The organism is Reyranella sp. GW821-FHT14A01, from assembly GCF_058803965.1.
This window is the reverse complement of sequence record NZ_JBXAPM010000009.1, coordinates 111,551-167,750: the sequence shown is the minus strand read 5'-3', so window position 1 is coordinate 167,750 and position 56,200 is coordinate 111,551. Positions and strand designations below refer to the sequence as shown.

The window sequence follows — 56,200 nt, the reverse complement described above, 5'->3', positions numbered from 1 at the left end:
GACGAGTTCGTAACCGTCAGGTCCGGTACGATCGGATTTCGAAAAGGCATAGACGACGAAGGCGCAGGCCACCACCAGCACCAGCGCACCCACGATCGTCTCGACAATATTACGGCCCACGCTCGTTTCCCCCGCTAAACGCAGCGTCAGCCTGGACGCCACGCCTCATAGGCCGGCTTGGGCTTCTCGCCCTCCGACAGCGCATGACCCGGCGGCCGGTAGGCGTAATCGGTGCCGGTGAGGTTGGGCAGATGTTCCTTCTGCCACGGCTTGCGCGGCGGACCGCCGGCCGGCGGCGGTTCGGCGAGCGTGTGATGCAGCCAGCCATGCCATTCGGGCGGAACGCGCGATGCCTCGGCAACGCCGTTGTACATGACCCAGCGCTTGCGCCGCATGCCGGCGACGACGCGCTTGTCCTGGAAGTAGCGGTTGCCTTCCGCATCCGTGCCGACGAGTTCGCCGCGCATCTTCGTGAAGAGCCAGGTACCGATGATCATGAACCAACCACTTTGTAGGTGATGCGCGCTTGTACGCGGGCGCTTCAACGCGTGCAACGCGACGCGAACGACACGCGATTCGTGTCGTTCGACGACGTGCGAATAGAGCGATTCCATCGACTGTTGCGTTCTTGCATCATCTAGTACCATCAACAGCGTGGTCTACAAAATATAGTTGCGCACACAAGATTTTGTAATTTACTATCATCTCGTGCCCATATGTGCGTGTTCGATTTTGGATCGAACACCCCCCGCGACAGGGAACCAATAGACGGGAACGGGCACGGGGGATCGTCGATGCGCTTCGAGCGTCGGTATACGCAACCAGGAGAATCGCCATTCGCAGGAATGGCTTTTCGCGTTGCCGACTCCGAAATTCGCAACCCGGACGGTTCGATCGTCTTCCAGTTGAAGAATATCGACGTGCCGGCCGAGTGGTCGCAAGTCGCCTCCGACGTTCTCGCACAAAAGTATTTCCGTCGCGCCGGTGTGCCTGCACGCATGATCCGCGTCGCCGAAGCCGACATGCCGGAATGGTTGTGGCGTTCGATCCCAGACGAAGCCGCTCTCGGCATGATGCCGGAGGCCGATCGCTTCGGCAGCGAGACCAGCGCCCGTCAGGTGTTCCACCGCATGGCCGGCGCCTGGACCTACTGGGGCTGGAAGGGCGGATACTTCGACAGCGAGGAAGACGCCCGCTCCTTCTACGACGAGCAGTGCTACATGCTCGCCAACCAGATCTGCGCGCCGAACTCGCCGCAATGGTTCAACACCGGCTTGCACTGGGCCTACGGTATCGACGGTCCGGGCCAGGGCCATTGGTTCGTCGACCATCTCGATGGCAAAGCCTATCCGTCGGCCTCCGCCTATGAGCGGCCGCAGCCGCACGCCTGCTTCATACAGAGTGTCGCCGACGATCTGGTGAACGAAGGCGGCATCATGGATCTGTGGATCCGCGAGGCGCGCCTCTTCAAGTACGGCTCCGGCACCGGCTCAAACTTCTCGCGCGTCCGCGGCGAAGGCGAGAAGCTCTCCGGCGGCGGCGAGTCCTCCGGCCTGATGTCGTTCCTCAAGATCGGCGATCGCGCGGCCGGCGCCATCAAGTCGGGCGGCACGACGCGTCGCGCGGCCAAGATGGTGACGGTCGACATCGACCATCCCGATATCGAGGACTTCATCTCCTGGAAGATGCTCGAGGAGCAGAAGGTGGCCGCCCTGGTCGCCGGCTCCCGGCTGGCCAACCGTCACCTCAACGCCGTCATGCAGGCCTGCGTCGAGGGCGGCGACGGCGAAGCGGCCTTCGATCCGCGGCAGAATCCCAAGCTGCGGCGCGAGATCGTTGCGGCCCGCCAGGCCGAGCTGCCTGAGAACTACATCCAGCGGGTCATCCAGTTCGCCCGCCAGGGTTATCGCCACATCGACTTCCCAGCCTTCGACACCGATTGGGAGTCGGAAGCCTATGCCTCGGTGTCGGGACAGAACGCCAACAACTCGGTGCGAGTCACCGATGCGTTCCTGCGTGCGGTCGAGGAAGACCGGCAATGGGCGCTGACCGCACGCACCACCGGCAAGGTCACAAGGACGATCGGCGCCCGCCTCCTGTGGGACCAGGTCGCCGAAGCCGCCTGGCACTCTGCCGATCCGGGCGTCCAGTTCGATACCACGATCAACGACTGGCACACCTGCCCGGAGTCGGGGCGCATCAACGCCTCGAACCCGTGCTCGGAATACATGTTCCTCGACGACACGGCGTGCAATCTCGCCTCGTTGAACCTGATGCGGTTCCGGCGCGACGACGGCTCGATCGATGTCGGGGCGCTGGAGCATGCCAGCCGGCTGTGGACCGTCGTCCTCGAGATCTCCGTGATGATGGCGCAGTACCCGTCGCGCCGGATCGCCGAGCTTTCCTACCGCTACCGCACCTTGGGCCTGGGCTACGCCAATCTCGGCGCCCTGCTGATGGCCTCGGGCCTGGGCTACGACAGCGCCAGGGGCCGCGCCATCGCCGGCGCCGTGACCGCGATCATGACCGGCACCGCCTACGCCGCCTCGGCGGAGATGGCGGGCCTGATGGGCGCCTTCCCCGGCTTCGACGCCAATCGCGAGCCCATGCTGCGGGTCATCCGCAACCATCGCCGGGCCGCCCACGGCGCGAACGAGGCTTATGAGGACCTGTCGATCGCGCCTCAGGCTCTCGATGCGGCCAATTGCATGGACAACCGGCTCGTGGCTGCGGCCCGCAAGGTCTGGGACCGTGCGCTGGACCTCGGCGAACGGCACGGTTTCCGCAACGCCCAGGTCTCCGTCATCGCACCCACCGGCACGATCGGGCTGGTGATGGATTGCGATACCACCGGCATCGAACCCGATTTCTCGCTGGTGAAGTTCAAGAAGCTGGCCGGCGGCGGCTACTTCAAGATCATCAACCAGACCGTCCCGCTGGCGCTGCGCACCCTGGGCTACGACGAGGCCGCGATCGGCCGCATCGTCGGCCATGCCGTGGGCCATGGTTCGCTCGCCTCGGCACCCGCCATCAACCACGAGAGCCTCGCCGCGCGCGGCTTCGATGCGGCCACCCTTGAACGGATCGACCGGGCGATCGTCACGGCCTTCGATATCCGCTTCGCCTTCTCGCGCTACGCGCTGGGCGACGCCTTCTGCCACGAGACGCTCGGTCTCGACGACGAGACGCTCGCCGATCCCAGGCTCGACATCCTCTCGCGCCTCGGCTTCTCACGCGGCGACATCGCCGCCGCGAACATCCACGCGTGCGGGACGATGAGCGTCGAAGGCGCACGCGATCTCGAGCGCGAACATCTTTCTGTGTTCGATTGTGCGAATCCCTGTGGACGAGATGGCACACGCTTCTTGTCTGCAGAGAGTCACATACGCATGATGGCTGCAGCACAACCCTTCGTATCGGGTGCCATCTCCAAGACCATCAACATGCCGAACGCGGCGACGGTCGAGGATTGCCGCAAGGCTTATGAGATGTCGTGGAAGCTCGGATTGAAAGCAAACGCCCTCTATCGTGACGGATCCAAGCTCTCGCAGCCGCTGTCTGCGATGGCCTTGGGCGACGATGTTGCCGCCAACGACGATCTTGCCGACCTGTCGCCGGCCGCGCGCGCGCCGGTCATCGCCGAGCGGATCGTGGAGCGCATCGTCGAGCGCGAGGTTCGCGCCGGTCGCGAGCGGCTGCCGCAGCGCCGCAAGGGCTATACGCAGAAGGCCATCGTCGGCGGCCACAAGGTCTATCTCCGGACCGGCGAATACGAGGACGGGCGCGTCGGCGAGATCTTCGTCGACATGCACAAGGAAGGCGCGGCGTTCCGCAGCCTGATGAACAACTTCGCCATCGCGATCTCGATCGGCCTCCAGTACGGCGTGCCGCTCGAGGAGTTCGTCGAGGCCTACACCTTCACGCGGTTCGAGCCGTCCGGCCTGGTCGAGGGCAACGACGCGATCAAGATGTCGACCTCGGTGCTCGACTACATCTTCCGCGAGCTTGCGATCTCCTATCTCGGACGCAACGACCTCAGCCATGTCGAGCAGGCGGACCTCCGCCCCGACGGTGTCGGTCGCGGCGAGATCCAGGGCGAGCTGCCCTCGCCCGGCACGAATGCCGCCGAAGCGGCAGCCGCTGCGGTGAGCCGCATCGCCAGCGTCGGCTATGTGCGTAGCAACCTTTACGTATTGAACGGCAGGACTGCCGGCAATGCCGCGATCGCCGACGAGGCGATTGCAGGCGCCGCCCTGCCCAACGGACTGACCGACGGACCAGCCGTCGCTTCGGCGCACATCGCCAAGGCGGCCGTCGTCAGCGTCGCGCTCGGAGAAGCATCTTTCCCATCCCTGGGGTCAGCCCTCGAGGCAAAGCTCAAGGGATTCGAAGGGGATGCGTGTCCGGAATGCGGCAACTTCACCATGGTCCGCAACGGGACGTGCCTCAAGTGCACGACCTGCGGCGGGACCACCGGCTGCAGTTGAGCATGCGTGGCGTAGCGTACCGGCGTACCCCGGGGGCCTCGCGGTTGGGGACCTCATAGCTAACCATAGGAGACAGTTATGGCTGCTAAGAAGAAAGTTGCGAAGAAGAAGGCTGTTAAGAAGAAGAAGCAGTAACTAGGAAAGGGCGGAGGTCAAAGGCGACTTTGACCCCTCTAACAACGCCTTTCGGCTTCCGCGTGGGTGCCCTCTCGTAGGGCCCCACCGGAAGCCACCTAAACTAGAAGACGAGCCTGAAGCCGATCCGGCGCTCCTTCTCGGAGGCGGAAAGGCGAAACTAGCCAAAGCGTCCGGCGACCTCGGTCTGCCGGACTTTTTTCTTTCTGCCTTGCATATACCCTGCTTTCGCACTACATGGCGGAACATGGGTACTGACCAGTCAGTCAATATCTCTTCCATCGTCCCGACCCGCGTCCGGCGTCCGGAGGATCGTGCCTCCGAGATTGCGCGCGCCGCTCTCGACCTTTTCGTGACCCGCGGCTTTGCCGCGACCAAGCTCGAGGATGTCGCCAAGGCGGCCTCGGTCAGCAAGGGCCTCCCCTATCTTTACTTCAAGAACAAGGAAGAGCTCTTCAAGGCGGTCATCAGCGAAGCCGTTGCCGGGCCGCTCGCCGAGGCGACCGAGGTCATCGACCGTTTCGAGGGCACGAGCGAAGAGCTGCTGCGCGTCCTGGTCGCCGGCTTCCGTGCCTTCGAGGAGAGCCCGGCCGGCGGCGTCGTGAAACTCATCCTGGCCGAGGCCGGCAACTTCCCCGAGGTCGCACGCTTCTACTGCACCCACTTCGACGTGCGCGGCCGGGACCTGTTTGCCCGCACACTCCGTCGCGGCGTCGAGAGCGGCGAGTTCCGTCCCCTTCCCGACCTCGAAGCCGCGGCCATCATCGTCGTGCAGCCGCTCGCCATGTTCTCCGTCTGGAAGCGCTCCCTGGCGCCGTTCGATCCCTCGAACATCGACAGCGACCAGTATTACGCCGCCTATCTCGACTTCGTCCTCAAAGGGCTCCGGCCATGAAACGCAACATCGTCCTCGTAATCGTCGGCGCAGTGATGCTGCTGGCCGGTGGCGGCGCCTTCGCCTGGAAGAGCGGCAAGGGCACAGCGCCGGCAAGCAACGGAACCGTCGCCGCGAAACCTGCCGAACGCGCGCTGGAGCTGATCGCCGCCGAGGTGCACACGATCAAGCCGCGCGGCCTGGTCGATGTCGTGCGCTTCACCGGCACCACCCAGCCGATCGACCAGACCATCGTGAAGGGCCGCGTTGCCGGTCGCCTGGCCGAAGTCCTGGTCCGCGAAGGCGACCACGTGACCGAAGGCCAGGTGCTGGCGCGCTTCGAGACGACCGAGCTGCAGGCGAAAATGAACGAGCGCCAGTCGGCCCTCGAAGCCGCCCGCGCCGATGCGCGCTGGACCGCCCGCGATCGCGCCGACAAGGAGACGCTCGCCACCCGCAACATCGTCTCGCAGTCGGCGGCCGACCAGGCGCGTGCGACGGCCGAGAACCGCGCCTCCATGGTGTCCGTCGCCGAAGCCCAGCTCGACGTCGCCCGCAAGAACCTGGCCGATGCCGAGGTGAAGGCGCCGTTCGACGGCGTGGTCGGCGAGCGCATCGCCAACCAGGGCGAGTCGCTGCCCATCGACGGCAGGATCCTGGCCCTGCTCGACACCAGCCATGTCGAGATCGCGGCGCAGATGCCGGCCGCCGACGTGATCCGCATGAAGGTCGGCCAGACCGCCAATGTCACGCTCGAAGGCTTCGGCGACCGCGTGTTCGACGGCAGGATCACCCGCATCAGCCCGACGACACAGGCGGGATCCCGTTCGATCCCGGTCTATGTCGAGATCACGGACCGCCATGAGGCGCTGCGCGGCGGCCTGTTCGGCACCGGCAGCGTCACCGTGCAGGAGAAGGGTCACGCGCTCGCCGTACCGGCCTCGGCGATGCGCAAGGACGACCAGGGCGACTATGTGCTGGTCGTCGAGAACGACACGCTGGTGCGCAAGCCGGTCGGCGCCATCCGCACCTGGTCGCGCGGCGAGCTTGTCGAGGTGAAGGGCCTGGAGTCGGGTATGACCGTGGTCTCGGCTCCCCTGCCCGGCCTGCAGGCCGGCCGGCGGGTCAAGATCGCCGAGACGCGCTAGGCCGCCCCCCGCCACGCCATAACCATGAAGCTCACCCAGATCGCGGTCGACAATCCCGTCTTCGCCACCATGATGATGGTGGCGTTGCTGGTATTGGGCCTGTTCTCGTATCGGCAGCTCGGCATCGACCAGTTCCCTAACGTCGATTTTCCGATCGTCGTGGTCAGCACCGACTATCCCGGCGCGTCGCCGGAGACGGTCGAGAGCGAGATCAGCCGCAAGATCGAGGAATCGGTCAACGCCATTGCCGGCCTGAAGACGCTGACGTCGCGCTCGCTCGAGGGCAAGTCGATCGTCATCGCCGAATTCGAGCTGTCGGTGCCCTCGGCCGTCGCCATGCAGGACGTGCGCGAGAAGGTGCAGATGGTCCGAGCGGCCTTCCGGCCGGAGATCAAGGAGCCGCTGATCCAGCGGTTCAATCCCGACGACCAGCCGATCGTGTCGATCGCCGTCCGCTCCGACGTCCGCTCGGTGCGCGACCTCACGACCCTGGCCGACCAGATCATCATCAAGCGCCTGCAGACCGTGCGCGACGTCGGCCGCGCCACCATCGCCGGCGGCCTGAAGCGCCAGATCAACATCGAGCTCGATCCCGGCCGCATGCACGCCCTTCGCGTCGGCGTGAACGACATCATGCGGGCGATCAAGGACGAGAATCAGAACTTTCCCGCCGGTAACGTCCAGCGTGGCAACGACGACCGCGTCATCGAGGTGACCGGCCGTGTCGTCGAACCGGGCGACTTCGCCGATCTGATCGTGGCCCGCCGCGGCCAGGCCCCGGTCTATCTGCGGCAGGTCGCCACCGTGGTCGACGGCCAGCAGGAGCTGGAGAACGTGGCCACGATGAACGGCGAGCGGGCCCTGGCCATCGACGTGGTGAAGACGCAGGGTTCCAATACGATCGAGGTGGCCCGTGGCGTCCGCCGCGCTGTCGCCGAGCTGCAGTCCTCCCTGCCCCCAGACGTGAAGCTCGAGATCGTGCGCGACAGCTCGCGCGGCATCCAGAACTCGGTCGACAACGTCCAGCAGACCATGGTCGAGGGCGGTCTCCTGACCATCGCCATCGTCTTCCTGTTCCTGCACTCCTGGCGCAGCACCGTCATCACCGGCCTCGCGCTGCCGATCTCGGTGTTCGGCGCCTTCATGGTGATGGCCGCCTTCGGCTTCACGCTCAACGTGCTCACCCTGATGGCGCTCAGCCTCGCCATCGGCATCCTGATCGACGATGCCATCGTGGTGCGCGAGAACATCATGCGCCATATCGGCTTCGGCAAGACGCACCGCCAGGCCGCCATCGACGGCACCAACGAGATCGGCCTGGCCGTGCTCGCCACCACCTTCTGCATCGTGGCGGTGTTCCTGCCCGTCGCCTTCATGGGCGGCATCATCGGCCGCTTCTTCTTCCAGTTCGGCGTCATGGTCTCGGCCGCGGTGCTGATCTCGCTGTTCGTGTCCTTCACCCTCGACCCGATGCTGTCGTCGGTCTGGTACGACCCTCAGGCCCACGGCACCGGCCGTTTCGCCCGCATCGTCAACGGCGCGCAGGAACGGGCCAACGGCGTCTATCGCGTCGTGCTGGGCTGGGCGCTGCGCTGGCCCAAGATCACGCTTCTGATCGCGCTGGCGACCTTCGTCGGCAGCTTCGCGCTCCCGAAATACATCGGCTTCGAGTTCGTGCCGCAGGCCGATCTCGGCGAGCAGGTCGTCAGCATCGAGACGCCGGTCGGCTCCTCGCTCGAATACACCGAGTCCAAGTTGCGCCAGGTCGATGCCGCGCTGCGCGAATTCCCCGAGATCGACTACACCTACGGTACGGTCAACACCGGCTATGCCAACGGCAAGAACCAGGCGAGCCTCTATCTCAAGCTGAAGCCGCTGAAGGACCGCAAGCGCTCGCCCGACCAGCTCGCCCAGCCGATCCGCGAGCGGCTGGCCAGCATCCCGGGCATCCTGGTCTCCATCAACATTCCCGGCGGGCCGGGCGGCGGCGTCCAGAAGCAGCTCCAGCTCTCGCTTCAGGGGCCGGACACCAATACGCTCGACGCGCTGTCGCAGGACGTGATGAAGCGCGCCGCCGGCATCCGCGGCCTGGTCGATCTCGACCGCAACCTCAAGGCCGCCAAGCCGATCCTGTCGGTCCGCCTGCGCCGCGACGCCGCCTCCGACCTTGGCCTGGGGACTGCCGCCGTCGCCCAGTCGCTGCGCCCCCTCTTCGCCGGCGACGAGACCAGCCTGTGGCGCGCGCCCGACGGCGAGAACTACATGGTCATGGTCCGCCTGCCGACCGACGACCGCACAGGCATCGCCGATCTGCATCGGGTCTGGTTCACCGCCGGCACCGAGGCCAACGGCCTGCCGCGCATGGTCCATATCGCCCAGATCGCCGATGTCGTGACCGATGTCGGCGCCTCGCAGATCAACCGCCGCGACCTCAACCGCGAGGTCCAGATCACCGCCAACGTGTTCGGCCGCTCGGCCGGCGAGGTTTCGAGCGACCTGCAGCAGGTCCTGACCGAGATCAAGCTGCCGTCCGGCTACCGCTTCGTGTTCGGCGGCTCGACCAAGGACATGGCCGAGAGCGCCGCCTATGCCGGACAGGCGCTGCTGATGGCGGTCATCCTGATCTACCTGATCCTGGCCTCGCAGTTCGGCAGCTTCCTTCAGCCCATCGCCATCATGATGTCGCTGCCGATGTCGCTGATCGGCGTGTTCCTCGGCCTGCTGATCGCCGGCACGACGCTCAACATCTTCTCGGCCATCGGCTTCATCATGCTGATGGGCCTGGTCACCAAGAACGCCATCCTGCTGGTCGACTTCTTCAATCAGGCGCGCGAGCGCGGGACGCCGGTCAACGAGGCGCTGCTCGAAGCCGGCTCGATCCGCCTGCGCCCCATCCTGATGACCACCCTTGCCATGGTGTTTGGCATGCTGCCGCTGGCACTGGGCCTCGGCGAAGGCGCCACCCAGCGCGCGCCGATGGCCCATGCCGTGATCGGCGGCCTGATCAGCTCGACGCTCCTCACCCTGGTCGTCGTGCCCGTGATGCTGATCTACATCGACCGGATCAGCCTGTGGGCGACCCGCCGCTTCAGCCGCTCGCCCGACGAGATGGCCCGCGATCACAAGCCTGCCGAGTAGAAACGGCCGTACCGAATAGCCATTGTGCTGGCACGATTCGCGCTATGCTGGGGTCATGCCGGATGATGCCCCGACAGTCGGTCTGCGCATCGTCGACTCGCTCGCTGCAGTCGACGCCGCCCAATGGGATGCCTGCGCTCTCGCCCCGGGAGCGGCGGGCAGCCCCTTTCTCAGCTACCGCTTCCTGAAGGCGCTGGAGGACTCGAAGTCGGTCGGACGGCGTACCGGCTGGCAGCCGCAATACCTGCTGGCGGAGTCCGACGACGGCACGCTCCAGGGCGCGGCGCCGGTCTACATGAAGAGCCATTCGCAGGGCGAATATGTGTTCGACCACGGCTGGGCGCAGGCCCTGGAACGCGCCGGCGGCCGCTACTATCCCAAGCTCCAGGTCGCCGTGCCCTTCACGCCGGTGCCCGGCCCGCGCCTCTTCGCCCGTCCCGGACCGCTCGCCGACGCCGTGCGCGATGCGCTGATCGACATGCTGTCCAAGATCGCCGACGACAACAATATCAGCTCGGTCCACGCCACTTTCTGCACCGAGGACGACTGGAAGCGCTTCGGTGCACGCGGCTGGCTGCTGCGGCTGGGGCAGCAATATCACTGGAGCAACGAGGGTTATCGCACCTTCGACGACTTCCTGGGTGCACTCGCGTCACGCAAGCGCAAGGCGATCCGCAAGGAGCGCGAATCGGTGAAGCGCGAAGGCATCGTCATCGAGACGCTGAGCGGCGACGACATCCGGCCCGAGCACTGGGACGCCTTCTTCGCCTTCTACATGGACACCGGCGGCCGCAAGTGGGGCACGCCCTACCTGACGCGTTCCTTCTTCGACATCCTGGGCGCCACCATGGCCGACAAGGTGGTGCTGGTGATGGCGATGGCCGACGGACGTCCCGTCGGCGGCGCGCTCAACCTCAAGGGCGACGACACGCTGTACGGGCGCTACTGGGGCTGCCTCGAAAGCCACGCCTTCTTGCATTTCGAGGCCTGCTACTACCAGGCCATCGACTATGCGATCGCCCATGGGCTGGCGCGGGTCGAGGCCGGGGCGCAGGGCGACCACAAGATCCAGCGCGGCTATCTGCCCGTGCCGACCTACTCCGCGCACTGGATCTCCGATCCGAACTTCCGCCGCGCCGTCGACGACTATCTCAAGCGCGAACGGCCCGCCGTGCAGCAGGAGATCGAAGGGTTGATGCAGTATTCGCCGTTTCGGAAGGAAAACGAGGGCTGACAGCCTACTTGGCCATCAGCACCCCGAAGAAGAAGACCACGAAGAACGCGAGCTGCTCGGTCAGCCCGAGCGGTGCCTGCCAGCCGGTCTTCTCGATGATGAACAGGACCACCCAGAACACCGCGGTGGCGAGCACCGCGGCGCGAAAAGCGATCCAGAGTGGCTTGAAGGCACTCACTAGCTGGCGAGCACCGGTTCCTGGTTGGCCGGCGGCAGCGCGCCGCGCTCGGGCGGCAGGAAGGTGAAGACCAGCTTGGCCGCCTCGCCTGTCCCATCCGTGTCGACCCGGACCGTGCCGCCGTCGGAGAGCTTGCCGAACAGCACCTCCTCGGCCAGCGGCTTCTTCACGTATTCCTGGATCACGCGGGCGAGCGGCCGGGCGCCGAACAGCCTGTCGTAACCCTTCTCCGCCAGCCAGCGGCGTGCACCGTCGGTCAGCTCGATGAAGACCTTGCGGTCGGCGAGCTGGACCTCGAGCTCGGCCACGAACTTGTCGACCACCCGACCCATCGATTCAGGACCCAGGCTGGCAAACTTGATGATCGCGTCGAGGCGGTTGCGGAATTCCGGCGCGAACATGCGGTTGATCGCGTCATTGTCCTCGTCGTGCCGCTGCTCGCGGCCGAACCCCAGTGCGGGCTTGGCGATGTCGGCGGCGCCGGCATTGGTGGTCATGCAGAGGATGACGTTGCGGAAATCCACCGTCCGGCCGTTATGGTCGGTGAGCTTGCCGTAATCCATCACCTGCAGCAGGACGTTAAACACGTCCGGATGCGCCTTCTCGATCTCGTCGAACAGCACGACGCAATGCGGATGCTGGTTCACCTTGTCGGTGAGCAGGCCGCCCTGATCGAAGCCGACATAGCCCGGCGGGGCGCCGATCAGGCGCGAGACGCTGTGCCGCTCCATGTACTCCGACATGTCGAAGCGGATGACCTCGAGGCCGAGCAGGCGCGCCAGCTGGCGCGTCACCTCGGTCTTGCCGACGCCGGTCGGGCCGGCCAGCAGGTAGCTGCCGATCGGCTTCTCCGGCGAGCGCAGGCCCGCGCGGGCGAGCTTGATCGACGCGGCGAGCTGGTCGATGGCGTGATCCTGGCCGAACACGACGGTCTTGAGGTCGCGGTCGATGGTGCGCAGCAGCTCGGTGTCGTCCTTGGAGACCGACTTCGGCGGGATGCGGGCGATCTTCGCCACGATGTCCTCGATGTCGGCCACCTCGATCGTGGTCTTGCGCTGGTCGGGCGACCGCAGCATCTGGGCCGCGCCGACCTCGTCGATCACGTCGATCGCCTTGTCCGGCAGCTTGCGGTCGTGGATGTAGCGCGCCGACAGCTCGACCGCCGCCTTGATGGCATCGTCGGTGAAGCTCACGTGATGATGCTTCTCGTAGACCGGCTTGAGGCCGCGCATGATCTCCACGGCATCGCCGATCGAAGGCTCCGGCACATCGATCTTCTGGAAGCGGCGGACCAGCGCGCGGTCCTTCTCGAAGTAGTTGCGATACTCCTTGTAGGTCGTCGAGCCGATGCAGCGCAGCTCGCCCGACTGCAGCGAAGGCTTCAGCAGGTTCGAGGCGTCCATCGAGCCGCCCGACGTCGCGCCGGCGCCGATGATCGTGTGGATCTCGTCGATGAAGAGGACCGAGTTCGGCTTCTTCTTGAGCTCGGTCAGGACGGCCTTGAGGCGCTCCTCGAAGTCGCCGCGGTACCGCGTGCCGGCCAGCAGGGCGCCCATGTCGAGCGAGTAGATGATCGATTCCCGCAGGACTTCCGGCACCTCGCCGTCGACGATCTTGCGGGCAAGGCCCTCGGCGATCGCCGTCTTGCCGACGCCCGGCTCGCCGACATAGAGCGGGTTGTTCTTGGTCCGGCGGCACAGGACCTGGATGGTGCGCTCGACCTCATGATCGCGGCCGATCAGCGGATCGACGCGGCCCTCGCGAGCCTTCTGGTTGAGGTCGACGCAATAGGCGGCCAGCGCCTCGTTGCCCTGCTTGGCCGAAGCTTCGCCGCCCGCCTCCTCCTCGGAGCCGGTGACGCGGCGGGTGCGGGTGCGGCCCGGCACCTTGGCCTTGCCGTGACTGATGTAGTCGACCGCATCGAGACGCGTCATGCCCTGGTTCTCGAGGAACGACACGGCATGGCTGTCGCGCTCCGAGAAGAGCGCCACCAGCACGTTGGCGCCGGTCACCTCGTTGCGGCCCGACGACTGGACATGCACGGCGGCCCGCTGGACGACGCGCTGGAATCCCGCGGTCGGCAGCGGCTCGCTCGGGCTCTGCGTGATGATGCCCTTGAGGCGATTATCGACGAAGGTCTCGAGGTCGTGGCGCAGCCGATCGATATCGACACCACAGGCCTTGAGGACGGGGACGGCATCCTCGTCCTCCGTCATCGCCAGCAGCAGGTGCTCCAGCGTCGCGTATTCATGGCGACGCTCACCGGCTAGTCCGAAGGCGCGATGCAGGGACTTTTCGAGGTTCTTGGACAACATCGACATCGAAACACCTCGACAGGAAAAACGAACTACTCTCGGTCGTCGTTACTCTTTCTCCAACGTGCACTGGAGAGGGTGCTGGTTCTTGCGGGCGTAATCGACCGTCTGGGTCACCTTGGTCTCGGCGATCTCGTACGTGTAGACACCGCAGACCCCGACGCCCTTCTGGTGGACGTGGAGCATGACCTCGGTCGCTTCTTCGCGATTCTTCTGGAAGATGTTCTGCAGAACGTCGACCACGAACTCCATCGGCGTGTAGTCGTCGTTCAGCATCAGCACCTTGTACATCGACGGCTTCTTGGTGCGGGTCCGCGTGAGCGTAAGCGCACCGGTTCGGCCATCGTCGCCGCCCTCGCCGTCGTCACGACGCGGCGGCTGCTGGGGCGGTCCGCCCGGCGGCTGCTGGGGAGGTTCGCCCGTCCCGCTGATCCGCCATTCGCCTTCGCTGCGCAGAAAGTCCATCGTCGTCGTCACGCTCCGAGATCAAGCAACACAGGAATTATATAGGTAGCGTTACGGGTTCCGCTACCTCGGCCGGAGACCATCCTTTCCGACCACCAGCATCCAGCGATCGGCGCGGGCACGGTGGACCGGCGCGTTCATGTCACGGCGCAGTTCGGCGGGCTCCAGCTTGCGGGGCGGATTGACCGGGATCGGCACCTTGTCCCACGAGAACAGCCGGGCCGCGAATTTCACATTCGCGAAGCCGTCGGTCGGATAGTGGTAGGCCTGAAAGCCCCAGACGCCGTTGCGGCACGACGCGACGGTCCACCAGAAATCGTTGTCCGGCAGGCGCATTCCGTCCCGCGGAGGGCCGAAGGCGCGGCTCTCTTCGAGCAACCCCACGAGATCGCGGGTTTCGTCGACGGTCAGGAGGCGCTGGCCGCCCTTCATGCTCCAGGGCGCGAAGATGTCCTTGGGGTTGGAGATCAGCATGTTGGTGATGCCGGCCGTGACGTTGCCCTGCCCCTCCAGCACGCCGATGTTCATGCCGGCCGTGCCGTCGGGCTGCAGGAAGATCTCGTAGACGCGGACCTGCTCCTCCCACAGCGCATTGTAGATGAGCCTGAGGCGGTTGCGCCCGCCCGGTGCACAGGCTTCTCGGATATCGTTGGCCGCGACGAAGTCGAACCAATGGAAGCTGCGCACGACCGGCAGTTCGACGTTGCGATCGGGCCGCTGCGCCATGGCCGGCGCCGCCGAGAGGATGGTCAGGGCAGCCAGCGCCACAAAAAAAGCCTTCATCACGCCTCCTAAAGGGGGACCAGCATAATCCGAACCAACTTGGGCAGCAGAGCGGCATGACTAAAGTTGCATAGCCCCACAAACTTTAGTAAAGTTCCAGCAACTGCTCATAACCTATTGTATGGGCACAAGAATCAGATTTCGCGTGTGGCGTATTCGCAATGATTTTCCCCCTCAGGCGAATTGCGGTCGGCTTTTCCTGGGTCGCCGTCAGCATTCTTTTTCTTGGTGCCTCGCTCGCGCCGTCGCCGGTTGACGCCCAGACGCAGGCGAAGTCGGTCAAGCGCGCCGCACCGCCCGCCAAGGCCCGCGCCAAGGCCGCCTCGCGCAACACCTCCTCTTCCTGGGTGGCCAATCCCGGGGTCTCGGCAAAAGAATCCTACCTGATCGTCGACGCGACCAGCGGCCGCGAGCTGGCGTCCGATCGTGCCGACGAGCTGCGTCATCCGGCATCACTCACCAAGCTGATGACGATCTACCTCACCTTCTCGGCCCTCGATTCGGGCCGGCTGTCGCTCGGCGACGGCCTGCCGGTGTCGATCAATTCGCTCAATGCGCCGCCCACCAAGATGGGCATGACGCCGGGCGGCACGGTGAACGTGCGCGACGCCACGATGGCGCTGGTGACGCGTTCGGCCAACGACGCCGCGGTGCTCCTGGCCGAAGGCCTTGCCGGCAGCGAGGAGGCCTTCGCCCGCCTGATGACCCAGAAGGCCCGCCAGCTCGGCATGAGTTCGACGGTGTTCCGGAACGCATCGGGCCTGCCCAACAGCGAGCAGGTCACCACCGCCCGCGACCTCGCCAAGCTCGCCAACGCGCTGCTGCGCGACTACCCGCATTACTACGCAATCTTCTCGGTGCAGAGCTACGCCTATCGCGGCCGTGCCCTCACGAACCACAATCGCATGCTCGGCAACTATGACGGCGCCGACGGTCTGAAGACCGGCTACACGAATGCCTCCGGCTTCAACCTCGTGATGTCGGCCGTACGCGACAACCGACGCCTGATCGGTGTCGTCATGGGCGGGCCCAGCGCCGCCCAGCGCGACCGCACCATGGCCGACCTCATGGATCGCGGCTTCACGCTGGCAGCCGCCATGCAGCTCTCGCCCTGGACGTCGGTGCGCAAGCCCCCGTCGGCGCGCTACACCGCCGCCCAGTTCGATCCCGGCGCCAGCTTCGCCGAAGCCTATCGCCCGCCGGCCGCGGCCCAGCCGCAGCAGCAACCGCAGCAGGCCCAGCAACAGCAGGTCAGTCCGAAGTACGCGGGCTTCGTGGCCCCCGCTCCGGCGAAGCCCGCGACCACGGCCGCCTTCGCCGCGGCACCGCCGGCCAACCCGGCACCGGCCCCCGCCATGCCGGACACACCCGCTCTCGGGAGCTGGGTGATCCAGGTCGGCTCGTTCAGCGAACCGCAGGCCGCTCAGGCCGCCCTCGAACGCGCCGCCGCGGCGCTGCCCGATGCGCGCTCGGCCTCGGCCATCGTCGACGAAGTGCAGATGGCCAACCGCGTCTTTCACCGCGCACGGCTCATCAACCTGTCGCAGGAACAGGCCACCGAAGGCTGCAAGCGCCTCGAAAAGCGGAAAGTCTACTGCTCGGCGCTCCAGGTCACCGCCTGGAATACGCCGGGTGCACGCTGAAGACGCGCCGGATCCGGTCGACGAACTTGCGCTTGTCGCGCCGCTGCCACTCGATCAGCGACCATTCGCCGTCGACCGGCTGGAACGCTTTCTCCTTCGGCTCGAAGACCGAGACCACGGTCAGCCGGCCATCGACACGCACCTTCAGCGGCGCGATCCTGTAGCGCGCCCCCTCGTATGCCGAGAGACGTTCGACTTCGAGCCGGCTGAAGCCTCCCACCACGGCGCCCTGCACGATCCCCTTCGGATCGGGCACCGCCACCGGATAGGTCACGCCGGCCGCCTTGCGCCGCGAATAGCCCGCGAGGGTCGCGGGCACCCATGATCTGGGCGGCAGGCGCCGGCCGATGACCAGCGCCGTCACGTCGGGGTCGAGCAGGCTGCCGTAGAAGAAGAAGCGCATCAGTGATGATGGCCGGAAGACGCATCGTCCGGCAACTCCACACCGCAAGCCGCCAGGGCGGCCTTCAGGTCGGCCATCAATCGCTCCAGTCCGGCATCGTCGGCCGCCTCGCAGCGCGCCACCAGGACGGGCTGGGTGTTCGAGGCCCGCAGGAGCCACCAGCCATCCTTGGTGCTGACCCGGACGCCGTCGACATCGGAGAACTTGGCGCCGTCCTTCTGCAGCTTGGCCTTGACCTTCTCGACCACACCGAACTTCTGGTCGTCGGCGCAGTCGAAGCGCAGTTCGGGCGTGTTGACCGGCTGGGGCAGCCCATCGCGCATTTCGGCCAGGCTCTCCTTCGAATTGGCCACGATGTTGAGCAGGCGCAGGCCACAATAGAGCGCATCGTCGAAGCCGTAGAAAGTGTCGGCGAAGAACACGTGGCCGCTCATCTCGCCTGCGAGCGGCGAGCCGATCTCGGCCATCTTGCTCTTGATCAGCGAATGGCCGGTCTTGAACATCATCGGCTTGCCGCCGGCCTTGGCGATCTCGTCGAACAGCACCTGGCTCGCTTTGACGTCGGCGATGATGGTCGCGCCGGGATGGCTCTTCAGCACGTCGCGCGACCACAGGACCAGGAGCTGGTCGCCCCACAGGATGCGGCCCTTGCCGTCGACGGCGCCGATCCGGTCGCCGTCGCCGTCGAAGGCGATGCCGAGATCGCAGCCCTGCTTCTTCACCTCGGCAATCAGCTGCTCGAGGTTCTTCGGCACGGTCGGATCCGGATGATGCGACGGGAAAGTGCCGTCGACCTTCTCGTTGAGAATGAAGTGTTCGCCCTCGAGCTTGTCGACGACGGCGTGGATCGAGACGCCGACCGCACCGTTGCCGGTGTCCCAGGCAACCTTGAGCTTCTTGCCGGGCTTCACGTCGCGCAGCAGGCGCGCCGCATAGTCGGCGAGGACCGGCCGCTTCTCGACCTTGCCCTGCCCGGTTTCCCAATCGCCCTTGCCGGCCATTTCGCCCAGGGTCTGGATGTCGGCACCGAAGAACGACTTCTTGCCCATCATCATCTTGAAGCCGTTGTAGTCCGGCGGATTGTGCGATCCGGTGATCTGGATGCCGCCGTCGGCCTCGAGGTGATAGACCGCGAAGTAGAGCATCGGCGTCGCCGCGAGCCCGATGTCGATCACGTCGATCCCGGCCGAGGTCAGGCCCTCGATGCAGGCGGCCGCGAGTTCCGGCGAGCTCAGTCGGCCATCGTAACCCAGCGCCACGCGCTTGCCGCCCTTGCGTCGGACGAGCGTGCCCAGCGTACGACCGATCGCCCGCGCGTCGGCCGCATGGACCGTGCCGCCCACGATACCGCGGATATCGTACTCACGCAGGATGCTCGAATCGAACTTGTGGCTCATGAAATGAAACTCCGGAAACAGACCGTGAGAAATTCAGGCGCGCGGGCTTGGGCGGCCGACGCCTTCGTAAGCGAAGCCAAGCGACCGCATTTCGCCGGGATCGAAGATGTTGCGCAGGTCGACGATGCGCGGCTGGCGCATCGCCTCCTTGATGCGGCGCGGGTCGAGGCCGCGGAACTCGGGCCATTCGGTGATCACCACAAGGACGTCGGCGCCCGTCACCGCTTCGTAGGCGGTCTTGGCAAAGGTCACGTCTTTGAAGAGATGACCCGATTCGGTCATGCCTTCGGGATCGAACGCCACGATCCGCCCGCCCGCCGCCTGCAGCGCCGGCACGATGTCCAGCGACGGTGCATCGCGCATGTCGTCGGTGTTGGGCTTGAAGGTCAGCCCCAGCACCCCGATCGTCAGCCCCGCCACCGAGCCGCCGCAGAAATCGATGACCTTCTGCGCCATCTTCTTCTTGCGGCTGTTGTTCACCTCGATCACCTGCTCGACGATCGTCTGCGGCGCATTGGCCTCGCGCGCCGTATAGGCCAGCGCCAGCGTATCCTTGGGGAAGCACGAGCCGCCGAACCCCGGACCCGGATGCAGGAACTTCCGCCCGATCCGGCCGTCCAGCCCAATCCCCCGCGCCACATCGTGCACGTCCGCACCGACCCGCTCGCACAGGTCCGCGATCTCGTTGATGAAGGTGATCTTGGTCGCCAGGAAGGCGTTGCCCGCGTACTTCGTCACCTCCGCCGTCTCGACGTTGGTGAACACCATCGGCGTCTGGATCAGGTTCAGCGGCCGGTAGATCCCCGCCATCACGTCGCGCGCCCGCTGGCTCTCGACGCCGATCACCACGCGGTCGGGCTTCATGAAGTCCTCGATCGCCGCGCCCTCGCGCAGGAACTCCGGGTTCGACACGACGTCGAACTCCGCCGCCGGCCGCGCCTCGCGGATGATGCGCGTCACCTCCCGGCCGGTGCCCACCGGCACCGTCGACTTGGTCACCACCACCGTATAGCCGGTGATCGCCCGGGCGATCTCGGCCGCCGCGGCATAGACATAGGACAGGTCGGCATGGCCGTCGCCGCGCCGCGTCGGCGTCCCCACCGCGATGAACACCGCGTCGGCATCGCCCACCGCGGCCGCCAGGTCGGTGCCGAACGACAGGCGGGCGGCCTGCACATTGTCCTCGACCAGCTTGTCGAGACCGGGCTCGAAGATCGGGATCTCGCCTTTCAGCAGCCGCTCGATCTTGCCGGCATCCTTGTCGACGCAAATGACGTCGTGCCCGAACTGGGCGAAGCAGGCACCGGACACCAGTCCGACATAGCCCGAACCGATCATCGCAATACGCATCGCAGCTAGCCTTTCAGAAGACGGCCAAGGAGAGCGCGCGTCTCCACAGTCGTGTCGGGACGATGCAGGGCCACGGCCACATTGGCTTCGAGGAAGCCGATCCGGCTGCCGCAATCGTAACGCTGGCCAGCATAGCGCAGCGCATGGAACGGGCTATGGCCGATCATCTTCGCCATCGCGTCGGTAAGCTGGATCTCGCCACCGGCGCCGGTCTCATGCCGGTCGAGATGACCGAACACTTCGGGCAGCAGCACGTAACGGCCGATCAGCGCCAGGTTGGAGGGCGCCTCCTCGGGCTTGGGCTTTTCCACCATGCCGGTGATCTCCGACAGGTTGCCGCTCTCGTTCTTCACCGCCGCGATGCCGTAGCTCTTGGTCTGCTCGCGCGGCACTTCCATCACCGCGACCACGCTGCCGCCGGTCTTCTCGTGCGCCTGCACGAGCTGGCCGATGCAGCTCGGCGTGTCGATCGTCAGTTCGTCCGGCAGAAGGACGGCGAACGGCTCGTCGCCGATCCAGTGACGGGCGCACCACACGGCGTGGCCGAGGCCGAGCGGCTTCTGCTGGCGCGTGAAGATGGCATTGCCCGGCTTGATCGTGGCGGCCTGCGTCAGCTTCAGCTCCGGCGCCTTCTTGCGCTGTTCCAGCGTCGCCTCGAGCTCGTAGGCGTGATCGAAGTGATCCTCCAGCGCGCCCTTGTTGCGCCCCGAGACGAAGACGAACTCCTCGATGCCGGCGGCAAGGGATTCCTCGATCGCGTACTGGATGAGCGGACGGTCGACGACGGTCAGCATCTCCTTGGGCATGGCCTTGGTTGCGGGAAGGAACCTGGTCCCCAGACCGGCGACCGGCAGGACAGCTTTCCGAACACGTTGCGCCATGCTTATCGACCTCGTTCTGGCCTGGATTCTATAGCTGAATCAATGATTTGACAGGATCGTTACACGACAATCCGCAAGCTGAGCTAGATGCCATGTCGACGCCCCTTCTGGCAAGATCAGCCACCGAGCAGCACATCCTTGGCGCGGTTGATGCGCGCGGCAAGGTCTGCCGAGCCGCCGACATCGGGATGCATGCGCTGGATCAGGCGCCGATGGGCGGCGCGGATCTCCTCCGCCGTCGCGCCTTGCGCCAGCCCCAGCACCGCCAGCGCCTCCTCCCGCGTCATGTCGGTGCGGGGGCCGCGGGGCGGCGGCGTGCGTTGCGCGTTGCGCCACTCCGCTCCCAGGCGGCGGTCGAGATAGGCTTCGAGGACCCGGAGCGAATCGGCATCCGCGGCGCATTCCGTCCTCAGTTCGAGAAGGTCGGTATCCCCCAGCAGGTCGAGCGTGCGCCCGGCGAAGCGGCCGGCCAGCACCGTGCCGCCGACATCGCCGCTCGCATGGTCGATCCAGGCCTTCAGGAAGGCCGTGTTCACCTCGGTGCGCTGCCCAGTGCCCGGCGAGCTGAACCCGCCGGACGGGCGGTTGCGGAAGGCCCGCGCGATCAGCGCGGTGATGACCACGCCCGCCAACCCCATCAGCTCCGGCAGAAGACCGGGCAGAAAGCGCAGACCAAAGATCAGCAGGCCGCCCACGCCGAGGCCGCCCAGGACCACCATGATGACGCGGAGCACGCGCGCCAGCGAAGAAGGATTAGCCCGCAGGAACCAGGCAACCACCAACGCGATTCCGGCCAAGACGAGAAGCGCCAGCAGGAATACCGCAGGCATGGCCTATTGCCGGGTCGTCGGCGCCTGTGGCGCCGGCGTTTGCGGCTGCGTCTGGGACTGGGATTCCGCCCGCTCGCGCTGGATCTGGCGCCAGCGCTCGACGTTGCGATTGTGCTCGGGAAGCGTGGTGGCGAAGGCGTGGCCGCCCTGGCCGTCGGCGACGAAGAAGAGCGAGCGGTCGCGCGCCGGGTTGGTCGCCGCCACGATCGAGGCGCGCCCCGGATTGCAGATCGGCCCGCGCGGCAGGGCGGCGATCACGTAGGTATTGAACGGCGTATTCGATTGCAGGTCGGCCCGCGTCAGGTCGCGGCCGAGCGGCACCTTGCCTTCGGTCAGGCCGTAGATGGTGGTGGGATCGCTCTCCAGCTTCATGCGGCGGCGCAGGCGGTTGATGAACACCGCGGCCACCTTGGTGCGCTCGGCCGGCACCGCCGTCTCCTTCTCGATCATCGACGCCAGGATCAGCGCCTCGCGCTTGTTGGCGAGCGGCAGGCCGGCCGCGCGCTTGCGCCATGCCTCGTCGAGCGTCTTCTCCATCGCCTCCTTCATGCGCAGCAGCAGCCCGTCGCGGGTGTCCTCGCGCGAATAGAAGTAGGTCTCGGGCAGGAGGTCGCCCTCCTTCACGTCGAGCGTGATGTCGCCGGTGAGGGCCTCGGTCTTGCGCACCAGCTCCAGCACTTCGGGCGTCGTCATGCCCTCGGGAATGGTGAGTCGCCGCTGGACGACCTTGCCCGATTGCAGCAATTCGACCAGCGCCTGCATCGAGGTGTGCGCCGGGACCTCGTACTCGCCGGCCTTGATGGGCTTGGGCGAGGGATCGATCATCAGGGCCACGCGGAACAGGCGCGGATGGGCGATGACGCCCTCCTCCTGCAGCAGCTTGGCCATGGTGGTCGGTCCCGCGCCGCGCGGGATCACGACGTTCTTCGTCGCCTCGAGCGGCCCCTGCGCCGTCAGGATGGCATGCCCGACATAGATCGTGCCGCCCATCACCGTGACGAACAGCGCGATGAAGAAGAGAACCCAGCGGAAGTAGCTGAGCATGACTCAGCTCCTCAAGGTGACGTTCAGACCGGCGCGACGATCAGGGCCGCGTTGGTGCCGCCAAATCCGAACGAGTTGCTCAGCGCATGGCGGACCTTGCGCTGCTTGGCCTGCTTGGGCACCAAGTCGATGTCGCAGCCTTCGTCGGGCTCGTCGAGGTTGAGCGTCGGCGGAACCGCCTGCTCGATCAGCGACTTGATGGAATAGATCGCCTCGATCGCGCCGGCGGCGCCCAGCAGATGGCCGGTCGCCGACTTGGTCGACGACATCGAGAGATTGTAGACATCCTGGCCGAAGGTGCGCTTCACGGCGCCCAGTTCGATCACGTCGGCCATCGTCGATGTGCCGTGCGCGTTGATGTAGTCGATCTGGTCGGTGCCGAGATTGGCGCGCTTCAGCGCCGCCTTCATGGCCCGCACCGCGCCGTCGCCATCCTCGGACGGAGCCGTGATGTGATAGGCGTCGCCCGACAGGCCGTAGCCGATGATCTCGGCGTAGATCTTCGCGCCGCGCTTTTTCGCGTGCTCGTACTCTTCGAGCACCAGGCAGCCGGCGCCCTCGCCCATCACGAAGCCGTCGCGCTTCTTGTCCCAGGGGCGCGACGCCTGCGTCGGCGTGTCGTTGAAGTCGGTCGACAGGGCCTTGCAGGCGTTGAACCCCGCGATGCCGATGCGGCAGATCGCGGCTTCGGCGCCGCCCGCCACCATGACGTCGGCATCCTCGAACTGGATCAGCCGCGCGGCATCGCCGATCGCATGCGCACCGGTGGCGCAGGCGGTGACGACGGCGTGGTTGGGGCCCCTGAAGCCGTACTTGATCGAGACCTGGCCCGAGACGAGGTTGATCAGCGCCGACGGAATGAAGAACGGGCTGACGCGACGCGGCCCCCGCTCCTTCAAGGTCAGCGATGTCTCGTAGATCGTCTGCAGGCCGCCGATGCCGGAGCCGATCATGACTCCGGTCCGGTTGAGGCCTTCCTCGTCCTTGGGCATCCAGCCGGAATCCTCGACCGCCTGCTGGGCAGCCGCGATTCCGAAGACGATGAACTTGTCGAGCTTCCGCTGCTCCTTGGGCGCCAGGTAATCGTCCACATTGAAGTGGCCGTTCGCCTTGTCGCCCTGAGGCACCTCGCCCGCGATCTTGGTCGCGAGGTCCGAGGTGTCGAAAGCCTGAATCGAGCGGATGCCCGATTCAGCCGCCATCAGGCGTCGCCAGTTCGTGTCGACGCCGTCACCCAACGGCGTCACCATGCCCATGCCCGTTACGACCACGCGCCTCATCTTCCGCCTTCCTCTTTCAGGAACCGGTGGAGATCAGGACTTCGCAGTGCCTTTGATGAAGCCGATGGCATCGCCGACGGTCTGGATCTTCTCCGCCGCGTCGTCGGGAATCTCGATGCTGAACTCTTCCTCGAACGCCATCACCAGTTCCACCGTGTCGAGGCTGTCGGCGCCCAGATCGTCGATGAACTTGGCCTCTTCCTTGACCTGCGCGGCCTCGACACCGAGATGCTCGACGACGATCTTCTTAACGCGCTCGGCAATATCGCTCATTTTCTTGTCCTTCCCGTGTATCCAAAATTCCCAGGTCGCCGGAGGGGGTGGCGATTGCCGGGCTCTTAACATAGCTCCCGTGCCATTGGCTAGGTCCGAAAAGCCCACAGAATCAGGCACTTGTAGGGTTGTCCCTCAGATCATCGCCATCCCGCCGTTGATGTGCAGCGTCTGGCCCGTGACATAAGCCGCTTCGTCGCTGGCGAGATAGACCACGCCGGCGGCGATCTCCTCCGGCGTGCCGAGCCGGTCGGCGGGCACCCGGCCAAGGATGGTCTTCTTCTGGTCGTCGGTCAGCACGTCGGTCATCGGCGTGGCAATGAAACCCGGCGCCAGGCAGTTCACGGTGATGCTGCGCGACGCCAGTTCCTGCGCCAGCGACTTCGACATCCCGATCAGGCCGGCCTTCGCCGCCGCATAGTTCGCCTGCCCCGGATTGCCGGTGACCCCCACGACCGAGGTGATGTTGATGACCCGGCCGAAGCGCCGCTTCATCATCCCGCGCATCGCCGCACGGATCAGGCGGAAAGTCCCGGTCAGGTTCACCTGCAGGACCTTCTCCCATTCCTCGTCCTTCATGCGCATCGAGATGTTGTCGCGCGTGATGCCGGCATTGTTCACCAGGATATCGAGCTTGCCGCCCATGGCGGCTTCCGCCTCCTTGGCCAGCCGGTCGATATCGGAGGGATCGTCCATCTTGGCCACCACGACATGCGCGCGGTCGCCGAGCGAGGCCTTGAGCTGTTCGAGCGCCTCGGCGCGCGTGCCCGACAGGGTCACGGTCGCGCCCTGCTTGTGGAGCGCGCGTGCGATCGCGCCGCCGATGCCGCCGGACGCGCCGGTGACGAGAGCTGCCTTGCCGGTCAAATCGAACATGGCACTCTCTCCTCAGGCCGTCTTCAGGAAGGCTTCGATATCGGCCGGCGTGTTCAGTGCCAGGCCCGTCATGTCCTTGTCGATGCGTTTCGCGAGGCCCGACAGGACCTTGCCGGTGCCGCACTCGACCAGCCCGTCAACGCCGCGGGCCTTCATATATTGCACGCTCTCGCGCCAACGTACGAGGCCGGTGACCTGTTCCACCAGCCGCTGCTTGATGGAGTCGGGATCGCTGAGTTCGGCCGCGAGCACATTGGAAACCAGGGGCACACGCGGCGGCATCAGCACCACTTCTTCCAGGGCGCCCTTCATCGCATCGGCAGCCGGCTGCATCAGCGGGCAATGGAAGGGGGCGCTGACCGGCAGCATCATGCCGCGCTTGCAGCCCTTGGTCTTGGCCACCTCGATGGCGCGCTCGACGGCTTCCTTATGGCCGCTCACCACGATCTGGCCGCCGCCATTGTCGTTGGCAACCGCCACCACCTGGCCCTGGGCCGCTTCCTTGCAGGCTTCCTGCGCCGGCTCCAACTCGATGCCGAGGAGCGCCGCCATGGCACCGACGCCGACCGGCACCGCCTTCTGCATCGACTGGCCGCGCAGCTTCAGGAGACGCGCGGCATCCGGGAGTTTCAGGGCGCCGGCCGCCGCCAGGGCCGAGTATTCGCCGAGCGAATGGCCCGCGACGTAGGCGGCGAGCGACGGCAGCGGCTTGCCTCCGTCCTTTTCCAGGATCCGGACCACGGCGACGCTGGCGGCCATCAGGGCCGGCTGGGCATTCTCGGTCAGGACGAGGTCGCTTTCCGGCCCTTCCCGCATCAACTTCGAGAGATTCTGCTTCAGCGCCTCGTCGACTTCACCGAATACCTCCCGGGCGGTGGCGAAGGCGGCGGCGAGGTCGGCTCCCATGCCGACAGCTTGCGATCCCTGCCCCGGAAAGACAAAAGCCCGACTCATGCGCGTTTTCCCCTGATTTCAGCTCGAATTGCGGCAGTCATACCGGGGTAACCAACGCAGTCAAGCTGGCCGGGAATGCCTTGCTTTCGGGGCGCGGGTCTGTATAACCGCCCCTCTTCGGGGCCTAAATCGGCCCCGATCTCCTTGCCGCCCCGATGCATTCCGCGATGGGGCGGCTAGATCCGGCCGGTTCCCATGGAACTCCGGGTCGCTAACAGCCATAAGGAGCCGAATCTACATGGCACTTTACGAGAATGTCTTCATTGCGCGTCAGGACGTTGCGACGACGCAAGTGGAGGCTCTGACCACCCAGTTCTCCGAACTGGTCACCAGCCTGGGCGGCACCGTCTCCAAGAAGGAGTATTGGGGCCTGCGTTCGCTGACCTACCGCATCAAGAAGAACCGCAAGGGTCACTACACCCTGCTCAACATCGACGCCCCCGCGGCGGCGGTGAAGGAGCTGGAGCGCACGATGTCGATCAACGAAGACATCATCCGCTACATGACCGTGCGCGTCGACGAGCTCGAGGAAGCCCCGTCGGCCATCATGGTGCGCAGCGCCGAGAAGTCCGATCGTCCGGGCGGCGATCGTGGCGACCGCTGGGGCGATCGCCCGCCGCGCCGCGAGCGTTCGCGCTTCGGCGATGAGGGCGGTCCCGCCCCGGTTGCTGCTGAGGGAGAAGAAGTATGAGCGCCCAGCGTCGTCCGTTTACCCGCCGCCGCAAGAGCTGCCCGTTCTCCGGCGCCAACGCCCCGAAGATCGACTACAAGGACGTGCGCCTTCTTCAGCGCTTCGTCTCCGAACGCGGCAAGATCGTTCCGAGCCGCATCTCGGCGGTCTCGTCCAAGAAGCAGCGCGAGCTCGCCCAGGCGATCAAGCGCGCCCGCTTCCTGGCGCTCCTGCCCTACCTCATCGCCTAGTCGGGAGACGCAATCATGCCGATGAACGTCATCCTGCTCGAACGCGTGCCGAAGCTCGGCCAGATGGGCGACGTTGTGAAGGTGAAGCCCGGCTTCGCCCGCAACTTCCTCCTGCCGCAGAAGAAGGCGCTGCGCGCGACCAAGGACAACATCACCTACTTCGAATCGCAGCGTAAGGTCCTGGAGGCGCAGAACCTCGAGCGCCGCCAGGAAGCCGAAGCGGTCGGCGGCAAGATGAGCGACCTCAAGGTCATCATCATCCGTCAGGCCTCCGAAGCGCTCCAGCTCTACGGTTCGGTCACCTCGCGCGACATCGCCGACGGTGCTGCCACCCAGGGCGTGAAGATCGAGCGCAGCCAGGTCGAACTGGACAAGCCGATCAAGGCGCTGGGCGAGCACAAGATCAAGATCCACCTCCATCCGGAAGTCGTGGTCGAGATCTCGGTGATCGTTGCCCGCTCCGCCGACGAGGCCGAGTTCCTCGCCAAGGGCGGCAGGCTGGTCGCCGAGACCGAGCGTGCGCAGATGGAAGCGGCGGAAGCCGCGCAGCGTGCGGCCGACCAGGCCGCCGCGCTGTTCGAAGCCAAGTCGGCCGCAGCCGCCGAGGGCGAAGGCGAGACTGCCGAGGCTGCGGCCGAGGAAGCACCGGCCGACCAGAAGTAACGCGCGTGCCGACAGGCACTGCGCCCCTCTTCGAACGCATGTCATCGCCCCGCGATGGCATGCGTTTTCTTTTGGTGCATCCGTGATCTGGCGGCTGGGCGCCTTCGCCGTGGCGGCGATCGTCGCCCTGCCCCTGCTCGGCATCGCCTCCAGCCTCTTCACGGCACAGGGAGAGCTCTGGCGACACCTCGCGGAAACGCAACTGCAGGACATCGTCGGCAATACGATCGTGCTGCTGCTCGGCGTCGGCATCGGCACGGTCGTAATCGGCACCGGGACGGCTTGGCTGGTGACGATGTGCCGGTTCCCCGGCGTCCGGCTGCTGCAATGGGCGCTGCTGCTGCCGCTGGTCCTGCCGACCTACATCATCGGCTATGCCTATGCCGACCTGATGGCCTTTGCCGGTCCAATCCAGACCGGCTTGCGCGGCGCCACCGGATGGTCGCACGCCGATTACTGGTTCCCCGACCTCGGCTCGGCCGCCGGCGTCGCGTTCCTGTTCACGCTGGTTCTCTACCCTTATGTCTATCTCGCCGCGCGCGCCTCGTTCCTGACGCAGTCGCAGGCGCTGCTCGAAGCCAGCCGCATCCTGGGCAACGGACCGTGGCGGACCTTCCTGCGCATCGGCCTGCCGCTTGCCCGTCCGGCCATCGCCGCCGGCCTCGCCCTCGCCCTGCTCGAGACGCTCGCCGACTTCGGCACCGTGCAATATTACGGCGTCCACACCTTCACGACGGCGATCTACCGGACCTGGTACGGCATGGGCAATCGCGAGGGCGCGGCGCAGATTTCGCTCGTCCTGATCGCCATCGCCGTCGCGCTGATCCTGCTCGAACGGCATTCGCGCGGTCGCGCCAGCTTTGCCATCGCCTCGAACCTGCGCCAACGTGCCGAGCCGCCGGCGCTGCCCGCGGGCGCCGCCCTGGCCGCCCTCGTCGCCTGTGCCCTGCCGGTCCTGCTGGGGTTCGTTCTGCCGACGCTGCATCTGGCGCAGCTTGCGCTGAGGTCGGGCGCCGTGATGGCCGACCAGCGCTTCATCGGCGACGGCATCAACAGCCTGATCCTGGCCTCGCTGGCCGCCGTCATCATCGTCGGACTGGCGCTGTTCCTGAGCTATGCCGGCCGCCTCGTGCGCCGCCGCGCGCTCAATCGCACGATCGAATTCGCCTCGCTGGGCTATGCCATTCCGGGCGCCGTCATCGCCGTCGGCGTGCTGCTGCCGCTCGCCGTGGCCGACCATGGCATCGATCTTCTGTCGCGCGGACTGTTCGGCCTGCCGACCGGACTGCTGCTGAGCGGCACCGCGTTCGCGCTGCTGCTGGCCTACACGGTCCGCTTCCTGGCCGTCGGCATGGCCAGCATCGCGCCGGGACTGGCGGCGATCGATCCCGCCATGGATGCGAGCGCACGCGTGCTGGGCGCACGGCCCAACCAGGTGCTGCGCTACATCCACCTGCCGATGCTGCGGGCGCCGGCCCTGACGGCCGGCATCATCGCGTTCGTGGAAGTGCTGAAGGAATTGCCGGCGACGCTGCTGATCCGCCCGTTCAACTTCGACACGCTGGCGATCGGCGTCTTCCGGTTCGCGTCCGACGAACGCCTTGCCCAGGCGGCCGTCGGCGCGATCGTGATCGTTCTCGTCTCGCTGGTGCCGGTGATCCTGCTCAGCCGCGCGGTGGCCGCGGGATCACCGGCGCGCGGGCAGCCTACTTCCAGCCCGCCCGGTCCATGATCTTCAGCGCCTCGGCGTTGTTCTGCGCGAACACCCGGGCGTTGAGCTGGTCTTCCTTGAAGGTGCCGAGCGACTTCAGCTCGGGCGACAGCTCGATGCCGGTCACCACCGGGAACTCCGAGTTGCCTTCCGCGAAGTACTTCTGCGCCGGCGGCGACACGAGATACTCGAGGAACTTCACCGCGGCTTCCTTGTTGGGCGCGTACTTGGCCACGGCGCCGCCGCTGATGTTCACATGCGTGCCGCGGCCCGCCTGGTCGGGGAAGATCACACCGAGCTTGGCAGCGACCTCACGGTCCTCCGGTTTCTTCGAGCGCAGCAGGTTCACGTAGTAGTAGGTGTTGGACACCGCGAGCATCGCCTCGCCGGCCGCCGCGCCCTTGAGCTGGTCGGTGTCGCCGCCGCGCGGCGGACGCGCGAGGTTGGCCGCGACGCCCTTGGCCCAGGCTTCCGTCTTCTCCGGACCGAGCGCCGCCAGCAGCGAGCCGACCAGCGACTGGTTGTAGATATGGCCCGACGGGCGGATCAGGATCTGGCTCTTCCACTTCGGATCGGCCAGCGCCTCGTAGGTCTTGGGCGCATCGGCTTCCTTCAACTTCTCCTTGTTGTAGAAGATGACGCGGGCGCGCTTGGAGAAGCCGAACCAGTTGTTGTCCGGATCACGCAGATGCGCCGGCACGGCCTTGGCGAGAACGGCGGAGTTGACCGGCTGCAGGAGGCCCATCTCGCGGGCCCGCTCGATGCGGCCGGCGTCGGTGGTGATCAGCACGTCGCAGGGGCTCTTGTCGCCCTCGGTGCGCAGGCGCTGGACCAGCGGATCGGGCTCGGCATCGACGCGGTTGATCTTGACGCCGGTCAGGTCGGCAAAGTTGCCGTACAGCGCCTCGTCGGTGTTGTAGTGACGCGCCGAGTAGAGGTTGAGCGTACCGCCCTGCGCCCAGGCGCGCCGGGCGATGAGCACGCCGGACCCGAATGCCAAGCCGGTCTTCACGAGAGCACGTCTCTTCACGTCTTCCTCCACTTGCGAGTGAGTATCATTGGCCCGATATCACTCGGTGTGAAGAAGCGCAATTCAAATGCAGTTTATTAACACTTAGGCCTAGTTAATTTTGCACGAGGGCCTTTGCGTCAAAAATGCGGTTGGGTTTACCATCCGACCGACATAGCAGGAGTTGCGGGTCGTGCTTCTGGCTCAGGTCCTTGCCCGTGTGGTGGGCGAAGGCCAACTGACCATCGTCGATGAGACCGGTCGGTCGCATCGCCTCGTGGGTTCGAAGCCCGGTCCCGCCGTCACCTTGCGCATTCATGATCGGTGGACCGGCATCCGGCTCGCCTTCCGGCCGCGCCTCGCCCTGGGCGAGGCCTATATGGACGGTCGGCTTACCATCGAAGAGGGCGACCTCTACGGCCTTCTCGATCTCCTCGGACGCAACATCGCCGCCGTCGAATCGACCAGCGTCATGCGCTGGTCCTATATGGTTCAGCGCTGGCTACGGTTGCTGGAACAGTACAATCCCATCGGCAAGGCGCAGAAGAACGTCGCCCATCACTACGATCTGCGGGGCGAACTCTACGATTTCTTCCTCGACCGCGACCGGCAGTATTCCTGCGCCTATTTCAAGACCGGAGCTGAATCGCTGGAAACGGCCCAGGCCGACAAGAAACAGCATATCGCGGCCAAGCTGCTGCTGAAGCCCGGCCAGAAAGTGCTCGACATCGGATCGGGCTGGGGCGGCATGGGCCTTTATCTTGCGCGCGCCTTCGACGTCGACGTCACGGGTGTGACGCTGTCGCGCGAGCAGCACGGCGTTTCGAGCCGCCGTGCGCTCGACGAAGGCGCAGCCGACCATGTCCGCTTCAAGCTGCTCGACTATCGCGAGGAGCCGGGCCGTTACGACCGCATCGTCTCGGTCGGCATGTTCGAGCATGTCGGCGCGGCCCACTATCTCGAATACTTCAAAAAGGTGAAGGAGTTGCTGGCGGACGACGGCGTCATGCTGCTGCATTCGATCGGCCGCATGGAAGCGCCGGGCGGCACCAACACCTGGCTGCGCAAATACATCTTTCCCGGTGGCTACTCCCCCGCTTTGTCGGAGGTGCTGACGGCGATCGAGCGGGCAGGCCTGTGGGTCACCGACATCGAGATTCTGCGTCTGCACTATGCGGAAACCCTGCGTCACTGGCGCGAACGCTTCCTCGCCAACCGCGAGCAGATCAAGCAGCTCGCGGGCTACGACGACCGCTTCTGCCGGATGTGGGAATTCTATCTCGCCGGCTGCGAGGTTGCCTTCCGCTACATGCAGCAAATGGTCTTCCAGATTCAGATCGCCCGCCGGCAGGACGCGGTGCCGCTGACGCGCGATTACATGGCGGCTGGAGAACGCCTGAAGAACGTGGCAGGCTCGATGGCTGCCGAATAGAAAACAATCCTCGATATAATCTCGCTCTGAATTCTTTGCGCTGTGATCCCCCTCCCATCTTGGGCAAAGACAGTGTGATGGAGCCGCTTAAAGAGTCCTCGAACGTAACCCGCCTGCCCGGTGCGGAAGATACGCGCCTGCGCGAGCCACCGCACAATTTCGAGGCCGAGCAGGGGCTGCTGGGCGCCATCCTCATGAACAATGCCGCCTACCAGCGCGTGGCGGAGTTCCTGCGCCCCGAACATTTCGCCGATCCGCTGCACGGCAAGCTCTACGATTCGCTGACGCGTCTCATCGAACGCGGCCAGGTCGTGAGCGCCGTCACGCTCAAGACCTATTTCGAGCAGGATGCGGCGATGAAGGAAGCCGGCGGCGCGGCCTATCTCGCCCGCCTCGTCTCGGCCTCCGTGCACGTGATCGACGCTGCCGCCTTCGGCCGGGCCGTTCACGACCTTTACCTGCGTCGCCAGCTCATCGATCTCGGCGAGAATGTCGTGAACGGCGCCTTCTCGGGCGACGTCGACGAGACTGCGTTGCAACAGATCGAGGTTGCCGAAAAAAAGCTCTACGACCTTGCGACGACCGGCCAGACCGAGGGCGGCTTCAAGCCGTTCCGCATGGCCCTCACCGAGGCCATGACGGCGGCCGAGGCCGCCTACGGCCGCGAGGGAAAGCTCACCGGTGTGGCGACGGGCCTGTTCAACCTCGACCAGCTGCTGGGCGGCCTGCACAGGTCCGACCTCCTGATCCTCGCCGGCCGCCCGTCGATGGGAAAGACCGCGCTGGCCACCAACATCGCCTTCAACGCGGCGAAGGCCTATCGCGAGGAAATCGTCGACGGCCGCCCCAAGGCGGTCGATGGCGCGGTGGTCGGCTTCTTCTCGCTCGAAATGTCCGCCGAGCAGCTCGCCACCCGCATGCTGTCGGAACAGGCCGAACTCTCGTCGGAGAAGATCCGCAAGGGCGAGATGGTCAGCCACGAGTTCGACAAGGTGCTGAACGTCAGCCAGGAACTCGAGCACCTCAACTTCTTCATCGACGATACGCCCGCTCTGTCCATCGCCGCGCTGCGCACCCGCGCCCGCCGGCTGAAGCGGACACATGGCCTCGGCCTGATCATCGTCGACTACCTCCAGCTCCTCAATCCGTCGGGCAAGAGCCGGCAGGAGAACCGCGTGCAGGAGGTCTCGGAGATCACCCGCGGCCTGAAGACGTTGGCCAAGGAACTCGACGTGCCGGTGGTGGCCCTGTCCCAGCTCTCGCGCGCCGTCGAGCAACGCGAGGACAAGCGTCCGCAGCTCGCCGACCTGCGTGAATCGGGCTCGATCGAGCAGGACGCCGACGTCGTCATGTTCGTGTATCGCGAGGAGTACTACCTCACCCGCACCGAGCCGGCGCGGCGCGCCGAGGAGAGCGACCAGAAGTTCAACGAGCGCCACGACGCCTGGAAGCAGCGCTGCGAGGAAACCTACGGCAAGGCCGAGGTCATCGTGGCCAAGCAGCGCCACGGTCCTACAGGCATCGTGCGCCTGTCGTTCGAAGGCCGGTTCACGAAGTTCGGCAACCTCGACGGCGTTGCTGACGAGCCGGTATCGGCGTTCTAAAGTCGCGACGTGTCAATTTCTGGTGACGACGACGCGGCGCGACGGGCCGGCGCAATCCTTTCCATCGACCTGGGGGCGATAGCGGCCAACTGGCGCGGGCTGCGCGATGCCGGCCGCGCGACCGGCCGGCCGGTCGATTGCGCCGCCGTCCTGAAGGCCGATGCCTACGGCACCGGCGCCGCCGTGGTGGGCGCCCGGCTGGCCGCCGAGGGCTGCCGGCATTTCTTCGTGGCCCATATCGACGAGGGAATTGCCCTCCGCCGCGTGCTCCCCGAGCCGCCGATCTACGTGCTGAACGGACTGCTTCCGGGCAGCGAGCCGGACTTCGTCGAGCACCGGCTCATCCCGGTACTCAACCACCTGGCGCAGCTCAATGCCTGGCGGGCGGCCGCCCAACGCTTCAACCAGGCGCTGGACGCCGTCGTGCATCTCGACACCGGCCTGCACCGACTGGGCTTCGGTGCAGAGGACGCCCAGGTCCTGATCAACGAGCGGGGCCGGCTGCGCGGCCTGCGGCTTGCCCTGATCATGAGCCACCTCGTGGCGTCGGAGGACACGGCGAACCCGGTCAACGGCGAGCAGCTCTCGCGCTTCCGCACCTTCGTGCGGGCAATGCCGGGCGCGCCGACCTCCCTCGCCAATTCCTCGGGCATCTTCCTGGGGCCCGACTTCCATTTCGACCTGTTGCGCCCGGGCGCGGCGCTCTACGGCATCAATCCCCTGCCCGGCCAGTCGAACCCGATGCTGCCCGTCGTGACGCTACATGCGCACATCCTGCAGACCCGCCGGATCGATGCCTTCCAGACGGTCGGCTATGGCGGCGCCTGGCGCTCGGCGCGGCCGAGCCGGATCGCCACGATTGCGCTGGGATATGCGGACGGCTATTTCCGTAACCTCGTCAACCGCACCCACATGCATCTCGCCGGGCACACCGTGCCCGTGATCGGCCGTATCTCCATGGATCTCGTGACCATCGACGTGACCGACGTGCCGGAGGCCGACTGCCAGCCCGGCGCCATGGTCGAGGTGCTGGGCCCGCATCTCACGCCCGACGACCTGGCCGACCATGCCAGGACGAACGCCTACGAGATCATGACCGCGCTCGGACGGCGCTATCATCGCGCCTATGTCGACGCTTACGCCGACAGTTACGCCGACGTCCCGGCCGAAGAGACGGGAGAGACGGCGTGACCATTCCGCTGGTGACGATGTTGGGGCGCATGACGCTCGCCTTCCTGGAGGCGATCGGCAGCGTCACGGCGTTTGCCTTCCAGGCGATCCGTCAGGCCGTGCAGCCGCCCTGGTACCGCCAGCAGATCCTGCGGCAGATCATGGAGATCGGCTACTACTCGCTGCCCGTGGTCGGCCTCACCGCCATCTTCACCGGCATGGTGCTGGCGCTGCAAAGCTACACCGGCTTCGCGCGCTTCTCCGCCGAGAGCGCGATCCCCAATGTCGTCGTCGTGTCGCTGACCCGCGAACTGGGCCCCGTGTTGGCCGGCCTGATGGTCGCCGGCAGGGTCGGCGCCGCCATGGCCGCCGAGATCGGCACCATGCGCGTCACCGAGCAGATCGATGCGCTCACCACCCTCTCGACCGACCCGTTCAAGTACCTGGTGGTGCCGCGGTTGATTGCCGGCGTCATCACCCTGCCGTTCCTGGTGCTGATCGCCGACATCATCGGCGTGCTGGGCGGCTTCCTGGTCGGCGTCTACAAGCTCGATTTCAACGACGCGGCCTACCTGCGCAATACGATGGACTTCCTGCAGTTCCAGGACGTCTTCTCGGGCCTGGTGAAGGCGGCGGTGTTCGGTTTCCTGATCACCCTGATGGGCTGCTACCACGGCTACACGTCGCGCGGCGGCGCCCAGGGCGTCGGCATGGCGACAACCAGCGCCGTGGTCTCGGCCTCGATCCTGATCCTGACCTTCAACTATTTCATCACCGAAGCCTTCTTCGCGCGCTGATCGGCTCCCGCCTCATGGCCTCCCCCAAGATCTCGCTGCGCGGCCTCACCAAGGCTTTCGGGCCGAAGAAGGTGCTGCAGGGCATCGAACTCGACGTGGCGCCGGGCGAGTCGATGGTGGTGATCGGCGGCTCGGGCACCGGCAAGTCGGTGCTGCTGAAGTGCATCCTGGGCCTCATGCGGCCGGACAATGGTTCGATCCGGATCGACGGCGAGGAGACCAAGGACTTCTCCGATCGCAATCGAGCGCGCGTCATGCGCAAGTTCGGCATGCTGTTCCAGGGCGGTGCGCTGTTCGATTCGCTGCGCGTCTGGGAGAACGTTGCCTTCGGTCCCATTCAGAGCGACGGCATGGCGCCGGCGCAGGCGCGAGAGGTCGCAATCGCCAAGCTGGGCGCGGTCGGTCTCGGCCCCGAGATCGGCGAGCTCTTCCCCTCGGAACTGTCGGGCGGCATGCAGAAGCGCGTGGCCCTGGCCCGCGCCATCGCCCGCGCGCCCGAGATCATCTTCTTCGACGAGCCGACGACCGGTCTCGATCCGATCATGGCCGACGTCATCAACGACCTGATCGTGAAATGCGTCAGCGACCTCGGTGCGACGGCGGTCTCCATCACCCACGACATGGCGAGCGCCCGCAAGATCGGCCACCGCGTCGCCATGCTGCATGAGGGCAAGCTGATCTGGCAGGGTCCCGTCGCGGACATCGACCGCTCGGGCAACGCCCATGTCGACCAGTTCATCCACGGCCGGGCCGAGGGCCCGATCCGGATGCAGGTCCGGAAGCTCTGACCGTGGTCGATCATCGGCCCGGCCTCGTCGACGTGCGGCGCTGGTTCGCCGAGGAACTTCGCGCGGCCTGCCATCTCGGGGACGAGCGCGTGGTCGACGCGTTCGCCACCGTGCCGCGCGAGAATTTCGCCGGCCCCGGCCCTTGGCGCATCTTCCACTTTGCCGACGGCTATTGGACGACCTCGGATGCCGATCCGCGCCGGCTCTATCACAACGTCCTGGTGGCGCTCGACGAGAGCCGCGGCCTCAATATCGGCGAACCCATGCTGTGGGCACGCCACTTCGACCGCATCGACATCACGCGGGGTTCGCGTGTTCTGCAGCTTGGCGCTGGATCGGGCTATTACACCGCGATCCTCGCCCAACTCGCCGGGCCGAAGGGCCGGGTCGACGCCATCGAGATCGACGAACCGCTCGCGGCCCTGGCGCAGCGCAATCTCGCGGCCTGGCCCCATGCGCAGGTCCATCCGGGTGACGCGAACCATCCGATCGAAGGCCGATGGGACGTGATCGTGGCCTTTGCCGGCGCGACCACACCGCAAGGCTGGTGGCTCGACGCGCTGGCCGACGGCGGCAGGATGCTACTGCCGATGACGGGGTCTACCCGACGTGGCGGCTTCATGCTGCGCCTCGACCGCCGGGGCGACCGCTTCTCGGCGCGCTCGGCCGGCTGGGTCGCGTTCTATCCCTGCGCCGGGGCCCGCAGGCCCGAAGACGAGGCGGCGATCGACCGGGCCGTCGCAGATCCCGTCGGTCAGGCTGCCGTGCGCAGCCTGCGCCGCGATCGCCACGCAGCCGACGCGAGCTGCTGGCTGCATTGCGACGGCTGGTGCCTCTCGAAGCGGGAGCTGCACTGATGGCGCGCCCGCTCAAGAGCTACGTGTGCCAATCCTGTGGCGCCACCACGAGCAAATGGAGCGGTCGCTGCGAGTCCTGCGGCGAGTGGAACACGATCGTCGAGGAAGCGGCGCCCGCGCCCGGCCCGGCCGGCGGCGGCATGGCCCGTCGCGGCAAGGGCCGGCTGCTCGAGTTCACGGGCCTCACCGGCTCGACGCCGCAGCCGCCGCGCCTCAGGAGCGGCATCAACGAATTCGACCGCGTGTGCGGCGGCGGGCTGGTCGTCGGCTCGGCGCTGCTGATCGGCGGCGATCCCGGTATCGGCAAGTCGACCCTGCTGCTGCAGATGGCGGCGGCGCTCGCCAAACAGCATACCGCCTGTGCGTACATCTCCGGCGAAGAGGCCGTCGACCAGGTGCGCCTGCGCGCCGAGCGGCTGGGCCTGGCCGATGCGCCGGTCCAGCTGGTCGCCGCCACATCGGTGCGCGACATCGTGGCGTCCCTGGAACGGCCGGACGCGCCCAAGGTGGCGGTCATCGATTCGATCCAGACCATGTGGCTCGACACGGTCGATTCGACGCCCGGCACGGTCACCCAGGTGCGGGCCTCGGCGCAGGCGCTGGTCGAACTGGCCAAGCGGCGCGGCATCGCGGTGCTGCTGGTCGGCCATGTCACCAAGGACGGCGCCATCGCCGGCCCCCGCGTTCTCGAGCACATGGTCGACACCGTGCTCTATTTCGAAGGCGAGCGCGGCCATCAGTTCCGCATCCTGCGCACGGTCAAGAACCGCTTCGGCCCGACCGACGAGATCGGCGTCTTCGAGATGTCCGACCGCGGCCTGTCCGACGTCGCCAATCCCTCGGCGCTGTTCCTCGCGGATCGGCGCGGCCACGTCTCGGGTACCTGTGTTTTCGCCGGCATCGAGGGCACACGGCCACTCCTGGTCGAGATCCAGGCATTGGTCAGCCCCTCCTCGCTCGCCACGCCCCGCCGCGCCGTGGTCGGCTGGGATTCGAACCGCCTCGCCATGGTGCTGGCCGTCCTGGAGGCCCGCTGCGGCGTCACGGTCGGCGCCAACGACGTCTATCTGAACGTGGCGGGCGGCCTCAGGATCGGCGAGCCGGCAGCCGACCTCGCCGTGGCGGCGGCGGTCGTCTCTTCGCTCGCCGACGAGCAGGTCCCGGGCGACATGGTCGTATTCGGCGAGATCGGCCTCGGCGGCGAGGTCCGGCCGGTCGGGCAGCGCGAGGCCCGCCTGCGCGAGGCGGCCAAGCTCGGCTTCCGCAGTGCACTCATACCGCAGGTTCGCAGTGGCTCAGGGCCTGCTCCGCGTGCACCGGAGGGCATCGCCATTGACGAAATTGAGCATCTATCGGACCTTGTGGCGCGTTTCCAACCGGCCGATCGGCCACTAAAACGTGGCCGGCGCGAGGGGTCCCCGGAAGGGTCCGGGGGCCGCCGCCGCGATCAGGATCAGGACTAGGGCAACAGGGTCGATGGAACAGCTGGGAATTACCGTTTTCGATGTCGCCGTGATCGCCATCGCCGTGTTCGGCGCGGCCATCGGCCTGTCCACGGGCTTTGCCCATGCCGTCCTGTTCATCGCCTCGTGGATTGCCGCGGGCTGGGTGGCCTGGCGCTTTTCCAAGGTGGTCGAACCCGAGGTCCTGAAGGTCGTCGGCAGCGCCGAGCTTTCCTATTTCATCTCCCTGCTGGTCGTCTTCGTGGCCGCATTGATCGTGCTGATCATGCTGACCAGCGTGCTTTCCCGCTCGATCCGGTCCAGCCCGCTGGGCAAGCCCGACAAGATCCTGGGCGCGGGCTTCGGCGTGCTGTGCGCCTGGGTCGCGATGGGCGCCGCCTTCCTGTTCTACGGCTATCTGGGGCCGCGTCAGCTGCCGCCCGCCGTCGAGGGCGCCGCCAGTTTCCCGATGATCCGCGAGATGGCGACCTTCGTGGAGCCCTACCTGCCCACCGGTTTCCGCAACCGGCTGCAGCGGCCGGGTATGGAAAGCGGCACGATTACGCCGCCGGCCCGCACGGACGCGGCGCCGGCTGCGCCGCCGCCTGCACCGTCTGCCGCACCGACGAGCCCCGGCGAAACCAAACCGCCGCAGTGAGTTATCCTTGATAGCGTCGGGGCGACACCCCAGCTATAACCCCGCCGTGCTTAGCACCCCGAAACGCTCCGACGACACCCTCGACGATAAATTTCACGAGGAATGTGCGTTGTTCGGCATCTACGGGACGTCGGATGCCGCCGCCCATTCCGCGCTGGGTCTGCACGCCCTGCAGCATCGCGGTCAGGAAGCCTCCGGCATCGTCACCTTCGATGGCCGACTTTTCCACAATCACCGCGCCGCCGGCCTGGTCGGCGACATCTTCGGCACCCAGGCCATCATGGAGAAGCTGGTCGGCTACTCCGCGATCGGCCACAACCGCTACGCCACGACCGGCGGCTCCTCGGACCGTAACATCCAGCCGATCTTCGCCGATTTCGACTTCGGCGGCCTCGCGCTGGCGCATAACGGCAATCTCACCAACGCCTACCTCCTGCGCAAGGAGCTGGTGCGCATCGGCTGCCTCTTCCAGTCGACCACCGATACCGAAGTCATCAACCACCTGATCGCCCGCTCCAACTACTCGACCGTCGTCGACCGGCTGATCGACGCGCTGGGCCGGGTCAAGGGCGCCTACTCTCTCCTGCTGTTGACCAACGAGTCCCTGATCGGCGTGCGCGACCCGCTGGGCGTGCGGCCCCTGGTGATCGGCCGGCTTGAGGATGCCTGGATCCTGACGTCCGAGAGCTGTGCGCTCGACATCCTCGGCGCCCGCTTCGTGCGCGACGTTGAGCCGGGCGAGATCGTGATCGTCGACGGCAACGGGCTGCGCTCCATCAAGCCGTTCGCCAAGCAGAAGCGCCGCTTCTGCGTGTTCGAGCACATCTACTTCGCGCGACCCGATTCGAAGGTCGAGGGCGTCGGCGTCTACGACGCGCGCAAGCGCATCGGCATGGAACTGGCCAAGGAAAGCCCCGTGCCGGCCGACGTCGTCGTGCCGGTGCCGGATTCCGGCGTGCCCGCCGCCATCGGCTATGCCGCTCAGTCCGGCCTGCCGTTCGAGCTCGGCATCATCCGCAACCACTATGTCGGCCGCACCTTCATCGAGCCGGCCGACCATATCCGCCATCTCGGCGTGCGCCTGAAGCACAATGCCAACCGCGCCCATATCGAGGGCAAGCGCGTGATCCTGGTCGACGATTCGATCGTCCGCGGCACGACCTCGATGAAGATCGTCGAGATGGTGCGCAACGCCGGCGCTAAGGAAGTCCATATGCGCATCGCGGCGCCGCCGACGACCGACCCCTGCTTCTACGGCATCGACACACCGGACAAGGACAAGCTGCTGGCCTCGCGCTACGACGTCGCCGGCATGGCGAAGTTCATCGGCGTCGATTCGCTCGCCTTCGTTTCGATCAACGGCCTCTACCGCGCCATGGGCCTGCCCGCCGGCCGCGATCCCGCGGCACCCGCCTTCTGCGACGCCTGTTTCACGGGCGACTACCCGATCGAACTCGACGACGTCACCGGCGTCGAGGATCGCCAGCTCTCCCTCCTCGTCGAATCGGCCTGAGGTCGCAGCGATGACCGAAGCCACCGTCGGCCGCCTCGCCGGACGCGTCGCGCTGATCACGGGCGCATCGCGCGGCCTAGGTGCGGCGACGGCCCTGGCCTACGCCACCGAAGGCGCGCATTGCGTGCTGGTCGCCCGCACGGTGGGCGGCCTCGAGGAAGTCGACGACCGGATCAAGGCGATCGGCGGCACTGCCACCCTGGTGCCGCTCGACGTTACCGACGGACCCGGGATCGACCGGCTGGGACAGGCCCTCTTCGATCGCTTCGGCCGTCTCGACGTGCTGCTGGGCAATGCCGGCATCCTGGGTACGCTCTCGCCGATGGGCCATTTCGAACCCAAGGTGTTCGAGCAGGTGATGGCGGTGAACGTCACCGCCAACTGGCGCCTGATCCGCTCGATGGACCCGTTGCTGCGCCGCTCCGACGCCGGCCGCGCGATCTTCGTCACCTCGGGCGTTTCGCGCCGGATCATCCCCTATTGGGGCGCCTATGCCACCAGCAAGGCCGCTTTGGACATGATGGTCGGCATCTATGCCGCCGAGGTCGCGCACACCCAGGTGAAGGCGAACCTCTTCAATCCCGGTCCGACCCGCACCTTCATGCGTCGCGAGGCCTTTCCGGGCGAGGACGAGGCCCAGCAGATCCCGCCCGAAGCCCACGCCGAGTCGCTGATCCAGCTCGCGATGCCGAGCTGCACGCTGAACGGCGAATGGATCGCCGGCGACGAAGCCCTGCAACGCCGCGCGAGCGTCAATTAAAGCCGCTGTTGCTGCACCGGCAGGCGCGGCGCATTCATCACGCGGGCGTTGGCTTGGGCGATCACCCGGTCGACACAGTTCTTTGCTGCAGCGAGATACGCCATCCGCTCCAACTCGGAGGCGCCCTGCGGCCGCGGCCGGCAGGACTGGAACAGGGCCAGATCGCCCAAAGTCCCTGTATTGGCGAGCGCCGCCTCGATCCTGTTGAGGAAACCGTCGAACGGCGTGCCGCCCGAGATCCAGGCGAAGTAATTCGAGGCAGCGCCCAGCGCGATCAGCACATGCAGCGGCTCGGCAGGCGATGACCCATATTTCACGCGCTCCAGATAGGCGACCGCGACATTGATGCGGGGCCCGAAATCGTCGGGCGCAAGGTCCGCCGCGCGAAGATACAGGTCCGCCGCCTCGTCGAACTTGCCCAGCGCGCGCAGCGAATTGCCCCAGTCCATGAACAGCGACGCGGTCTTCACGTAGCGGCCGGCCGCCGCATATTTCTCCGCCGACCGCCGCAAGACCACCAGCTCCTCCTCGTTCCCCAGTCCGACGGTCGCCTCCCCCGACCTTAGCCGCCGGTGTGCGGCGATCATCCATTGCCGGTAGTAGAGGGCGCCTTCGATGCGCTGGACCAGCGTGTCCAGTTCCTGGCTGCGCCGCGCCGGCAGGCGCTTCAACTGGCTGGCGGCATCGTTGAACGTCGATTCGGCGAGCCAGAACCGCCATTGCAGCGTCGACGCCGGATCGTCGCTCCAGTCGAAGTTCGCCGTCGATTCATGGATGGCGATGCCCTTGCGGACATAGGCTTCGAACAGGATGGCGATCGCGCTCGTCGAGGTCGGCAGCTGGGTGCTGGTGCTCGTGAAGCGGCCGATCGCCTGGTCGAGCTCGCCGATCAGCTGTTCCTGGTCGATGCCGGCCAGGGCCCGGGCACGCGCCAGATGGATCTTGCCGTAGACATAGGGCACCCAGGGAAGATCCTCGGCGCGCCCGCCCTGCAGCACCTTGGCGATCAGCTCCTGGGTCCGGACGAAGCCGCAGCGCGTGCGCCGGCTCTGGATGCGGTGCTGTTCGCGCTCGAGCGCGGTCGGCCGCTCCGGCAAGTCGGTGTCGAGGCCGTTGCAGCCCTTCTCTTCCGCATCGAAGACATGCGACGCCGCCACCTTCGGGTCGATGAAGATCACGGCGTTCAGCGCCAGGCAGGCGAAGATCCGCTCCATGCCGTTGGCATCGGCCTCGTCCTCGCAGGACGCCCGCGCCGCAGGATTGCCGACGATGCCGATGGAAGCCGCCAGCACCGGCACCGTCCGGCGCGCGACGATGGATATCTTGAGCGTCGGCCGCTTGAAGCCCAGCAATCCGGCGATTTCCTTCACACCGGTGCGCAGGGTGAGCGGCGCGCCGGGTATCTGGAGGTCGATGGGATTGGGCGACTGGTCGACATAGAGCTTGCGCCATTCGTCGACACCGCTGCGCTGGATGCCGTCGATATGCTTGGCGATAAACAGGGCCGCCAGTTCGGGCGTCAGCGGCTCCTTCGGATCGTTGAGCTGGACGATCACCGGATCGATGACGATCCCCTCCTCGCTGGCTTCACGGACGATCAGGATCGTGACGATCGAGATCGCCAGCACCACCGCGATCGAGACGCAGGCCTTGCGAAGCAGCTCCAGCCACTTCGTTGTCGTCTCGAAACCTTGATAAGCCGTGATCCGAGTCCGGGCGGCCGGCGCACCATCGTCAGGCGTATCTGTCGGCATCGTCACCCCCGTGGAGCCGAGGGTTCGATCCTAGGCAGCAACAGGAGCCCGTGTCAGCTGCACGAGCGCACATCTCGCCACGGTTTATGGCCCTCCGGGAGGCTCCCCGGAGGGCTGCAGTCCCCTACTCGGCCGCCATGTCCATCGTCGCCAGGATCTTCGGCGGCGACATCGGCAGGCTGTAGAAGCGGCGTCCGAGCGCGTCGTAGACCGCGTTCGACACGGCCGCCAGCGGCGGCACCAGCGGCACCTCGCCGACGCCGCGCACGCCCTGCGGATGCTTCGGATTGGGGATCTCGAGGATCACCGAATCGAGCATCGGCAGGTCGGAGCAGACCGGCATGCGGTAGTCGAGGAAGCTCGGATTATCGAGCTTGCCGTCCTTGTTGAAGATGTACTCCTCGCTCAGCGCCCAGCCGATGCCCTGGGCGGCGCCGCCCTGGATCTGGCCTTCGACGTAGCTGGGATGGATCGCGCGGCCGACATCCTGGACTGCCGTGTAGCGCAGCACGCGCACGATGCCGAGGTCGGGGTCGACCTCGACGTCGCAGACATGGGTGGCGAAGCCGCCTTCGGCGCCCGTGGTGTTGAGCTGCTGGCCGGCCCCAATGGGCCCGCCGGTCGCGCTGGCCTGGGCCGCGATCTGGCCCAGGGACAGAGGCTCGAACTTGCCGGCATTGTCGCCGGCCGGACGAGCCTCGCCATTCTCCCAGACGACCGCGTCGGGATCGATCTTCCAGATCTTGGCGGCGCGTTCGCGCAGCTGGGTGATCACCCGCTCCGTCGACTGCGTCACCACCATGGCGGAGGCATAGGTCACGCGGCTGCCGCCGGTCAGGTTGCTGAAGCCGATGACGCTGGTGTCGCCGATCAGCACCGAGACCTTCTTGTAGTCGATGCCCAGGATCTCGGCGGTGATGTTGGCCGTCGAGGCGCGCGAGCCGCCGATGTCGGGATGGCCGGTGATCACCACCACCGTGCCGTCCTCGTTGATGTTGACCTGCGCGCTCGACTCGCCGCCGGCATTGAACCAGAAGCCCGAGGCCACGCCGCGGCCGTAGAGCTTGCCGTTGGTCGCCTTGGGCAGCGGCGTCGTGTAATGCTCGTGCTTCTTCGCCTCCTCGATGGTCTCGACGAAGCCGATGCGCGGATAGACGGGACCGTGCGCCGCCTTGGTGCCCTGCTTGGCCGCGTTCTTCAGACGGAACTCCAGCGGATCCATCTTCAGCGCCTCGGCCAGCTCGTCCATGACGCACTCGACGCCGTAAGCGCCGATCGGCGCGCCCGGTGCGCGATAGGCCGCGACCTTGGAGCGGTTGGACACAACGTCGAAGCCGAACGAGTGCACGTTCGGGATGTCATAGGGCGCGAAGGCGCAGCCGGCCGCGCCGCGGATCGGCGAGCCCGGTAGTGCGCCGGCCTGCAGGCAGAAGGTGCCTTGTGCTGCCACCAGCTTGCCGTCCTTGGTCGCGCCCAGCTTGACCTTGCTGTAGGAGCCCGAGGTCGGGCCCGAGGCATGGAACACCTCGGCGCGGCTCATGGTCATCTTCACCGGACGGCCGGACTTCTTGGCCAGGATCAGCGCCAGCGGCTCCAGGTAGATGATGGTCTTGCCGCCGAAGCCGCCGCCGATCTCGGCGGGGATGGCGCGGATGTCGTTCTGCGGCAGACCCGTCAGGTAGGCGCACATGGCGCGGACCATGAACTGGCCCTGGCTGGAGCTCCAGATCGTGGCCTTGCCGTCGGAGACGCTGACCAGGCAGGCATGCGGCTCGATATAGCCCTGGTGCACCGGCTGGGTGCGGAAGCTGCGCTCGATCACGACGTCGGCCTTGGCGAAGCCCTCGCCGATATCGCCCAGCTTGTGCTCCAGCGTGCCGGCGATGTTCGACGGCTTGTCCTTGTACTTGATGAAGTCGTGCAGGATCGGCGCCTCGGGCTTCATCGCCTCCTCGACGTCGATCACGAACGGCAGGACCTCGTACTCGACCTTGATCAGCTTGCAGGCTTCCGCCGCCACCTTCTCGCTGATGGCCGCGACCGCCGCCACCGGATGGCCGGCGAACAGCGCCTTCTCGCGCGCCATGACGTTGCGGCACATCCAGCGCATGTCCTGGATGCCCAGCATCACCGACTTGTCGAGCGGGAAGTTGACGATGTCCTTGGCCGTCATCACGGCCTTCACGCCGGGATGGGCTTCCGCCTTGCTGGTGTCGATCGACTTGATGCGCGCGTGCGGATGCGGGCTGCGCAGCACCTTGCCCCAGATCATGCCGGGCATGGTCGTGTCGGCGGCGTAGGCCGCGCGGCCCGTCACCTTGTCGGCGCCGTCGGGACGGATCGTGCGCTTGCCGATCCACTTGTTGTCGTTGGCGGTGTCGGTGGTCCCAATCGTGCTCATTGTGCGGCCCTCATTTCGGCAGCGGTTTCCATCACGGCGCGGACGATCTTGTCGTAACCGGTGCAGCGGCACAGGTTGCCGGCCAGCCAGAAGCGCACTTCGTGCTCGGTCGGATCGGGATTCTTTTCGAGCAGGGCCTTGGCGGCCATCAGCACGCCCGGCGTGCAGATGCCGCACTGGAGCGCCGCCGATTCGAGGAACTTCTGCTGCAGCGGGTGCAGCTCCTCGCCGGCCATGCCCTCGATGGTCCCGATCTGCTGGCCCTCGGCCTCGGCCGCCAGCATCAGGCAGGAGCAGACGATGCGTCCGTTCAGGGTGACGGTGCAGGCGCCGCAGTCGCCGGTGCCACAGCCTTCCTTGGCGCCGGTCAGGCCGAGCGGCCCGCGCAGCACGTCGAGCATGCTCTGCTCGGCGTCGCAGAGGAATTCATGCGGCTCGCCGTTGATCGTGGTGGAGACGTGGAGCTTTGCCATGGTCCTACTTTCCTCCCGCGCGTTCGGCGGCAATCAGTGCGGTTCGCTTCAGCAGGACGCCGGCGACCTTGGTGCGATAGGCGATGGTGCCGCGCTTGTCGTCGATGGGACGGCAGGCGGCGCTGCAGGCGGCGGCGGCCTTGGCCAGCGCCGCGTCGTCGAGCCTGGAACCGATGAGCGCCTTGGCGGCCTCCTCGACCAGCAGCACCGTCGGCGCGACGGCGCCGAGACCGACGCGCGCGGCGGTGCAGGTTCCCTTGTCCATCGTCAGGCTGACGCCGCAGCCCACGACGGCGATGTCCATCTCGGTGCGCGGGATCATGCGCAGGTAGGCATCGCTCGACCCCTTCGGCCGCGCCGGCAGGTTGAAAGCCACGACGATCTCGCCGGCCTCGAGGTTGAGGCGGCCCGGCCCCTTCGGCACCTTCTCGACGGGAACCTCGCGGCGGCCGTTCGGTCCCTGGATGATGACGATGGCGCCGGCCGCGACCATCGCCGGCACGCTGTCGCCGGCCGGCGAGGCATTGCACAGGTTGCCGCCCGCCGTGGCCCGGCCCTGCACCTGGGTGGAGCCGATCAGGTTGGCGGCCTCCACGACACCCGGCCAGACCTTGCTGAGCTTCGGATGCTCGCGCAGCACGGCGCCCGACACGGCGGCGCCGACCTTGAAGCCGCCGTCAGCGGTTTCCTCGATGGCGGTCATCTCGCCGATCTTCTTGATGTCGATGATCGTGCCCGGCGTCACCACGCCGTTGCGCATCTGCACCAGGAGGTCCGTCCCTCCGGCCAGAATCCGCCCCGAGCCTGCCGCCGAAGCAAAGGCCCGAACCGCTTCATCGAGCGTTTTCGGCGCCACGTACTGGATATCCATGTTCAACCCTTTCATCCCGTCGGTGGCTGCGGTGCAGCTCGTTATTTCGACTTTGTTTGAACTAAACCTAGGGCAGCAGGTCGGTCCGGGGCAAGGCGCGTCTCAACCACCGGCCGCAATGCGGCCGATGGCGGGCTGAGCTGCGCTCAGCCCTAGCGCTGCGGCTTGCGCCGGCCCTCGTAGGGGTTCTTCGGCTTGCGCATGCTGAGCCGGATCGGCACGCCCGGCATATCGAAGTCGTCGCGCAGGCGGTTCGTCAGGAAGCGCAGATAGTCGTTGCCCAGCTCTTCCGGCTGGCTGACCGACAGGATGAAGGTCGGCGGCCGGCGCTTGATCTGGGTCATGAAGCGCAAGCGGATGCGGCGGCCGTTGCTGGCGAGCGGCGGCGGATGCAGCGTCTCCATCTCGCGCAGCCAGCGATTGAGCTTGGGCGTCGTGATGCGCTTGTTCCAGATCTCGTAGGTCTCGAACACCTTGGGCAGCAAACGCTCGACGCCGCGTCCGGTCAGCGCCGAGAAGCCGACGATGGCCACGTCCTTGACTTGCGAGAACGACATCTCCAGCCGGTCGCGCAGCTTGCGCCATTGCTTCGCCGAGCCGGACTGGTCGTCGGCCAGCAAATCGGTCTTGTTGACCGCGATGACCAGCGCGCGGCCCTCCTCGATCACCCAGCCGGCGATGTTGAGGTCCTGCTTCTCGGCCATGTCGGCGGCGTCCAGCACCACCACGGCCACGTCAGCCAGCCGGATCGTGTCGAGCGTGTCGGCCACCGAGGCGGCTTCCAGCTTGGCTTCGATGCGGCTGCGGCGGCGCATGCCGGCAGTGTCGACCAGACGCACCGGCCGGCCCCGCCACTCCCACTCGACCCGGATCGAATCGCGCGTGATGCCGGCCTCGGGTCCGGTGAGGACCCGTTCCTCGCCGACCAGCCGGTTGAGCAGAGTCGACTTGCCGACATTCGGCCGGCCGACGATGGCCAGCAGCAGCGGCCGGCCTTCCGGGACGTCATCGAGATCGGGATCGCTCGCGTCGGCGTCGGCCGCCTCGTCCTCGTCGGGCATCGGCTCGATGTGCCGACCCAGGGCTTCATGCAGGTCGCTCAGGCCCTCGCCGTGCTCGGCCGAGACCGGGATCGGTTCGCCGAGGCCCAGCCCGTGCGCCTCGGCAAGGCCCTGCGCGCCGGCGCGACCCTCGCACTTGTTGGCGACCAGGATCACCTTGGCAGATCGCTTGCGCAGCCAGCTCGCGAAGCTCTGGTCGAGCGGCAGGATTCCGGCGCGCGCGTCGATCAGGAAGAGAACGACGTCAGAGCCTTCGATCGCCCGCTCGGTGAAGCGACGCATCCGCGCTTCGAGGGCCTCGCCGCCAGCGGTTTCCCACCCGGCGGTGTCGAGGAGCATGAAGGCGAGATCACCCAGCTGCGCCGGCTGCTCACGCACGTCACGCGTGACGCCGGGCGTATCGTCGACGATGGCGCGACGGCGGCCGGCCAGCCGGTTGAACAGCGTGGACTTGCCGACATTGGGGCGGCCGACGATGGCGACGCGGCGCAGCCCCGGGGTTGGGGACCGGTCTTCAGCGGAGGGCAATGAGTCGCCCGGAGTCTGACAGGACGTAGATGGTCCTGTTGGCGATGACCGGGCCGAGGCGCACGCGGTCGCGCAGGTCGACCTTGCCCATGATCTCGCCGGTGTAGGGCGAGACGGCCACCAGGTCGCCCAGCGAGCTGGTCAACAGAAGACGGTCACCCGCCAGCACCGGGCCGCCCCACAGGACCGGCACATGCTTCTGGGCGTCTTCGTACTGGGTGAGCGGCGTGACCCAGCGGACCTTGCCGGTATCGCGAACCATCGCGACCACGTCGGCATTGCCGGTGACCACGAAGAGGAAGCGGCCGGCTGCCCATGGCGTCTGGCTGCCGCCAATATTGCGGTCCCACTGCCGCTGGCCCGAGCGCAGGTCGATACCGGCGATCTGGCCGGCCGAGCCCATGGCGATCACGAGGCCGCGGTCGATCACGGGACGGCCGCGAATATCGGCCAGGTTGCCGAAGGCGCGGATGTCCGCGCGCGGACCGATCAGCGAATCGTTCCAGATCGTCCGGCCGTTGTCGGCGCGCAAGGCCGCGACTTCGCCCGACGTGAAGGGTGCCACGATCGTTTCGCCGGAACCGGCCGGACTGTTGCCGCCGACATACCCCGACGATTCCTGCAGGCCGGCGAACTGCCAGAGGTCCGATCCGTCGGATGCAGCCAGCGCGTGCAGCTTGTTGTCGATGGCGATGACGAAGACGCGGTCGTTGAACACCAGCGGCGAACCGCGGACCGGCGCGCTGACGCTGGAATTCCAGTCTTCCTTGCCGGTATTCGGGTCGAGCGAATAGACCATGGCAAAGCCCGTCGTCACGAACAGCTTGCCGCCGTAATAGGCGAGCCCGCCGCCGAACTCGTCGGAGTCGCGCGCCTTCTCCGGTGCCAGCGTGACCCTCCACAACAAGGCGCCGGTATCGGCGTTGAAGGCCGAAACCGTGCTCTGCGCATCCTTGGCGAACACCTTGCCCTCGGCGACGACCGGCGGCGTGGTCAGGATGCGGGTCGAGCTGCTGCCCGAGCCGACATCGGCCGTCCAGATGACCTGCGGCGAGGTGCCGACCGCCAGGTTGTGCATCGCGTTGTTGGCGAAGCCGCCGGACTGCGGCCACGACTCGTTCACCGTCGGCGGCGGCAGCACGACCTGCATGCTTGCGACATCGCTGTCGGGTTCGAGGTCCTTGCGATCGCCCAGCACCGAGATGCGCTCGCCGGGCAGCGGCACCTTCTTCTTGTCGAAGATATCGCAGCCGGAAAGGGAGACCGTCAAAAGGACGGCGGCGAGAAGGAAACGGGGATCGACCAGGCGCATTACGCTCGACATTCGGACTACTTCGCCTCCGCGCCGCCGTAGAGATTGAGCATTGCCGTGACGCGCTGCGAGGCGCCCTGCGGCACAGCCGGATCCTTGGCGATCTCGTTCCACAATTCCTTCGCCTTCTTGGTATCACCCTTGCGCACGGCCAGCATCGCCTGCAGCTCGCGCACGCTCAGCCGGAACGGACGACCGGGAGCCGCAAGCGGCTCGAGCCTGGCGACCATCTCCTCGGCCTTCGGCGTGTCGATGCTCTTGTAGGCAGCGATCACAAGAGCAAGGTCGCTGAGTTCGCTCGCCGACAGGCCGGGCGCCACGGCAGCCAGCGCCGTCACCTGCTCCTCCAGCGTCGGGCGAAGCTGCGCGGCGGCAAGCGATGCGAGAGAACGATAGGGTTGCAGGGCGTTGGCTGCCTGCTTCTCCAGCTCGGCACGCGCCGCCGCCGGATCGGTCGCGATCTGGGCCAGCGCCGCCGAATAGGCGGCGCTCGCGGCGGCGCGCTGGGCCTGATCGTACTGGCGCCATCCCACAAATCCGGTGACGGCAACGATCAGAATCACGGCGCCGGCCACCACCCAGGTGCCATAACGGCTCCACCACTCCTTCATCTCGTCCTTGCGGACGGCCTCGTCGATCTCATGAAACGCGGCGGAGTCGGACACGTAGTGCTCCCGGAATATCGCGGAATATCAACAGCTTCAGCGGCGGTTCATAGCCCCCCACCCCAGCTTTGGCAAACAACCGAATGGGGGTTGCAGGACGCTTTACCCCCACCTGCGGTTCTGCAAGAATTCACATCACTGACATGTTCGAAGTCGCGGTGGCATGACCAACCTGTACCGTTTGGCCGATCAACGGGCCCGGCGCCGAATCGTCTCGTTCGACAAACGGGAACTGTCGCGGCTTCTCGGTCTCTACAGCATGCGTGTGGCATCCGGTGAATGGCGCGACTACGCCATCGACTTCCTGCCCGGCATGGCGATCTTCTCGATCTTCCGCCACACCGCCGAACAGCCACTGTTCGCCATCGCCAAGGTGCCGGGCGGCGGCAGCGGCAGCAGCTATATGGTCTACAACGGACCGCGCAAGCTGGCGCACGGCGATACGCTCGAAGACGTTCTCCGCGTCTTCGAGCGCAAGCTCAAGCTTCTGCTGGGATAGCGCTACTTCTTCGGCGTGGTGGCCGCGCCGATGCCGGCGCCGACCGCCGTGCCGACCAGCACGGGCGCCACCAGCGGCCAGCCGGCAATCGCCCCGATCGCAAGACCGGTGCCGGCGCCGATTCCGCCACCGGTCACGGCGCGCTCACCCCAAGTGTCGCCGCAGGCGGAAACCGACAGAGCGAGGGGCAGGACAAGGAGAGTCACAGCGGTTTTCATTTTCGGACCTCGAATAAAGAGGGGAACTGCAAAAGCAGTCATCAAAAATCAATTTTTCTTGGCCGTTTAGGGCCTTATGGGCTGATCTTTCGCGATTTCTCGCAGTATGTCAATTGGGTCTTGTATCCAATTGAAAAACAACGGAATTCTTACGAATTCCCCTGCAGTTCACGCCACCGGGCCGGTGGCTCGCCGAATTCGCGCTTGAACGCGCGATTGAAGGCGACCTCCGAGTCGTAGCCGACGGAATGGGCGATCTGGGCAATGTTCTGCCGGCCGCCGCGCAGCTTTTCCTTGGCGAGCTGCAGGCGCCAGTGCGTGAGGTAGCGAATCGGCGGCATGCCCACCAGGGACGTGAAGCGATCGTTGAAGGCGCTGCGCGACATGGAGACTTCGCCGGCGAGCCGCTCCGCCGTCCAGTCGGCCTCGACGCTGCCATGCAGCAGCGCCAGGGCACGCCCGATCTGGGGATCCCGGAGACCGCCCAGCCAGCCGGCCCTCTCGCCCTCCAGCCCCGTCGCATAGTCGCGCACCGCTTCCACGAACAGCAGCTCCGACAGGCGCGACATCACGGTCGAGGAGGCGTACTTGCCCGCCGCCAGCTCCCGGGCGGCGAACCGGACCGAAGCCTCGACCCAGTCCCGGGAGGCGCCGTTGCGGATGTCTAGCTTCAACAGCCGCGGCAAGGTCGCGATCAGCGGATTGTGAACCTGCTCGGTGGCCAGGTAGCCACAGACGATGCGCGTGGGCTCGCCACCGCCGCCATGGTCGATCTGCCAGAGCCCGTTCGTCCCGCCCGGCTGGACCAGCGCGCCGGCTTTGACGGGAGTGAGGCCCGGGGCGCTGGAGAGAGTGTGGGCATCGTTGCGCGGCAGGAGCACGACCTCACCGGCCGCCACCTCCATCGGCGGCTCACCGGGACAGGCGCACTGCAGCCGGCCGTCGATCACGAAGTGATAGGCGATGATCTGGCCGGGGGTGTCGATGAAGGCGCGGATGTCAGCGGGCGTGATATGGGCGGTGGTGCACCAGGGCGCGGTGAAGCGCGCCTCCAGGAACACGCCGCCGGTCAGCCGTACCGAACCCAGGACTTGCGACAAGGGATCAATCACGCCGGCCCTCCCCGGAGTGGAACCGACGGCCAGTCAAGAGATGCGGCCGCCCGGTCAATTACAACCGGGCCCCCTTCCCATATTTTGCCGCTCGGCGCCATGATGGCGTCCTACGGAGTGAACGATGAAGACGACAGCCAAGTATCGTCGCGGCCTGCCCCAGGGTGACGGCACCCTGTTCCTGACCGACGGCGGCATCGAGACCTGCCTGATCTTCCAGGACGGGCTGGACCTGCCCCTCTTCGCGGCCTTCCCCCTGATGCGCGACGTCACGGGCCGGCAGTTCCTGGTCCGCTACTACGAGCGCTACATCGACATCGCGCGCACGAACGGCATGGGCTTCGTCCTCGAGAGCCCGACCTGGCGGGCGAGCGCCGACTGGGGCGCCAGGCTCGGCTACTCGGCCGCCGACATCGCTGCGGTCAATGCCGACGCGATCGGCCTGATGCATGACCTGCGCGAGGCTTACGAGACGCCGGCTTCGCCGATGGTGGTGAGCGGCTGCATCGGCCCGCGCGGCGACGGCTACGTGGCGGGCGAGGTCATGTCCGAGGGCGAGGCCGAGGCCTATCACGCCTTGCAGGTCGATGCCTTCGCCGCGGCCGGCGCCGACATGGTGACCGCCGTCACCATGACCAACACCAGCGAGGCGATCGGCATCGCACGCGCTGCGCAGAACGCCGGCATGCCGGTGGCGCTGTCATTCACGGTGGAGACCGACGGTCGCCTGCCCACCGGCCAGACGCTGAACGAGGCGATCGCGGCCGTCGACGCGGCGACCGCGAACGGCCCGGCCTACTACATGATCAACTGCGCCCATCCCACGCACTTCCAGGACGTGATGGAACCGGGCCAGGGCTGGATGCAGCGGGTCCGCGGGCTGCGCGCCAACGCGTCGCGCCGCAGCCACCAGGAGCTGAACGACTCGCCCGATCTCGACGCAGGCGATCCGATCGAACTCGGCGGCCAGTACCGCGACCTCGTGCAGGCTCACCCGCAGATCAACGTGCTGGGCGGCTGCTGCGGCACCAACCACCGCCATGTTGAGTGCATCGCACTGGCGTGCAAGACGGTGCGCCCGGCGAAGGCGGCTTAGAGCGGGATGAACTTATCAAGGGAGCGCGCAACTCCAGTTGCGCTCATATCTTGCGGATCCACCAAGCTTGAGCGCAACTGGAGTTGCGCGCTCCAATGAGGCCGCTTTAGACCAGCGTCTCGTACTGGTCGGGCTTGAAGCCGACCAGCAGTTTGCCGCCGGCTTCGAGCACCGGCCGCTTGATCATCGAGGGCTGGGCGATCATCAGCGCGATCGCCTTGCTCTCGGTCAGGCCTTCCTTGTCCTTGTCGGGCAGCTTGCGGAAGGTCGTGCCGGCGCGGTTCAGCAGGACCTCCCAGCCGACCTTGCGGGCCCAGCCTTCGAGGCGGCCGCGATCGATGCCGGCCGTCTTGTAGTCGTGGAAATCGTAGGCGACGCCCTTCTTGTCCAGAAAGGCGCGCGCCTTCTTCATCGTGTCGCAGTTCTTGATGCCGTAGATCGTGGTCATGCGCCCACGATCCCGAACTCAGGGCTGCACGTCCAGCCCCTTGTAGAGCGCAGCACTGTAGATGCCGTGCGAGCGCACGTTCTTGATGCTCTTCTTCGCAACCAGGAAGAGCCTGGAATGCGCCGCCGGGATCATCAGCGCCTCGTCGTGCATCCGGCGCTGGATCTCCTTGAAGAACTTCTCGCGGTCCGCGTCGCTGGTCGCCGTACGCCCGGCCTCGAGGATGCGGTCGGTCTCGGCATCGTTCCACATCATGCGGTTGGGCACCGGCCGGTTCCTGGAATGGTAATAGAGATACATCTGGTCGCCCGCCGAGGTGTACGGCACCGACAGGGTCCAGATGTCGTAATCCTGCTGGGCGATCTTCTGGAAGAAGACCGTCGGATCCCAGGTCTGGATCTTGATGTCGATCCCGACCGTGCGCGCGGCGCCCTGGAGCACCTCTGAGAGTTTCGGATTCTGCCCGACCGTGTAGGAGTACATCAGCAGTTCGAGATTCTTGCCGTCCTTGTGACGGAAGCCGTCCGGACCCATCTTCCAGCCCGCCTCGTCGAGCAGCCTCTTCGACTTTTCCGGATCGCGCTTGGTCAGCATGTCGAGCGTCGCCGGCTCGAAGTCGAGCGCCTTGGGATGGACCAGCGACCGCGCCGTCTCGGCCTGACCGAAGAAGATCGCCTTGTTGATCTCCTCTCTGTCGACCAGATGAGCGAGCGCCTGGCGCACCCGCTTGTCCTGCAGGTTCTCGCGCGTGCTCTTCAGGCCCCAGTAGAACATCGCGAAGTCGGCGGTCGGCTCGTAGACGGCGAGGTTGGGCGCCTTCTTGAAGCTCTCGATCGCCTGCAGCGGGTTCCAGTGGCAGAAGTCGGCTTGGCCCGAGAGCATCGTGGCAATGCGCGTCGTCTCCTCCGGCACAATGCGCCAGATCATCTTCTCGTACTTCACCGGCCCCTTGTTGGCGTAGACGCCGGTCGGCCCCCATCTGTAGGCATCGTGGCGCTTCAGCACGAGTTCCTTGCGCGGCTGCCAGCTTTCCCAGCACAGCGGCCCGGTACCGTCGAAACCCTTGACGCCGAAATCGGCGCCGAGCGACTCGACATTCTCCTTGTTGATGATGGTCGCGGCGAAGTTCGCGAGATCGACCAGCAGCTCGGAATGCGGCCGCTTGAGCTTGTAGACGAGCGTATGGGGATCGGGCGCGGTCAGGCTGTCGATCTCGCCCAGCCGCCAATGGAACGGCCAGCGAGCCGAGGGATCGGCCAGCCGGGTGAAGGAGTAGATCACGTCATCTGCAGTGAACTTCTTGCCGCTGCAGAAGGTGACATCATCCCGCAACGCGAACGTATAGGTGAGCCGGTCGTCGGAAATCGTCCACGACTTGGCCAGCAGGGGATGGACCTTCTTCAGGTCCCAGTCGAGCGCGACCAGCGTGTCGCCCATCATGAACATGGGGTGTCCCATGCCGCTCGACGTATTGTTGTGCGGATCGTACTTGGGCGCGTCCTGCGAGCGGATGTTCACGAAGATTTGTGCCGAGGCCGGCATCGCGAGCGCGCACCAAACCAGCGCGAGCGCCAGCACGGCGGCCGTTGCTCCCTTGATCATGTCGCTTCCTCCCGCCGGTGTATCCCCGGCTATGGGAGGAGCCTATCCGGGGTTTCCGGGACCGCCAAGCGGCTCGACGGCCGTCGCGGGGTTTGCTTAAAGTCTGCCCATGCCCATCGAGTACACGATCGATCACGAAAAGCGCTTCATCCACGCCCGCGTCCTGGGCGTGATTGCGCTGAAGGATATCGAGGATTTCACCGACGCGGTCGTGGCGCAGAACGCCCTCACCTATCGCAAGCTGTTCGATGGCAGCCAGGGCGACGGGACCTACAATGACCAGGACGTCATGGCTCTCGCCGCACGGGCTGCGGCCTATGCGAGCCTGGCCAAGCGCGGCCCCCTCGCCTTGATTCCCCGGCCCGGCCTCGGCGCGGAGCTCGCCAAGCGCTACGTCAACCTCGGCAAGTTCACCGGCGAGGCCCAGATATTCGATACCGCCGAGGAAGCCCTCAAGTGGCTCGACAGCCAGCCGGAGGGCAGCGATCTCTGATCAGGACGCCGCGACGTTGCCGTGCTCGAGCCGGCGCAGCGAGGCCGGCACCTGGTCGTCCTCTGCCGGCTGATAGACCACGCTGAACAAGGTCCGGGCCTTGGCGAGCGCCTCGCCGAACCCTTTCTGCTCGCTCTCGAACGAATCGAACCCGCAACGGAGCATGAACGCCACCTGGTCCTGCAGCACGCCGCCGGTGGCGCGCAGCTCGCCGCGATAGCCCATGCGGCCGCGCAGCAGGCGCGCCTGGCTGTAGGCGCGGCCGTCGCTGAACTTGGGAAACTCCAGCACGATCAGGCGCAGGCGACCGACATGAGGGGCGAGATCCTCGACCGGATCGGTGTTGGCCAGCGACACCGCCGGCCATTCGGGACGCAGCTGCCACTCGGTGAACGGCAGAGCGACGTAGGATGCGGGGAGCCCCGCTTCGCTATACAGCGCCATAGACTCTCTCCTTGAAAGGCTGGGCGCCGATGCGCCGGTAGGTATCGACGAAGCGCTCACCGTCCTGGCGGGCGTCGAGATAGGTGGAGACCAGGTCATCGACCACCTCGACTACCTTGTCTGCTGTCACCGCCGGCCCGAGAATCGCGCCGATCGACGTCTTGCCGAAGTCGACGTCGCCACCGAGGCTGATCTGGTAAAGCTCGACGC

The 56,200-nt window shown here is 66.4% G+C and carries 53 protein-coding genes (2 of these 53 cut by a window edge); 23 read left to right on the top strand and 30 right to left on the bottom strand.

All coding sequences use genetic code 11. The features are described from left to right. Both mlaD and AC1ROX_RS17345 read right to left on the bottom strand, forming a co-directional pair. Positions 1–120 carry the 5' end (the start) of an outer membrane lipid asymmetry maintenance protein MlaD gene (gene mlaD, locus AC1ROX_RS17350; RefSeq protein ID WP_493127331.1) on the bottom strand. 345 nt of this gene lie to the left of the window's left edge, so only the first 120 of its 465 coding nucleotides appear in the window; it begins with the start codon at positions 118–120; the stop codon falls past the left edge of the window. A gap of 26 nt (positions 121–146) precedes the next feature. Next, on the bottom strand, positions 147–497 hold the full coding sequence (locus AC1ROX_RS17345) for an NADH:ubiquinone oxidoreductase subunit NDUFA12 (RefSeq protein WP_493127329.1): 351 nt from the start codon (positions 495–497) through the stop codon (positions 147–149). A 297-nt stretch (positions 498–794) separates the two neighbouring features. On the opposite strand from AC1ROX_RS17345, the gene AC1ROX_RS17340 reads away from it, so the two are divergent. From AC1ROX_RS17340 to AC1ROX_RS17320, 5 genes are all read left to right on the top strand, one after another. Next, on the top strand, positions 795–4,487 hold the full coding sequence (locus AC1ROX_RS17340) for a vitamin B12-dependent ribonucleotide reductase (protein ID WP_493127325.1): 3,693 nt from the start codon (positions 795–797) through the stop codon (positions 4,485–4,487). Positions 4,488–4,869: 382 nt separating this feature from the next. After that, positions 4,870–5,517, top strand: coding sequence for a TetR/AcrR family transcriptional regulator (locus tag AC1ROX_RS17335; RefSeq protein ID WP_493127323.1), 648 nt, complete (start codon positions 4,870–4,872; stop codon positions 5,515–5,517). Continuing rightward, a complete protein-coding gene (locus AC1ROX_RS17330) occupies positions 5,514–6,644 on the top strand; it encodes an efflux RND transporter periplasmic adaptor subunit (protein ID WP_493127321.1) in 1,131 nt (376 codons plus the stop codon). Before AC1ROX_RS17335 ends, AC1ROX_RS17330 begins: the two co-directional genes overlap by 4 nt. 24 nt (positions 6,645–6,668) lie before the next feature. After that, positions 6,669–9,782, top strand: a complete 3,114-nt coding sequence (locus AC1ROX_RS17325) for an efflux RND transporter permease subunit (protein ID WP_493127319.1) — start codon at positions 6,669–6,671, stop codon at positions 9,780–9,782. A 55-nt stretch (positions 9,783–9,837) separates the two neighbouring features. Then, positions 9,838–11,016, top strand: coding sequence for a GNAT family N-acetyltransferase (locus AC1ROX_RS17320; protein WP_493127317.1), 1,179 nt, complete (start codon positions 9,838–9,840; stop codon positions 11,014–11,016). A 4-nt stretch (positions 11,017–11,020) separates the two neighbouring features. Here AC1ROX_RS17320 and AC1ROX_RS17315 read toward each other — a convergent pair whose 3' ends face one another. The 4 genes from AC1ROX_RS17315 to AC1ROX_RS17300 are packed head-to-tail and all read right to left on the bottom strand — an operon-like array spanning position 11,021 to position 14,757. Then, on the bottom strand, positions 11,021–11,194 hold the full coding sequence (locus AC1ROX_RS17315; protein ID WP_493127315.1) for a hypothetical protein: 174 nt from the start codon (positions 11,192–11,194) through the stop codon (positions 11,021–11,023). Then, positions 11,194–13,515 carry an ATP-dependent Clp protease ATP-binding subunit ClpA gene (gene clpA, locus AC1ROX_RS17310; RefSeq protein ID WP_493127314.1) on the bottom strand — a complete coding sequence of 774 codons (2,322 nt, stop codon included), beginning with the start codon at positions 13,513–13,515 and terminating at the stop codon, positions 11,194–11,196. Before clpA ends, AC1ROX_RS17315 begins: the two co-directional genes overlap by 1 nt. Positions 13,516–13,557: 42 nt before the next feature. Beyond that, entirely contained in the window at positions 13,558–13,986 is a 429-nt protein-coding gene (gene clpS / locus AC1ROX_RS17305; protein WP_493127312.1) for an ATP-dependent Clp protease adapter ClpS, read from the bottom strand. 51 nt (positions 13,987–14,037) lie between these two features. Next, positions 14,038–14,757, bottom strand: a complete 720-nt coding sequence (locus AC1ROX_RS17300) for a hypothetical protein (protein ID WP_493127310.1) — start codon at positions 14,755–14,757, stop codon at positions 14,038–14,040. Positions 14,758–14,918: 161 nt separating this feature from the next. Between AC1ROX_RS17300 and AC1ROX_RS17295 the strand changes: the two genes are divergently transcribed. Then, positions 14,919–16,400: a D-alanyl-D-alanine carboxypeptidase family protein gene (locus tag AC1ROX_RS17295; RefSeq protein WP_493127308.1), complete on the top strand. Its 1,482-nt coding sequence runs from the start codon at positions 14,919–14,921 to the stop codon at positions 16,398–16,400. Here the strand turns inward: AC1ROX_RS17295 and AC1ROX_RS17290 are convergent. The 10 genes from AC1ROX_RS17290 to fabD all read right to left on the bottom strand — a co-directional run bounded on the left by AC1ROX_RS17290 (position 16,369) and on the right by fabD (position 25,688). Further along, a complete protein-coding gene (locus AC1ROX_RS17290) occupies positions 16,369–16,803 on the bottom strand; it encodes a gamma-glutamylcyclotransferase family protein (RefSeq protein ID WP_493127306.1) in 435 nt (144 codons plus the stop codon). The genes AC1ROX_RS17295 and AC1ROX_RS17290 overlap by 32 nt on opposite strands. Then, on the bottom strand, positions 16,803–18,200 hold the full coding sequence (pgmG, locus tag AC1ROX_RS17285) for a phosphoglucomutase/phosphomannomutase PgmG (RefSeq protein WP_493127304.1): 1,398 nt from the start codon (positions 18,198–18,200) through the stop codon (positions 16,803–16,805). The genes AC1ROX_RS17290 and pgmG overlap by 1 nt, the downstream gene beginning before the upstream one ends. 33 nt (positions 18,201–18,233) lie before the next feature. Beyond that, positions 18,234–19,550 (bottom strand): UDP-glucose dehydrogenase family protein, encoded by a 1,317-nt coding sequence (locus AC1ROX_RS17280; RefSeq protein WP_493127302.1) that lies wholly within the window; start codon positions 19,548–19,550, stop codon positions 18,234–18,236. Between the two features lie 5 nt (positions 19,551–19,555). After that, entirely contained in the window at positions 19,556–20,431 is an 876-nt protein-coding gene (galU, locus tag AC1ROX_RS17275; protein ID WP_493127301.1) for a UTP--glucose-1-phosphate uridylyltransferase GalU, read from the bottom strand. A gap of 116 nt (positions 20,432–20,547) precedes the next feature. Further along, positions 20,548–21,261 (bottom strand): J domain-containing protein, encoded by a 714-nt coding sequence (locus AC1ROX_RS17270; RefSeq protein WP_493127300.1) that lies wholly within the window; start codon positions 21,259–21,261, stop codon positions 20,548–20,550. Between the two features lie 3 nt (positions 21,262–21,264). Beyond that, the gene (gene mltG / locus AC1ROX_RS17265; RefSeq protein WP_493127298.1) at positions 21,265–22,305 is read right to left on the bottom strand and encodes an endolytic transglycosylase MltG; all 1,041 of its coding nucleotides are present in this window, start codon (positions 22,303–22,305) and stop codon (positions 21,265–21,267) included. Positions 22,306–22,328: 23 nt separating this feature from the next. Beyond that, complete coding sequence (gene fabF, locus AC1ROX_RS17260) at positions 22,329–23,585, bottom strand: beta-ketoacyl-ACP synthase II (RefSeq protein ID WP_493127296.1); 1,257 nt, start codon at positions 23,583–23,585, stop codon at positions 22,329–22,331. A 33-nt stretch (positions 23,586–23,618) separates the two neighbouring features. Beyond that, the gene (locus AC1ROX_RS17255) at positions 23,619–23,858 is read right to left on the bottom strand and encodes an acyl carrier protein (RefSeq protein WP_493127295.1); all 240 of its coding nucleotides are present in this window, start codon (positions 23,856–23,858) and stop codon (positions 23,619–23,621) included. Positions 23,859–23,993: 135 nt separating this feature from the next. After that, positions 23,994–24,734: a 3-oxoacyl-[acyl-carrier-protein] reductase gene (fabG, locus tag AC1ROX_RS17250; RefSeq protein ID WP_493127294.1), complete on the bottom strand. Its 741-nt coding sequence runs from the start codon at positions 24,732–24,734 to the stop codon at positions 23,994–23,996. A gap of 12 nt (positions 24,735–24,746) precedes the next feature. Next, positions 24,747–25,688, bottom strand: coding sequence for an ACP S-malonyltransferase (gene fabD / locus AC1ROX_RS17245; RefSeq protein WP_493127292.1), 942 nt, complete (start codon positions 25,686–25,688; stop codon positions 24,747–24,749). A gap of 238 nt (positions 25,689–25,926) precedes the next feature. On the opposite strand from fabD, the gene rpsF reads away from it, so the two are divergent. The 4 genes from rpsF (at position 25,927) to AC1ROX_RS17225 (ending at position 29,004) form a co-directional block, all read left to right on the top strand. Beyond that, the gene (gene rpsF, locus AC1ROX_RS17240; protein WP_493127291.1) at positions 25,927–26,379 is read left to right on the top strand and encodes a 30S ribosomal protein S6; all 453 of its coding nucleotides are present in this window, start codon (positions 25,927–25,929) and stop codon (positions 26,377–26,379) included. After that, a complete protein-coding gene (gene rpsR, locus AC1ROX_RS17235; RefSeq protein ID WP_068191954.1) occupies positions 26,376–26,609 on the top strand; it encodes a 30S ribosomal protein S18 in 234 nt (77 codons plus the stop codon). The genes rpsF and rpsR overlap by 4 nt, the downstream gene beginning before the upstream one ends. Positions 26,610–26,630: 21 nt before the next feature. Then, positions 26,631–27,272, top strand: a complete 642-nt coding sequence (gene rplI / locus AC1ROX_RS17230) for a 50S ribosomal protein L9 (RefSeq protein WP_493127659.1) — start codon at positions 26,631–26,633, stop codon at positions 27,270–27,272. A gap of 82 nt (positions 27,273–27,354) precedes the next feature. Next, positions 27,355–29,004: an ABC transporter permease gene (locus tag AC1ROX_RS17225; protein WP_493127289.1), complete on the top strand. Its 1,650-nt coding sequence runs from the start codon at positions 27,355–27,357 to the stop codon at positions 29,002–29,004. Here the strand turns inward: AC1ROX_RS17225 and AC1ROX_RS17220 are convergent. Continuing rightward, positions 28,979–30,013: a Fe(3+) ABC transporter substrate-binding protein gene (locus AC1ROX_RS17220; RefSeq protein ID WP_493127287.1), complete on the bottom strand. Its 1,035-nt coding sequence runs from the start codon at positions 30,011–30,013 to the stop codon at positions 28,979–28,981. The genes AC1ROX_RS17225 and AC1ROX_RS17220 overlap by 26 nt on opposite strands. Before the next feature lie 172 nt (positions 30,014–30,185). Here AC1ROX_RS17220 and AC1ROX_RS17215 point away from each other — a divergent pair, with 172 nt between their 5' ends. The 10 genes from AC1ROX_RS17215 to AC1ROX_RS17170 all read left to right on the top strand — a co-directional run bounded on the left by AC1ROX_RS17215 (position 30,186) and on the right by AC1ROX_RS17170 (position 41,013). Further along, entirely contained in the window at positions 30,186–31,424 is a 1,239-nt protein-coding gene (locus AC1ROX_RS17215) for a class I SAM-dependent methyltransferase (RefSeq protein WP_493127285.1), read from the top strand. Between the two features lie 77 nt (positions 31,425–31,501). Then, positions 31,502–33,028, top strand: a complete 1,527-nt coding sequence (locus AC1ROX_RS17210) for a replicative DNA helicase (RefSeq protein WP_493127283.1) — start codon at positions 31,502–31,504, stop codon at positions 33,026–33,028. A gap of 9 nt (positions 33,029–33,037) precedes the next feature. Next, on the top strand, positions 33,038–34,219 hold the full coding sequence (gene alr, locus AC1ROX_RS17205; protein ID WP_493127281.1) for an alanine racemase: 1,182 nt from the start codon (positions 33,038–33,040) through the stop codon (positions 34,217–34,219). Then, positions 34,216–34,995, top strand: coding sequence for an MlaE family ABC transporter permease (locus AC1ROX_RS17200; RefSeq protein WP_493127279.1), 780 nt, complete (start codon positions 34,216–34,218; stop codon positions 34,993–34,995). Before alr ends, AC1ROX_RS17200 begins: the two co-directional genes overlap by 4 nt. 14 nt (positions 34,996–35,009) lie before the next feature. After that, on the top strand, positions 35,010–35,783 hold the full coding sequence (locus tag AC1ROX_RS17195; protein WP_493127277.1) for an ABC transporter ATP-binding protein: 774 nt from the start codon (positions 35,010–35,012) through the stop codon (positions 35,781–35,783). Between the two features lie 2 nt (positions 35,784–35,785). Next, positions 35,786–36,640, top strand: a complete 855-nt coding sequence (locus AC1ROX_RS17190; RefSeq protein ID WP_493127275.1) for a protein-L-isoaspartate O-methyltransferase family protein — start codon at positions 35,786–35,788, stop codon at positions 36,638–36,640. After that, positions 36,640–38,103 carry a DNA repair protein RadA gene (gene radA, locus AC1ROX_RS17185; RefSeq protein WP_493127273.1) on the top strand — a complete coding sequence of 488 codons (1,464 nt, stop codon included), beginning with the start codon at positions 36,640–36,642 and terminating at the stop codon, positions 38,101–38,103. The genes AC1ROX_RS17190 and radA overlap by 1 nt, the downstream gene beginning before the upstream one ends. A 13-nt stretch (positions 38,104–38,116) precedes the next feature. Further along, positions 38,117–38,740, top strand: a complete 624-nt coding sequence (locus tag AC1ROX_RS17180; RefSeq protein ID WP_493127271.1) for a CvpA family protein — start codon at positions 38,117–38,119, stop codon at positions 38,738–38,740. 46 nt (positions 38,741–38,786) lie between these two features. Next, positions 38,787–40,253, top strand: coding sequence for an amidophosphoribosyltransferase (gene purF / locus AC1ROX_RS17175; RefSeq protein ID WP_493127269.1), 1,467 nt, complete (start codon positions 38,787–38,789; stop codon positions 40,251–40,253). Between the two features lie 10 nt (positions 40,254–40,263). Beyond that, positions 40,264–41,013 (top strand): SDR family NAD(P)-dependent oxidoreductase, encoded by a 750-nt coding sequence (locus AC1ROX_RS17170; protein WP_493127267.1) that lies wholly within the window; start codon positions 40,264–40,266, stop codon positions 41,011–41,013. Here the strand turns inward: AC1ROX_RS17170 and AC1ROX_RS17165 are convergent. The 7 genes from AC1ROX_RS17165 to AC1ROX_RS17135 form a co-directional block, all read right to left on the bottom strand. Then, complete coding sequence (locus AC1ROX_RS17165; protein ID WP_493127265.1) at positions 41,010–42,767, bottom strand: hypothetical protein; 1,758 nt, start codon at positions 42,765–42,767, stop codon at positions 41,010–41,012. The two genes, AC1ROX_RS17170 and AC1ROX_RS17165, sit on opposite strands and share 4 nt — an antisense overlap. 124 nt (positions 42,768–42,891) lie before the next feature. Further along, positions 42,892–45,168 (bottom strand): xanthine dehydrogenase family protein molybdopterin-binding subunit, encoded by a 2,277-nt coding sequence (locus AC1ROX_RS17160; RefSeq protein WP_493127263.1) that lies wholly within the window; start codon positions 45,166–45,168, stop codon positions 42,892–42,894. Continuing rightward, on the bottom strand, positions 45,165–45,641 hold the full coding sequence (locus tag AC1ROX_RS17155; RefSeq protein WP_493127261.1) for a (2Fe-2S)-binding protein: 477 nt from the start codon (positions 45,639–45,641) through the stop codon (positions 45,165–45,167). The genes AC1ROX_RS17160 and AC1ROX_RS17155 overlap by 4 nt, the downstream gene beginning before the upstream one ends. A gap of 4 nt (positions 45,642–45,645) precedes the next feature. Further along, positions 45,646–46,506: an FAD binding domain-containing protein gene (locus AC1ROX_RS17150; RefSeq protein ID WP_493127657.1), complete on the bottom strand. Its 861-nt coding sequence runs from the start codon at positions 46,504–46,506 to the stop codon at positions 45,646–45,648. Positions 46,507–46,664: 158 nt separating this feature from the next. Beyond that, positions 46,665–48,101, bottom strand: coding sequence for a ribosome biogenesis GTPase Der (der, locus tag AC1ROX_RS17145; protein ID WP_493127259.1), 1,437 nt, complete (start codon positions 48,099–48,101; stop codon positions 46,665–46,667). Then, positions 48,088–49,425, bottom strand: coding sequence for an outer membrane protein assembly factor BamB family protein (locus AC1ROX_RS17140; protein ID WP_493127257.1), 1,338 nt, complete (start codon positions 49,423–49,425; stop codon positions 48,088–48,090). Before AC1ROX_RS17140 ends, der begins: the two co-directional genes overlap by 14 nt. A 5-nt stretch (positions 49,426–49,430) precedes the next feature. Continuing rightward, complete coding sequence (locus tag AC1ROX_RS17135; RefSeq protein WP_493127255.1) at positions 49,431–50,078, bottom strand: tetratricopeptide repeat protein; 648 nt, start codon at positions 50,076–50,078, stop codon at positions 49,431–49,433. Positions 50,079–50,241: 163 nt separating this feature from the next. Here AC1ROX_RS17135 and AC1ROX_RS17130 point away from each other — a divergent pair, with 163 nt between their 5' ends. Further along, positions 50,242–50,577, top strand: a complete 336-nt coding sequence (locus AC1ROX_RS17130; RefSeq protein WP_493127253.1) for a DUF2794 domain-containing protein — start codon at positions 50,242–50,244, stop codon at positions 50,575–50,577. 2 nt (positions 50,578–50,579) lie between these two features. Here the strand turns inward: AC1ROX_RS17130 and AC1ROX_RS17125 are convergent, their stop codons facing one another. Both AC1ROX_RS17125 and AC1ROX_RS17120 read right to left on the bottom strand, forming a co-directional pair. After that, a complete protein-coding gene (locus tag AC1ROX_RS17125; RefSeq protein ID WP_493127251.1) occupies positions 50,580–50,795 on the bottom strand; it encodes a YMGG-like glycine zipper-containing protein in 216 nt (71 codons plus the stop codon). Between the two features lie 149 nt (positions 50,796–50,944). Continuing rightward, positions 50,945–51,907 (bottom strand): AraC family transcriptional regulator, encoded by a 963-nt coding sequence (locus AC1ROX_RS17120; RefSeq protein ID WP_493127249.1) that lies wholly within the window; start codon positions 51,905–51,907, stop codon positions 50,945–50,947. A 124-nt stretch (positions 51,908–52,031) separates the two neighbouring features. Here AC1ROX_RS17120 and AC1ROX_RS17115 point away from each other — a divergent pair, with 124 nt between their 5' ends. Then, on the top strand, positions 52,032–53,003 hold the full coding sequence (locus AC1ROX_RS17115) for a homocysteine S-methyltransferase family protein (protein ID WP_493127247.1): 972 nt from the start codon (positions 52,032–52,034) through the stop codon (positions 53,001–53,003). Positions 53,004–53,109: 106 nt separating this feature from the next. On the opposite strand, the gene AC1ROX_RS17110 is transcribed toward AC1ROX_RS17115, so the two are convergent. Both AC1ROX_RS17110 and AC1ROX_RS17105 read right to left on the bottom strand, forming a co-directional pair. Next, positions 53,110–53,451 (bottom strand): ArsC family reductase, encoded by a 342-nt coding sequence (locus AC1ROX_RS17110; protein ID WP_493127245.1) that lies wholly within the window; start codon positions 53,449–53,451, stop codon positions 53,110–53,112. A gap of 18 nt (positions 53,452–53,469) precedes the next feature. Further along, entirely contained in the window at positions 53,470–55,053 is a 1,584-nt protein-coding gene (locus AC1ROX_RS17105) for an ABC transporter substrate-binding protein (protein WP_493127243.1), read from the bottom strand. A gap of 109 nt (positions 55,054–55,162) precedes the next feature. Here AC1ROX_RS17105 and AC1ROX_RS17100 point away from each other — a divergent pair, with 109 nt between their 5' ends. After that, positions 55,163–55,546 carry a hypothetical protein gene (locus AC1ROX_RS17100; RefSeq protein WP_493127241.1) on the top strand — a complete coding sequence of 128 codons (384 nt, stop codon included), beginning with the start codon at positions 55,163–55,165 and terminating at the stop codon, positions 55,544–55,546. Here the strand turns inward: AC1ROX_RS17100 and AC1ROX_RS17095 are convergent, their stop codons facing one another. Both AC1ROX_RS17095 and AC1ROX_RS17090 read right to left on the bottom strand, forming a co-directional pair. Beyond that, positions 55,547–55,990, bottom strand: a complete 444-nt coding sequence (locus AC1ROX_RS17095; RefSeq protein WP_493127239.1) for a DUF934 domain-containing protein — start codon at positions 55,988–55,990, stop codon at positions 55,547–55,549. After that, positions 55,977–56,200: the 3' end of a nitrite/sulfite reductase gene (locus AC1ROX_RS17090; RefSeq protein WP_493127237.1), read on the bottom strand. The gene runs 1,450 nt beyond the window's last position; only the last 224 of its 1,674 coding nucleotides appear in the window; the start codon falls outside the window, past its right edge; it ends in the stop codon at positions 55,977–55,979. The genes AC1ROX_RS17095 and AC1ROX_RS17090 overlap by 14 nt, the downstream gene beginning before the upstream one ends.

What these genes read in the sequence shown, in the direction of transcription:
- AC1ROX_RS17170 (WP_493127267.1), top strand. Translation starts at nt 40,264, where the DNA reads ATGACCGAAGCCACCGTCGGCCGCCTCGCCGGACGCGTCGCGCTGATC.
- AC1ROX_RS17140 (WP_493127257.1), bottom strand. Translation starts at nt 49,425, where the DNA reads ATGTCGAGCGTAATGCGCCTGGTCGATCCCCGTTTCCTTCTCGCCGCC.
- AC1ROX_RS17100 (WP_493127241.1), top strand. Translation starts at nt 55,163, where the DNA reads ATGCCCATCGAGTACACGATCGATCACGAAAAGCGCTTCATCCACGCC.
- AC1ROX_RS17340 (WP_493127325.1), top strand. Translation starts at nt 795, where the DNA reads ATGCGCTTCGAGCGTCGGTATACGCAACCAGGAGAATCGCCATTCGCA.
- rpsF (WP_493127291.1), top strand. Translation starts at nt 25,927, where the DNA reads ATGGCACTTTACGAGAATGTCTTCATTGCGCGTCAGGACGTTGCGACG.
- AC1ROX_RS17345 (WP_493127329.1), bottom strand. Translation starts at nt 497, where the DNA reads ATGATCATCGGTACCTGGCTCTTCACGAAGATGCGCGGCGAACTCGTC.
- rplI (WP_493127659.1), top strand. Translation starts at nt 26,631, where the DNA reads ATGAACGTCATCCTGCTCGAACGCGTGCCGAAGCTCGGCCAGATGGGC.
- AC1ROX_RS17210 (WP_493127283.1), top strand. Translation starts at nt 31,502, where the DNA reads ATGGAGCCGCTTAAAGAGTCCTCGAACGTAACCCGCCTGCCCGGTGCG.
- AC1ROX_RS17330 (WP_493127321.1), top strand. Translation starts at nt 5,514, where the DNA reads ATGAAACGCAACATCGTCCTCGTAATCGTCGGCGCAGTGATGCTGCTG.
- AC1ROX_RS17255 (WP_493127295.1), bottom strand. Translation starts at nt 23,858, where the DNA reads ATGAGCGATATTGCCGAGCGCGTTAAGAAGATCGTCGTCGAGCATCTC.
- AC1ROX_RS17130 (WP_493127253.1), top strand. Translation starts at nt 50,242, where the DNA reads ATGACCAACCTGTACCGTTTGGCCGATCAACGGGCCCGGCGCCGAATC.
- AC1ROX_RS17180 (WP_493127271.1), top strand. Translation starts at nt 38,117, where the DNA reads ATGGAACAGCTGGGAATTACCGTTTTCGATGTCGCCGTGATCGCCATC.
- AC1ROX_RS17115 (WP_493127247.1), top strand. Translation starts at nt 52,032, where the DNA reads ATGAAGACGACAGCCAAGTATCGTCGCGGCCTGCCCCAGGGTGACGGC.
- AC1ROX_RS17335 (WP_493127323.1), top strand. Translation starts at nt 4,870, where the DNA reads ATGGGTACTGACCAGTCAGTCAATATCTCTTCCATCGTCCCGACCCGC.
- fabD (WP_493127292.1), bottom strand. Translation starts at nt 25,688, where the DNA reads ATGAGTCGGGCTTTTGTCTTTCCGGGGCAGGGATCGCAAGCTGTCGGC.
- radA (WP_493127273.1), top strand. Translation starts at nt 36,640, where the DNA reads ATGGCGCGCCCGCTCAAGAGCTACGTGTGCCAATCCTGTGGCGCCACC.
- AC1ROX_RS17125 (WP_493127251.1), bottom strand. Translation starts at nt 50,795, where the DNA reads ATGAAAACCGCTGTGACTCTCCTTGTCCTGCCCCTCGCTCTGTCGGTT.
- fabF (WP_493127296.1), bottom strand. Translation starts at nt 23,585, where the DNA reads ATGAGGCGCGTGGTCGTAACGGGCATGGGCATGGTGACGCCGTTGGGT.
- AC1ROX_RS17280 (WP_493127302.1), bottom strand. Translation starts at nt 19,550, where the DNA reads ATGCGTATTGCGATGATCGGTTCGGGCTATGTCGGACTGGTGTCCGGT.
- galU (WP_493127301.1), bottom strand. Translation starts at nt 20,431, where the DNA reads ATGGCGCAACGTGTTCGGAAAGCTGTCCTGCCGGTCGCCGGTCTGGGG.
- AC1ROX_RS17300 (WP_493127310.1), bottom strand. Translation starts at nt 14,757, where the DNA reads ATGAAGGCTTTTTTTGTGGCGCTGGCTGCCCTGACCATCCTCTCGGCG.
- AC1ROX_RS17105 (WP_493127243.1), bottom strand. Translation starts at nt 55,053, where the DNA reads ATGATCAAGGGAGCAACGGCCGCCGTGCTGGCGCTCGCGCTGGTTTGG.
- AC1ROX_RS17160 (WP_493127263.1), bottom strand. Translation starts at nt 45,168, where the DNA reads ATGAGCACGATTGGGACCACCGACACCGCCAACGACAACAAGTGGATC.
- pgmG (WP_493127304.1), bottom strand. Translation starts at nt 18,200, where the DNA reads ATGAGCCACAAGTTCGATTCGAGCATCCTGCGTGAGTACGATATCCGC.
- AC1ROX_RS17195 (WP_493127277.1), top strand. Translation starts at nt 35,010, where the DNA reads ATGGCCTCCCCCAAGATCTCGCTGCGCGGCCTCACCAAGGCTTTCGGG.
- AC1ROX_RS17165 (WP_493127265.1), bottom strand. Translation starts at nt 42,767, where the DNA reads ATGCCGACAGATACGCCTGACGATGGTGCGCCGGCCGCCCGGACTCGG.
- AC1ROX_RS17290 (WP_493127306.1), bottom strand. Translation starts at nt 16,803, where the DNA reads ATGCGCTTCTTCTTCTACGGCAGCCTGCTCGACCCCGACGTGACGGCG.
- AC1ROX_RS17110 (WP_493127245.1), bottom strand. Translation starts at nt 53,451, where the DNA reads ATGACCACGATCTACGGCATCAAGAACTGCGACACGATGAAGAAGGCG.
- AC1ROX_RS17095 (WP_493127239.1), bottom strand. Translation starts at nt 55,990, where the DNA reads ATGGCGCTGTATAGCGAAGCGGGGCTCCCCGCATCCTACGTCGCTCTG.
- clpA (WP_493127314.1), bottom strand. Translation starts at nt 13,515, where the DNA reads ATGTCGATGTTGTCCAAGAACCTCGAAAAGTCCCTGCATCGCGCCTTC.
- AC1ROX_RS17320 (WP_493127317.1), top strand. Translation starts at nt 9,838, where the DNA reads ATGCCGGATGATGCCCCGACAGTCGGTCTGCGCATCGTCGACTCGCTC.
- AC1ROX_RS17325 (WP_493127319.1), top strand. Translation starts at nt 6,669, where the DNA reads ATGAAGCTCACCCAGATCGCGGTCGACAATCCCGTCTTCGCCACCATG.
- AC1ROX_RS17270 (WP_493127300.1), bottom strand. Translation starts at nt 21,261, where the DNA reads ATGCCTGCGGTATTCCTGCTGGCGCTTCTCGTCTTGGCCGGAATCGCG.
- AC1ROX_RS17155 (WP_493127261.1), bottom strand. Translation starts at nt 45,641, where the DNA reads ATGGCAAAGCTCCACGTCTCCACCACGATCAACGGCGAGCCGCATGAA.
- rpsR (WP_068191954.1), top strand. Translation starts at nt 26,376, where the DNA reads ATGAGCGCCCAGCGTCGTCCGTTTACCCGCCGCCGCAAGAGCTGCCCG.
- AC1ROX_RS17295 (WP_493127308.1), top strand. Translation starts at nt 14,919, where the DNA reads ATGATTTTCCCCCTCAGGCGAATTGCGGTCGGCTTTTCCTGGGTCGCC.
- mltG (WP_493127298.1), bottom strand. Translation starts at nt 22,305, where the DNA reads ATGCTCAGCTACTTCCGCTGGGTTCTCTTCTTCATCGCGCTGTTCGTC.
- fabG (WP_493127294.1), bottom strand. Translation starts at nt 24,734, where the DNA reads ATGTTCGATTTGACCGGCAAGGCAGCTCTCGTCACCGGCGCGTCCGGC.